At 31.5% G+C, this 57,671-nt stretch carries 54 protein-coding genes and 1 other annotated feature (2 of these 55 only partly in view); of the genes, 23 read left to right on the forward strand and 31 right to left on the reverse strand.

The window, feature by feature from the left end; all coding sequences use genetic code 11:
* A protein-coding gene (locus ACWJKS_RS14040) for a hypothetical protein (protein WP_462959674.1) crosses the window boundary here: on the forward strand, positions 1 to 803 show its 3' portion. 691 nt of this gene lie to the left of the window's left edge; 803 of the gene's 1,494 nt are visible here — the last part of the coding sequence; the start codon falls outside the window, past its left edge; it ends in the stop codon at positions 801 to 803.
* A gap of 323 nt (positions 804 to 1,126) precedes the next feature.
* Entirely contained in the window at positions 1,127 to 2,620 is a 1,494-nt protein-coding gene (locus ACWJKS_RS14045) for a hypothetical protein (RefSeq protein ID WP_462959674.1), read from the forward strand.
* A 1,005-nt stretch (positions 2,621 to 3,625) separates the two neighbouring features.
* Here ACWJKS_RS14045 and ACWJKS_RS14050 read toward each other — a convergent pair.
* Complete coding sequence (locus tag ACWJKS_RS14050) at positions 3,626 to 6,268, reverse strand: valine--tRNA ligase (RefSeq protein ID WP_462959807.1); 2,643 nt, start codon at positions 6,266 to 6,268, stop codon at positions 3,626 to 3,628.
* Positions 6,269 to 6,351: 83 nt separating this feature from the next.
* Positions 6,352 to 6,577, reverse strand: a binding site (T-box leader).
* 173 nt (positions 6,578 to 6,750) lie between these two features.
* Here ACWJKS_RS14050 and ACWJKS_RS14055 point away from each other — a divergent pair.
* The 6 genes from ACWJKS_RS14055 (at position 6,751) to ACWJKS_RS14080 (ending at position 11,484) form a co-directional block, all read left to right on the forward strand.
* Complete coding sequence (locus ACWJKS_RS14055) at positions 6,751 to 7,773, forward strand: ABC transporter substrate-binding protein (protein ID WP_220287396.1); 1,023 nt, start codon at positions 6,751 to 6,753, stop codon at positions 7,771 to 7,773.
* A 578-nt stretch (positions 7,774 to 8,351) separates the two neighbouring features.
* Positions 8,352 to 8,945, forward strand: coding sequence for a hypothetical protein (locus tag ACWJKS_RS14060; protein WP_462959808.1), 594 nt, complete (start codon positions 8,352 to 8,354; stop codon positions 8,943 to 8,945).
* 107 nt (positions 8,946 to 9,052) lie between these two features.
* Positions 9,053 to 9,736 carry a helix-turn-helix domain-containing protein gene (locus tag ACWJKS_RS14065; RefSeq protein ID WP_258280590.1) on the forward strand — a complete coding sequence of 228 codons (684 nt, stop codon included), beginning with the start codon at positions 9,053 to 9,055 and terminating at the stop codon, positions 9,734 to 9,736.
* Positions 9,730 to 10,629, forward strand: a complete 900-nt coding sequence (locus ACWJKS_RS14070; protein WP_258280758.1) for an IS3 family transposase — start codon at positions 9,730 to 9,732, stop codon at positions 10,627 to 10,629. Before ACWJKS_RS14065 ends, ACWJKS_RS14070 begins: the two co-directional genes overlap by 7 nt.
* A 244-nt stretch (positions 10,630 to 10,873) precedes the next feature.
* Entirely contained in the window at positions 10,874 to 11,086 is a 213-nt protein-coding gene (locus tag ACWJKS_RS14075; RefSeq protein WP_216302022.1) for a helix-turn-helix transcriptional regulator, read from the forward strand.
* Positions 11,087 to 11,088: 2 nt separating this feature from the next.
* Positions 11,089 to 11,484, forward strand: a complete 396-nt coding sequence (locus ACWJKS_RS14080) for a hypothetical protein (RefSeq protein ID WP_462952812.1) — start codon at positions 11,089 to 11,091, stop codon at positions 11,482 to 11,484.
* A 292-nt stretch (positions 11,485 to 11,776) separates the two neighbouring features.
* Here ACWJKS_RS14080 and ACWJKS_RS14085 read toward each other — a convergent pair whose 3' ends face one another.
* From ACWJKS_RS14085 to ACWJKS_RS14100, 4 genes are all read right to left on the reverse strand, one after another.
* Positions 11,777 to 12,244 (reverse strand): hypothetical protein, encoded by a 468-nt coding sequence (locus ACWJKS_RS14085; RefSeq protein WP_462959809.1) that lies wholly within the window; start codon positions 12,242 to 12,244, stop codon positions 11,777 to 11,779.
* A 1-nt stretch (position 12,245) separates the two neighbouring features.
* Positions 12,246 to 12,536, reverse strand: coding sequence for a hypothetical protein (locus ACWJKS_RS14090; RefSeq protein WP_258875977.1), 291 nt, complete (start codon positions 12,534 to 12,536; stop codon positions 12,246 to 12,248).
* A 129-nt stretch (positions 12,537 to 12,665) separates the two neighbouring features.
* Entirely contained in the window at positions 12,666 to 12,848 is a 183-nt protein-coding gene (locus ACWJKS_RS14095; RefSeq protein ID WP_216302018.1) for a hypothetical protein, read from the reverse strand.
* Positions 12,849 to 13,399: 551 nt separating this feature from the next.
* On the reverse strand, positions 13,400 to 17,680 hold the full coding sequence (locus ACWJKS_RS14100; protein ID WP_462959810.1) for an acyl-CoA dehydratase activase-related protein: 4,281 nt from the start codon (positions 17,678 to 17,680) through the stop codon (positions 13,400 to 13,402).
* 627 nt (positions 17,681 to 18,307) lie between these two features.
* Between ACWJKS_RS14100 and ACWJKS_RS14105 the strand changes: the two genes are divergently transcribed.
* The 3 genes from ACWJKS_RS14105 to ACWJKS_RS14115 all read left to right on the forward strand — a co-directional run bounded on the left by ACWJKS_RS14105 (position 18,308) and on the right by ACWJKS_RS14115 (position 20,284).
* Complete coding sequence (locus tag ACWJKS_RS14105) at positions 18,308 to 19,051, forward strand: ABC transporter ATP-binding protein (RefSeq protein WP_462961081.1); 744 nt, start codon at positions 18,308 to 18,310, stop codon at positions 19,049 to 19,051.
* Positions 19,035 to 19,835, forward strand: coding sequence for an ABC transporter permease (locus ACWJKS_RS14110; RefSeq protein WP_216302015.1), 801 nt, complete (start codon positions 19,035 to 19,037; stop codon positions 19,833 to 19,835). Before ACWJKS_RS14105 ends, ACWJKS_RS14110 begins: the two co-directional genes overlap by 17 nt.
* A 92-nt stretch (positions 19,836 to 19,927) precedes the next feature.
* Positions 19,928 to 20,284 carry a tetratricopeptide repeat protein gene (locus ACWJKS_RS14115; protein WP_216302014.1) on the forward strand — a complete coding sequence of 119 codons (357 nt, stop codon included), beginning with the start codon at positions 19,928 to 19,930 and terminating at the stop codon, positions 20,282 to 20,284.
* Between the two features lie 75 nt (positions 20,285 to 20,359).
* Here the strand turns inward: ACWJKS_RS14115 and ACWJKS_RS14120 are convergent, their stop codons facing one another.
* From ACWJKS_RS14120 to ACWJKS_RS14135, 4 genes are all read right to left on the reverse strand, one after another.
* Entirely contained in the window at positions 20,360 to 21,778 is a 1,419-nt protein-coding gene (locus tag ACWJKS_RS14120) for an IS1182 family transposase (protein ID WP_268064117.1), read from the reverse strand.
* Positions 21,779 to 21,949: 171 nt separating this feature from the next.
* The gene (locus ACWJKS_RS14125) at positions 21,950 to 23,134 is read right to left on the reverse strand and encodes a transglutaminase domain-containing protein (protein WP_462959811.1); all 1,185 of its coding nucleotides are present in this window, start codon (positions 23,132 to 23,134) and stop codon (positions 21,950 to 21,952) included.
* Positions 23,109 to 23,993 (reverse strand): recombination regulator RecX, encoded by an 885-nt coding sequence (gene recX, locus ACWJKS_RS14130; RefSeq protein WP_258280637.1) that lies wholly within the window; start codon positions 23,991 to 23,993, stop codon positions 23,109 to 23,111. Before recX ends, ACWJKS_RS14125 begins: the two co-directional genes overlap by 26 nt.
* Positions 23,994 to 23,995: 2 nt before the next feature.
* Positions 23,996 to 25,246, reverse strand: a complete 1,251-nt coding sequence (locus tag ACWJKS_RS14135) for a M16 family metallopeptidase (protein ID WP_462959812.1) — start codon at positions 25,244 to 25,246, stop codon at positions 23,996 to 23,998.
* Positions 25,247 to 25,533: 287 nt separating this feature from the next.
* On the opposite strand from ACWJKS_RS14135, the gene ACWJKS_RS14140 reads away from it, so the two are divergent.
* Together ACWJKS_RS14140 and ACWJKS_RS14145 are read left to right on the forward strand one after the other, a co-directional pair.
* Complete coding sequence (locus tag ACWJKS_RS14140; RefSeq protein WP_187351392.1) at positions 25,534 to 26,058, forward strand: QueT transporter family protein; 525 nt, start codon at positions 25,534 to 25,536, stop codon at positions 26,056 to 26,058.
* 121 nt (positions 26,059 to 26,179) lie between these two features.
* The gene (locus ACWJKS_RS14145) at positions 26,180 to 27,751 is read left to right on the forward strand and encodes a DEAD/DEAH box helicase (RefSeq protein ID WP_216302048.1); all 1,572 of its coding nucleotides are present in this window, start codon (positions 26,180 to 26,182) and stop codon (positions 27,749 to 27,751) included.
* A gap of 310 nt (positions 27,752 to 28,061) precedes the next feature.
* Here the strand turns inward: ACWJKS_RS14145 and ACWJKS_RS14150 are convergent, their stop codons facing one another.
* The 16 genes from ACWJKS_RS14150 to hcp form a co-directional block, all read right to left on the reverse strand.
* A complete protein-coding gene (locus tag ACWJKS_RS14150) occupies positions 28,062 to 28,763 on the reverse strand; it encodes an MgtC/SapB family protein (RefSeq protein ID WP_165411724.1) in 702 nt (233 codons plus the stop codon).
* Positions 28,764 to 28,790: 27 nt separating this feature from the next.
* Positions 28,791 to 29,282, reverse strand: coding sequence for a UPF0158 family protein (locus tag ACWJKS_RS14155; protein ID WP_216302011.1), 492 nt, complete (start codon positions 29,280 to 29,282; stop codon positions 28,791 to 28,793).
* A gap of 111 nt (positions 29,283 to 29,393) precedes the next feature.
* On the reverse strand, positions 29,394 to 29,636 hold the full coding sequence (locus ACWJKS_RS14160) for a DUF1292 domain-containing protein (RefSeq protein WP_216302010.1): 243 nt from the start codon (positions 29,634 to 29,636) through the stop codon (positions 29,394 to 29,396).
* Positions 29,637 to 29,761: 125 nt separating this feature from the next.
* Positions 29,762 to 30,751, reverse strand: coding sequence for a biotin--[acetyl-CoA-carboxylase] ligase (locus ACWJKS_RS14165; protein ID WP_462959813.1), 990 nt, complete (start codon positions 30,749 to 30,751; stop codon positions 29,762 to 29,764).
* A gap of 47 nt (positions 30,752 to 30,798) precedes the next feature.
* Complete coding sequence (locus tag ACWJKS_RS14170) at positions 30,799 to 31,668, reverse strand: radical SAM protein (RefSeq protein ID WP_220286035.1); 870 nt, start codon at positions 31,666 to 31,668, stop codon at positions 30,799 to 30,801.
* 147 nt (positions 31,669 to 31,815) lie between these two features.
* Positions 31,816 to 32,445, reverse strand: a complete 630-nt coding sequence (locus ACWJKS_RS14175) for an HD domain-containing protein (protein WP_462959814.1) — start codon at positions 32,443 to 32,445, stop codon at positions 31,816 to 31,818.
* 173 nt (positions 32,446 to 32,618) lie between these two features.
* A complete protein-coding gene (locus ACWJKS_RS14180; protein WP_165411718.1) occupies positions 32,619 to 32,777 on the reverse strand; it encodes a hypothetical protein in 159 nt (52 codons plus the stop codon).
* 67 nt (positions 32,778 to 32,844) lie between these two features.
* Positions 32,845 to 33,075 (reverse strand): DUF1292 domain-containing protein, encoded by a 231-nt coding sequence (locus ACWJKS_RS14185; RefSeq protein ID WP_165411717.1) that lies wholly within the window; start codon positions 33,073 to 33,075, stop codon positions 32,845 to 32,847.
* Positions 33,076 to 33,443: 368 nt separating this feature from the next.
* Positions 33,444 to 34,811, reverse strand: a complete 1,368-nt coding sequence (locus tag ACWJKS_RS14190) for a CCA tRNA nucleotidyltransferase (protein WP_462959815.1) — start codon at positions 34,809 to 34,811, stop codon at positions 33,444 to 33,446.
* Positions 34,812 to 34,846: 35 nt separating this feature from the next.
* Entirely contained in the window at positions 34,847 to 35,710 is an 864-nt protein-coding gene (locus ACWJKS_RS14195; RefSeq protein ID WP_462959816.1) for a DUF6414 family protein, read from the reverse strand.
* Positions 35,711 to 35,830: 120 nt separating this feature from the next.
* On the reverse strand, positions 35,831 to 37,036 hold the full coding sequence (locus ACWJKS_RS14200) for a DNA polymerase Y family protein (RefSeq protein ID WP_462959817.1): 1,206 nt from the start codon (positions 37,034 to 37,036) through the stop codon (positions 35,831 to 35,833).
* Positions 37,037 to 37,222: 186 nt separating this feature from the next.
* Positions 37,223 to 38,932, reverse strand: a complete 1,710-nt coding sequence (ptsP, locus tag ACWJKS_RS14205; RefSeq protein WP_462959818.1) for a phosphoenolpyruvate--protein phosphotransferase — start codon at positions 38,930 to 38,932, stop codon at positions 37,223 to 37,225.
* A gap of 12 nt (positions 38,933 to 38,944) precedes the next feature.
* Positions 38,945 to 39,208, reverse strand: coding sequence for an HPr family phosphocarrier protein (locus tag ACWJKS_RS14210; protein ID WP_216302004.1), 264 nt, complete (start codon positions 39,206 to 39,208; stop codon positions 38,945 to 38,947).
* A 12-nt stretch (positions 39,209 to 39,220) separates the two neighbouring features.
* Complete coding sequence (locus ACWJKS_RS14215) at positions 39,221 to 39,712, reverse strand: PTS sugar transporter subunit IIA (RefSeq protein ID WP_165411712.1); 492 nt, start codon at positions 39,710 to 39,712, stop codon at positions 39,221 to 39,223.
* 304 nt (positions 39,713 to 40,016) lie between these two features.
* Entirely contained in the window at positions 40,017 to 40,853 is an 837-nt protein-coding gene (locus tag ACWJKS_RS14220) for a PRD domain-containing protein (RefSeq protein ID WP_216302003.1), read from the reverse strand.
* Between the two features lie 299 nt (positions 40,854 to 41,152).
* Positions 41,153 to 42,796, reverse strand: a complete 1,644-nt coding sequence (hcp, locus tag ACWJKS_RS14225) for a hydroxylamine reductase (protein WP_462959819.1) — start codon at positions 42,794 to 42,796, stop codon at positions 41,153 to 41,155.
* Positions 42,797 to 43,178: 382 nt separating this feature from the next.
* Here hcp and ACWJKS_RS14230 point away from each other — a divergent pair, with 382 nt between their 5' ends.
* The 4 genes from ACWJKS_RS14230 to ACWJKS_RS14245 all read left to right on the forward strand — a co-directional run bounded on the left by ACWJKS_RS14230 (position 43,179) and on the right by ACWJKS_RS14245 (position 46,491).
* Complete coding sequence (locus tag ACWJKS_RS14230) at positions 43,179 to 43,712, forward strand: ECF transporter S component (RefSeq protein ID WP_216302001.1); 534 nt, start codon at positions 43,179 to 43,181, stop codon at positions 43,710 to 43,712.
* 148 nt (positions 43,713 to 43,860) lie between these two features.
* Positions 43,861 to 45,468, forward strand: coding sequence for a Na/Pi cotransporter family protein (locus ACWJKS_RS14235; protein WP_462959820.1), 1,608 nt, complete (start codon positions 43,861 to 43,863; stop codon positions 45,466 to 45,468).
* A gap of 174 nt (positions 45,469 to 45,642) precedes the next feature.
* Positions 45,643 to 46,119: a YtxH domain-containing protein gene (locus tag ACWJKS_RS14240; protein ID WP_216301999.1), complete on the forward strand. Its 477-nt coding sequence runs from the start codon at positions 45,643 to 45,645 to the stop codon at positions 46,117 to 46,119.
* Positions 46,120 to 46,149: 30 nt separating this feature from the next.
* A complete protein-coding gene (locus ACWJKS_RS14245) occupies positions 46,150 to 46,491 on the forward strand; it encodes a hypothetical protein (RefSeq protein WP_216301998.1) in 342 nt (113 codons plus the stop codon).
* 244 nt (positions 46,492 to 46,735) lie between these two features.
* On the opposite strand, the gene ACWJKS_RS14250 is transcribed toward ACWJKS_RS14245, so the two are convergent.
* The 3 genes from ACWJKS_RS14250 to ACWJKS_RS14260 all read right to left on the reverse strand — a co-directional run bounded on the left by ACWJKS_RS14250 (position 46,736) and on the right by ACWJKS_RS14260 (position 50,945).
* Positions 46,736 to 48,055 (reverse strand): replication-associated recombination protein A, encoded by a 1,320-nt coding sequence (locus ACWJKS_RS14250; protein ID WP_220319641.1) that lies wholly within the window; start codon positions 48,053 to 48,055, stop codon positions 46,736 to 46,738.
* Between the two features lie 51 nt (positions 48,056 to 48,106).
* On the reverse strand, positions 48,107 to 49,207 hold the full coding sequence (locus ACWJKS_RS14255; protein WP_220319640.1) for a toxic anion resistance protein: 1,101 nt from the start codon (positions 49,205 to 49,207) through the stop codon (positions 48,107 to 48,109).
* A 106-nt stretch (positions 49,208 to 49,313) separates the two neighbouring features.
* Positions 49,314 to 50,945 carry a YceG family protein gene (locus ACWJKS_RS14260; RefSeq protein ID WP_462959821.1) on the reverse strand — a complete coding sequence of 544 codons (1,632 nt, stop codon included), beginning with the start codon at positions 50,943 to 50,945 and terminating at the stop codon, positions 49,314 to 49,316.
* Positions 50,946 to 51,346: 401 nt separating this feature from the next.
* On the opposite strand from ACWJKS_RS14260, the gene rsxC reads away from it, so the two are divergent.
* Genes rsxC through ACWJKS_RS14290 form a run of 6 tightly spaced genes read left to right on the forward strand, consistent with a single transcriptional unit; the run spans position 51,347 to position 56,335 of the window.
* A complete protein-coding gene (rsxC, locus tag ACWJKS_RS14265; RefSeq protein WP_216301994.1) occupies positions 51,347 to 52,669 on the forward strand; it encodes an electron transport complex subunit RsxC in 1,323 nt (440 codons plus the stop codon).
* Between the two features lie 15 nt (positions 52,670 to 52,684).
* Positions 52,685 to 53,605, forward strand: coding sequence for an RnfABCDGE type electron transport complex subunit D (locus ACWJKS_RS14270; protein WP_216301993.1), 921 nt, complete (start codon positions 52,685 to 52,687; stop codon positions 53,603 to 53,605).
* Positions 53,606 to 54,172, forward strand: a complete 567-nt coding sequence (locus ACWJKS_RS14275) for an RnfABCDGE type electron transport complex subunit G (protein WP_165411699.1) — start codon at positions 53,606 to 53,608, stop codon at positions 54,170 to 54,172. It abuts the gene before it with no gap.
* Complete coding sequence (locus ACWJKS_RS14280) at positions 54,172 to 54,864, forward strand: RnfABCDGE type electron transport complex subunit E (RefSeq protein ID WP_216301992.1); 693 nt, start codon at positions 54,172 to 54,174, stop codon at positions 54,862 to 54,864. The genes ACWJKS_RS14275 and ACWJKS_RS14280 overlap by 1 nt, the downstream gene beginning before the upstream one ends.
* A 25-nt stretch (positions 54,865 to 54,889) precedes the next feature.
* Positions 54,890 to 55,477 carry an electron transport complex subunit RsxA gene (gene rsxA / locus ACWJKS_RS14285; protein ID WP_216301991.1) on the forward strand — a complete coding sequence of 196 codons (588 nt, stop codon included), beginning with the start codon at positions 54,890 to 54,892 and terminating at the stop codon, positions 55,475 to 55,477.
* A 6-nt stretch (positions 55,478 to 55,483) separates the two neighbouring features.
* Positions 55,484 to 56,335, forward strand: coding sequence for an RnfABCDGE type electron transport complex subunit B (locus tag ACWJKS_RS14290; RefSeq protein ID WP_216302046.1), 852 nt, complete (start codon positions 55,484 to 55,486; stop codon positions 56,333 to 56,335).
* Positions 56,336 to 56,404: 69 nt separating this feature from the next.
* On the opposite strand, the gene ACWJKS_RS14295 is transcribed toward ACWJKS_RS14290, so the two are convergent.
* From ACWJKS_RS14295 to ACWJKS_RS14305, 3 genes are all read right to left on the reverse strand, one after another.
* The gene (locus tag ACWJKS_RS14295; RefSeq protein ID WP_216277559.1) at positions 56,405 to 56,608 is read right to left on the reverse strand and encodes a helix-turn-helix transcriptional regulator; all 204 of its coding nucleotides are present in this window, start codon (positions 56,606 to 56,608) and stop codon (positions 56,405 to 56,407) included.
* Positions 56,609 to 57,040, reverse strand: a complete 432-nt coding sequence (locus ACWJKS_RS14300; protein ID WP_462959822.1) for a hypothetical protein — start codon at positions 57,038 to 57,040, stop codon at positions 56,609 to 56,611.
* A gap of 502 nt (positions 57,041 to 57,542) precedes the next feature.
* Positions 57,543 to 57,671, reverse strand: the 3' portion of a protein-coding gene (locus ACWJKS_RS14305; protein ID WP_462959823.1) for a Gx transporter family protein. The gene runs 375 nt beyond the window's last position; 129 of the gene's 504 nt are visible here — the last part of the coding sequence; its start codon lies off the right edge, out of view; it ends in the stop codon at positions 57,543 to 57,545.

The following is a 57,671-nucleotide window of genomic DNA, read 5'->3' on the forward strand; positions in this document are numbered from 1 at the left end:
GTGAAAATGGAATTTACGATTGCAAATGCCCTCGTAGACTTTCTGACATAAATGCTAATTGGGGTTGGGACAGCCATGAAAATCGTTGGTTTTATGGCTACACTCTCTATGCTTTATCTGTCTATAATAAAAAATATAAGATAGATCTACCTATTTATCTACGATTTGTAGAGGCAAGCAGACACGACAGTGTCACTGGAATAGTAGCATTAGCTGAATTTAGAGAACTGTTACCGCAGTTCACTATATCAAATTATGTTCTTGACTCAGCTAATGATAACTACCCTACATATGAATTATGTTCTAAATGGAACATTAATCCCTTTATTGATCTGAACTCCAAAAACAAAGGAAATTCAAAATATCCAGTTACTCTAGATATTAATGAAAAAGGATTTCCTATCTGTATTGGTGGCCATGAAATGGTCTATAACGGTTATGAAAAAAGTCGTTCACGCCTTAAATGGCGTTGCCCTTTAGTTTTAAAAAAGGTTGCTAGTTGCTCTTGCTGTGAACAGTGCTCACCTTCACCTTATGGGCGAGTAATCTACACTAAACCATCATGGGATTTGCGGTTGTTTACTCCTGTGCCTCGCGGCTCAAAACAATGGAAAACTATTTATAAAACTAGAACCTGCTCAGAACGTATAAACAATCGTATTCTAAATGATTATAAAATTCATACTTTACGAATACATGGTAAAAAACGTTATTCATTTATGACTATGATTGCTGGAATTAATATTCATCTAGATGCAAGACTTAAAGTTTCAGGTTTTAGTATTTTAAATTTATTAGAGTAGCTGTTTGACAATTAAGTACTTTTTTCTGAAAATTCCTGCATCGTGTAGGCTTGTTTGCTATACCTATTTTTATTCCTAACTGCTCTCTGAACATAAAATTTATAGCACTATAATGACTCTATACATAATTAAGTTTTACATATTAGTTTCCGTGACTACTCAAACAGAGCTTTCACGGAAACTCCTTAGCTCCTGTGATTACTCATTTTTAGTATCATTAATTTTTGTTGATTCCCCCACTTTTTTTGCATAAAACACTTGACAAGCCTGTAAAATTTTGCGGTCCTCCTCTTAAAGACATGTTTTAATAGGAGGATTATTTTATGCTTAAAAATTGGAGCTCTCATGCTGATTATCAGCAATTTATTATTTTAAATCTCTCATGTTTCTACAAAGCTTTTCCTAAAAAAATTATAGAACTTGAACCTTCTATCTCTAAGTTGTATTGCTTAGACTTAGATATTCTTAGAGAGATATTAAAACCTTATTATTCTAATATTGGTAGACCTGCAACTCTTCAACCTGAGATATTTCGTTCATTTTCTTTAATGCTTTTTCAAAAGGAAACAAGCATTACCAACTGGGTTAAAAAGATTCATGCCTGTGAGTTACTTGCAACCTGTATAGGCTGCACTAAAAATAATGTCCCATCACTTGGTGCTCATTATGATTTTATCTCTAGATTATGGCTTTCAAATCTGTCTACCGACAGGGTAAACCTAAAAAAAATATATTCGTATAAGAAGAAACCCTCTAAAATTAAGGCACCCGGGAAAAATAAAAAGCTTCCTAATAAAAAAACTGGTGTTGTTAAGAGAATTTCAGATTTTTTTGAAGCTGGTCGCTCATTTTCCCTAAGAGCCGAAAGGCTGCTTCAAAAAATATTCTCATTAGTTGCTGTAGAACCCTCTTTTAATCTTAACTTAATAGAAAAAGATAACCTTACAGTTGGCGGCGATGGTACTTGTGTTCACTGTAAGTCTTCTTACTATGGTTCTAAAGTTTGTGACTGCCGTGAAAATGGAATTTACGATTGCAAATGCCCTCGTAGACTTTCTGACATAAATGCTAATTGGGGTTGGGACAGCCATGAAAATCGTTGGTTTTATGGCTACACTCTCTATGCTTTATCTGTCTATAATAAAAAATATAAGATAGATCTACCTATTTATCTACGATTTGTAGAGGCAAGCAGACACGACAGTGTCACTGGAATAGTAGCATTAGCTGAATTTAGAGAACTGTTACCGCAGTTCACTATATCAAATTATGTTCTTGACTCAGCTAATGATAACTACCCTACATATGAATTATGTTCTAAATGGAACATTAATCCCTTTATTGATCTGAACTCCAAAAACAAAGGAAATTCAAAATATCCAGTTACTCTAGATATTAATGAAAAAGGATTTCCTATCTGTATTGGTGGCCATGAAATGGTCTATAACGGTTATGAAAAAAGTCGTTCACGCCTTAAATGGCGTTGCCCTTTAGTTTTAAAAAAGGTTGCTAGTTGCTCTTGCTGTGAACAGTGCTCACCTTCACCTTATGGGCGAGTAATCTACACTAAACCATCATGGGATTTGCGGTTGTTTACTCCTGTGCCTCGCGGCTCAAAACAATGGAAAACTATTTATAAAACTAGAACCTGCTCAGAACGTATAAACAATCGTATTCTAAATGATTATAAAATTCATACTTTACGAATACATGGTAAAAAACGTTATTCATTTATGACTATGATTGCTGGAATTAATATTCATCTAGATGCAAGACTTAAAGTTTCAGGTTTTAGTATTTTAAATTTATTAGAGTAGCTGTTTGACAATTAAGTACTTTTTTCTGAAAATTCCTGCATCGTGTAGGCTTGTTTGCTATACCTATTTTTATTCCTAACTGCTCTCTGAACATAAAATTTATAGCACTATAATGACTCTATACATAATTAAGTTTTACATATTAGTTTCCGTGACTACTCAAACACTAATCTTGTTTTTTGAATTATAGCTTATTATCTTACCTTTATTAATTTTAAGAATACAAGATTATCTCGTTGTTGAAAGATTCGAAATTACTTACACTATTGAAGTTGCTCCGGATAAATATTTCATTTTAAAATATTTTCATGTAACTATTCCGTTATCAAATCATTTGATTTATCCGATTTTTTTTAACATGTCCATTTTACAACAATAAAATAATTAAATATATTATTCATATATCTTTTATATTCCTTCATATTTCATAGCCATCTTAACCTTTATAAATGCTGATTTGAAAAATATTCACAGTATTATTTTGCACTATCGTAGGTCCTCCCCTTTAATCTTATTTTAAGTATAATAATATTTTTCCAGAAGTCAATGTATTTTTTGTAAGTAAATCCATATATTATCCATATTTTATTTGTGATTCCTTCGTGTTTTTTATATATTTTGTATGTTTTGTAAAATACATTAGTATATATAACAGGTTTCATTATGAAAATAAATTCATAGTAATCTATATTTCTATTTATGAAAAAGGAATTAATAATAGAATTAAACTAATGAAATATATTTTTATATGTTTCATTTATTTTAATAGTTGGCCACCTCTAAATTAGATTCACCTTTTTTCACTTATCTTATAGTAGATCAAATTAGAGAATCTTTTCTCCTGTTCTTTATCAATACACCTTGCATAATTATTGGTATGCTGAACTCACACCATTCATTTTTTTCAATATTCCAACTTTTTATTTGTATGGTAAAAACAAAAAAAACTATAGAATAGACTTTTCAAGTGTCTATTCTATAGTTTATCTTGCTTTTTATTAAAGATTATTTCAAGTTTTCTATACTTTTAATTACTAAATCATACATTTCTTTATATTTTTCGCCCTTAGCTTTTTCCTCATCAACCACTTCAATTGGAGCTTTAGCTGTGAATCTTTCATTACAAAGCTTTTTCTCTACTCTATCTATTTCTTTTTTTAGTTTTTCTTTTTCTTTATTTAATCTTTCTAATTCTTTTTCTAAGTCTACAAGCTCAAGTAATGGCATATATACCTGCGCGCCCTTAGTTACTACTGTAACTACATTTTCTGGTGCTTCGGCTTTTGTAGCTAGAAACTTAACCTCACTAGCTGATGCAAGTTTTTGAAAATAAACCATACCTTCCTCAAATGCTTCTTTTGCCTCTGTAGCATATATAAATACTTTAGCTTTTCTTGAAGGTGCTACATTCATATCCGATCTAGCATTTCTTACGTCTTTTATCGCTTCTATGATATAATTCATATTTTCCTGCGCTTTTTCATCTTTAAGAGCATCGTCATACTCTGGCCACTTAGAAATCGTTATAGATTCATACTCATTATCTAAGTGAGTATAAATTTCTTCTGTTATAAATGGCATAACAGGATGAAGTAATTTAAGCCCAGTTTTTAATACATTGTTTAATACATTTAATGCGATGCCTTTAGCCTCTCCATCTTCTGCGTATAATACTGGTTTAACAAGTTCAATATACCAATCACAGAATTCTGTCCACATGAAATCATGAGTCTTTTGAAGTGCTATCCCTATTTCATATTTCTCAATATTTTCTGTAACTTCTTTTATTACAGTGTTCATTCTTGATAATATCCATTTGTCTGCAACAGTGTAATTTTTATTATCTTTATATTTCTCCATTAATTCGCAATTATTGTTCATCATAACAAATCTAGAAGCATTCCAAATTTTATTAGCAAAGTTTCTAGCTGCTTCAACTCTTGACTCATAGAACCTTATATCACTGCCTGGAGAGTTTCCTGTTGCGAGCGAAAACCTTAACGCATCTGAACCATATTGGTCTATTACGTCTAATGGATCAATACCATTTCCCAGAGACTTAGACATTTTTCTTCCTTGATCATCTCTAACCATTCCATGTATTACTACTGTTTCAAATGGCACTTCCCCTAAATTATAAATCCCTGAAAAAATCATTCTTGCTACCCAGAAGAATATAATATCATATCCAGTTACTAAAACACTTGTTGGATAGAACTGTTTTAAATCCTCTGTGTTATTTGGAAAGCCAAGTGTTGAGAAAGGCCACAATGCTGAACTAAACCAAGTATCAAGCACATCTTTATCTTGATTAAGATTTGTACTATTACATTTACTGCAACTTGTTGGCGCATTAACTGTAACTATAATTTCCCCACAATCTTTGCAATACCATACTGGTATTCTATGTCCCCACCATAACTGTCTTGATATACACCAATCTTGAATATTCTCCATCCAATTGAAGTATGTTTTTTCAAATCTTTCAGGAACAAATTTAGTTTTATTTTCCCGTACAGCCTCTATAGCTGGTTTTGCAAGTGATTTCATTTTAACATACCATTGTTTTGATAACATTGGTTCTACAGTGGTTTTACACCTATCATGAGTACCTACATTATGAGCGTGGTCTTTTATTTTAACAAGTAGTCCTGCATTATGTAAATCTTCTACCAGGACCTTTCTTGCGTCATATTTATCAAGACCTGAATATTTTCCATAACCCTCGCATATAGCTGCATTTTCATCCAAAACCACTATTTCTGGAAGATTATGTCTTTTTCCTACTTGGTAATCATTAGGATCATGTGCTGGAGTAATTTTAACTGCGCCTGTTCCAAACTCTATATCAACATAATCATCTGCAATTATTGGTATTTCTCTATTTACTAGAGGTAGCATTATTTTTTTTCCTACTAAATGTGTATACCGTGGATCTTTAGGATTTACAGCTACCGCCGTATCTCCAAGCATAGTTTCCGGCCTCGTGGTAGCTATTTCTAAAAACTCATCGCTACCTATTATTGGATATTTAACATGCCAGAAGTGCCCCTCTTGTTCTTCAAACTCTATTTCAGCATCTGAAATTGCCGTCATGCATTTTGGGCACCAATTTGTTATCCTATTGCCTTGGTATATTAGTCCATCCTTATATAATTTAACGAAAACTTCTCTTACTGCATGGTTTAAGTTTTCATCCATGGTAAAGCTTTCCCTAGTAAAATCAACAGAACATCCCATTTTCTTTATTTGTCCTCTTATTTTTTCTCTATATTCATTAGTCCACTCCCAAACTTTTTCAAGGAAGGCTTCTCTTCCCATTTCTTTTTTCTTAAGCCCTTTTTTTAAAAGTTCATTTTCAACCTTTACTTCTGTTGCAATACTAGCATGGTCCTCACCAGGAAGCCACAAGGTATTGTACCCTTGCATTCTTTTAGTTCTTATTAGAATATCTTGAAGAGTATTATCAAGAGCATGCCCTAAATGTAATTTTCCTGTAATGTTTGGTGGGGGCATTACTATTGTAAATGGTTTTTTATCTTTATCAACGGTTGGAGTAAAAAATCCTTTTTCTTCCCACCATGCGTAAAGTCGTTCTTCAAACTCTTTTGGATCATAATTCTTAGCAATATTATTATTTTCTTCCATTATTAACTCCTCCTAAACAATAATTAGTATGTCAATTTATTTTAGCAATAAATTTCAAACAATAAAAAAAGAGCCTTCGTCTATAAAAGGACGAAAAGCTCGCGGTACCACCTTTTTTCCTACAATTTTGCAGGCTCTTTAAAATTTAACGATTAAGAAAACCGTCTTTGCCATCTACTCATAATTACATGAATTGGCAAAGAAGCTCCGAAGCTACCTTCAAGGTTTTTCATATAGAAGATCTTACAGCCTCTGGATCTTCCTCTCTTAATATTATTTTCCCCTACTCCTCTTCATCTACGCTTTTGAATGTTTTATGAAATTATTATCTAGTTGTTCAATTATTATTCACTTGTCTTTCATTTATTGTATACCTCTTAATTTACATATGTCAAGGTATTTCATTTTTGAATTTAAAATGTCACATCTACACGCTCTTTCATATTATATAATTATAGCAACTATATAATATGGAGGTATCTATGAAGCTTAAAAAAATTTCGATTTTTTCCCTGTTTCTTTCTTTCGCCTTGATAACCACCTTATTTTCCGGCTGTAAAAAGAAACCTAGTGATGCTTTAGTAAAAGTAAAATTAAGTGAAGTAGTTCGTTCTATTTTCTATGCCCCTATGTATGCAGCTATTTCTCAAGGCTTCTTTAAAGAAGAGGGTATTGAAATCAACCTTTCAACTGGGCAAGGAGCGGACAAAACTATGCAGCAGGTATTAAGCAAATCTGTAGATATAGGTTTCTGTGGACCTGAGCAAGTTATTTACATCTATAATCAACACCGAGAAGACTATCCTGTTATTTTTGCACAATTAACACAAAAAGATGGATCTTTCTTAGTAGGCAGAAATGCTGAAGCGAATTTCAAATGGGAATCCTTAAAGGGTAAAACTGTAATAGGAGGAAGACCTGGCGGCGTACCTGAAATGGCTTTTGAGTATGTCTTAAAAAATCATGGTATTAAACCAGTTATTGATATAAATCTTGTTACAAACCTCGCTTTCACAGCTACGTCCGGTGCTTTCAAGGGCGGAGCAGGTAATTATGTTACTCTTTTTGAACCTAGTGCTAGTATGATGAAAAAAGATAATTCTGGACATATTGTAGCCTCCATCGGAGCGTCCGCTGGAACCATACCTTATACATGTTTTTTTTCCACAAAATCTTATATAGAAAAAAATCCAGAAATGGTTCAAAAATTCACTAATGCAATATATAAAGGTCAAAAATGGGTAAGTAGTCATTCCGATAAAGAAGTAATGACTTCAATTAAATCTTATTTCCCTGGCGCAGATGAGGCTGTTCTTACTTCATCCATTAAAAACTATAGAGATATAAATGCTTTTGCGCCGAACCCAATATTAAAATCAGATGACTTAACAAAGCTTATGGATATAATACAATCTTATAACGCAGCGTTAATTCCCGAAAGACCATCTTTTAATAAAATCGTCAACAATTCCTTTAGCGACAAAGCCGTAAAAGACTTAAAATAAAAAGTAAAAAAGTATACATTACTATTAATGCATTCACTTCGCTAAGAACTACTAATTTTATTTTTAATTAATTTGCTAAAAAACATAAACTCGCTGTCGCTCAAACATATGTTTTTCTGAGCGTTTCTTAATTAAAAATAAAATAAGGGGTTCTAAAGCTAGTTTCAATGCATTATACGTAATATATACTTTTTTTTGCGCATAAAAATATTTGTTATTTATTTTAGTATACCCTATTATGCAACTACCCCAATATGTGTCTAAGATGAATGGCATATAAAGAAACTATTACTTCTCTATAATCGCCCCAAAAGTCTTTTAGCCGGTGGGCTGCAGATGTGGTACATATCCTTTGAATTTAATATTCGTAAAACAAGAATTTCTAAATGAAAACTCAACCTCAATTATCAACTCTCAACTATAAAAAAGGCTATGTTTAAATTTAATGTTAATAATTAACATTTTATGAATATTCGGATATAATAAGACTATATGAAGGATTACGGAGGTTTTATTATGGCAAGTTTAACGGCAAGCAATTTATATATAATAAAGGGGGAATAATCCTGAAAAAAATAATGAAATTATTCAGTCTACTATTTTTAATAACTATAGCTTTTACTGGATGTAAAAGTTCAGATGAAAACAATGCACAAAAAGTTGCTCAAGAACTTGGAAGAAATCTCTACACAGTAAATACAGAAAAAGTTGCTGAGTATAAGAAACTTCTTAGGGAAGGTAAAAAAATGGATATAGCAAGTGGAAATCCCACAAATACTGATGGAGTTATACCACATACACAGGAATATATCAAAATTATACAGTCCCTTGATAAAAATTTACTACCTTTAATGACAGCAAAGGGGTATGAAACTATTGCGGGACATTACAATATTGTGGCTACAAAGTTCTGTAATGATAATAATTATACTTTACATGTTACAGACTTTATCTTAGATAAAAATTTGTATGGTGAGAAAGAAGATAAAGCTGGATATTATTATGAAGCTAAATTGAAGTTTATTTCTACTAATGGGAAGTCTGAACGAACTGATACAGCAAAAGGATATATAGGGCTTTTAAACGAAAATGGTAAGTGGAAGGTATTTGTTTACAAATCAGAAGCAGACCCAAAATTGTATATTGAGCTAATGAAAAAAATTAAAGGATAAATGATAATATTAATATATAAATTAAGGGAAGTCCCAAATGATATGCTCCCCTTATGGTAGACAGTTAAAATAATAAAACTGTTTACTATAAGGAGGGCTATTTTTTTATGGGAAGAAAATCAACTATATCAGACCAACAAAAAATTAAGGCTGTAACATCATATTTAAATGGAAAAGCTAGTATGTTAAGTTTATGCAACAAACTTCAAGTACATAAGAGTTCTTTTCAAAAATGGGTAATACGATATAAATCAGAAGGTGAAGCTGGGTTAAAACATTCTAGCAAAAATACTTCTTATACTGCCAAAATCAAGATTAACATTGTAAAAGAATATCTTGATGGGCATGGCTCACTGAATGATTTATGCATTAAGTATCATATTTCGTCAAATACAGTTTTATGCAATTGGATAAAGAAGTATAATGGTCATGAAAACATAAAATCTTCTGGAACAGGAGGAAAAATAATCATGACCAAAGGACGCAAAACTTCTTATATTGAACGCATTGAAATCATAAAGTACTGTATTGAAAACAATAACAGTTATAATAAAACTGTTGAAAAATATAAGGTATCTTATCCTCAGATTTATACCTGGATGAAGAAGTATAATCAGTTTGGTATTGAAGGGCTTTTGGACCGACGTGGAAAGCCAAAGGCTGAAGAGTTAATGACAGAAGATGAAAAGCTAAAAGCTCAATACAAGCTTTTAGAAGCACAAAATAGAAGATTACGGATGGAGAATGCTCTTCTAAAAAAAATCCAAGAGATAGAAAGAAGGCGATATTAAGCGAAGCTAGATACGAAGATACTTATCTTGCAATCCAAGAATTATCTAACAAAGATAAATTTCCTATAACTGAGTTGTGCATTATAGGCGGCGTTAGCCATTCTGCATATTATAAATGGCTACACAGAGAAAAAAGTAACCGAGTATTGAAAAACGAAGAATTATTAAAGCTTATTTGTGAGTTATATGAGGAAAAAGACGGTATCTTAGGCTATCGCCAGATGACGATTAAAATCCGTAGAGAATATAATAAAAAAGTTAATTATAAACGAATTTATCGTCTGATGCAGATATTAGGATTAAAATCCGTATGCAGAAAAAAAAGATATAATTATATTAAGTCAACTCCTGAAGTTACTGCAGAAAATATTTTGGATAGAAATTTTAAAGCAGAACAAGTCAATAAAAAATGGCTTACAGATGTAACCGAGTTTAAATATGGGAGAAGTGGACAAAAGGCTTATCTAAGTGCAATATTTGATTTAGGTGATAGAAGTATTGTTTCATATGTCATTGGTCATTCTAATAATAACCAATTGGTTTATCAAACCTTTAATCTTGCTGTTAAAGTATACCCTGATGCTAAACCAATATTTCATAGTGACCGAGGTTTCCAGTATACTTCAAAAATATTTAAAGAAAAACTAAAAAAAGCTGGAATGATACAGAGCATGTCGAGGGTTGGGCATTGTATTGATAATGGTCCAATGGAAGGATTTTGGGGAATCTTAAAAACAGAAATGTATTATCTTCATAAATTTGAAGACTATGAAAGCTTAAAGAAATCGATTGAAGACTATATAGAATATTATAATAATAGACGTTATCAAAAACGTTTAAAGTGCATGACACCAATGGAATATCAGCGATATCTATTAGGTAATGCAGCATAAATAAAGCGCCTACCAAATGATAGACGCCTTACATAAAATCTTTAATTATTTCCACTGTCTACTTGACAGGGGGCAGTTCACAAATAAAATGGCTTCCCTTTTGAATTGTTATTTTAATATACCCTATTATACCATTTTTCTAAGATATAGAGATATATTTAGTGTAAATATATCTTTACACTCAGTAATATTTTCTTTATAATATAAGTAAAGATATCTTTACTTATTGATTGGAGGGCTACAAATGAGGGTGATAAATCATATTCGTGAAATTCGTCAAGAAAAGATGATAACACAAGTTAAAATGGCAGAAGATTTACAAGTTACGAGGCAAACTATAAATGCAATTGAGAAAAATAAATATAATCCCAGTTTGGAGTTAGCACTAAAATTAATACAGTATTTTGATGTGCCAATTGAGGAATTATTTTATTTAGGAAAATCAAAGGGGGAATAACTATGAAAAATAAAAAATTGCAAATCTTTGGTTGGGTGTTTATCATGTTATGTATGATGATAGGTGGTTTTTGGGTGTATATTTTTGGTGAAGACCCTATTGAATATGTTATGCCTATTATAGGTGGGTTAGCATTCGGAAATATCATAACTTTGATTTTATATAAGTGGAATAAAAAAAGAAATGGTAATATTCCAGATGCTGATGAACGAACTCTGCTACTTTTGAAACGTTATCTTATGATTGTACTTTACGTTGTTCTTTTGGGTAGTGGGGCTATTTTACTTATTCTATATTCAATGGGTGTTCATTCTATTGAAACTGGTATGTTGATCGTATATATGATGGTATTATATATATTAATTGGGGTTGGTGCTGTTATAACAAAATGGTTATAAATCAGATAATTAATTCATTCCATAAAAAAAGTTATCCACAAATAAGGTAAGTACGGTTGTTTTGCTAAAATTCAAAGGCCTATTTTAAAATTTAGGCCGGTTCTTCGTTTTCCATAATGTACCATTTATCTTTTTAACCGTAAATGTTATTTGTATATCTTTTGAACCACCTACAGATTTATTTTGCGAATCAAATATATAAACTGAATAAATCATTTTCACATAAACTATAAATCTATAAGTATACAATATAATAAACTATGATTTGAATAACTGAGGTTTTATTGTTATATTAATATGATGAATAATAATCTATATAAGTAATTATAGTATGTGCTATCCCAAAAATCGTTAGTGGTACAATAGCAAATAGATTGTGAAGCCATATTTCTGCTAAAATGAAATAAATTACAGGAAAAACAGCCATTGATATAATCATAATAAAATTAGTACCTATTGTAAAATATGCTATCCAAAATCCATAGTATGATAATAATATTATTAACATAAAAATTGTATATCCACATAATATTGGAGAAACTTTCTTACTGACCCCAAATATCAAAAGTGCAAAAAATATCGTTTGACTGCCATGCTCAATAATATCTAATAAGAGATGTTTATTGGTTACTACCGTCGAACCATTTGGATCCTTCAATATAAAAAAGAGAATATTCGATAGCATAGGTAATATAAAGACTATTAACCCTTTCCATGAGAATCCTATGTTATTTTGTAAAATCTCCATTACTTTATCCATATTATTCTCCCTTCTCCAAATGTTCTAAGATTTCCTTACTCCAATCAATATATAACTTTGCCTGACGTATGCCTAGATTTAATACATAAAGTATATGCTTATGATTATTATGTATTTCTATGTCTCTATTTAACTGCACATCAAACAAATTAAATAATTCCAACTTTTGTTCTGATTGTTCTTTAAACCGAATAATATGTTTTCGCATTTCCTCCACATTTTTCTCATTTGATAAAAACATTTTTAAAAGGAATTCACTTCTAGAAGTGTCTTTTTCATTATCTGCTTCCATCCATTGCCTTATCTCTTTTTCCCCTTCGGGAGTCACTTTATATCTAATGAGAAAATACTTGTTAAAATTAAGATTTAATACAATATAACTACACTTAGATATAGTTATAACAAAAACGCTATGATAAAATCATTGCGTTTTATTTGAATGGCACTCATCCTTATTTTCTAAAAATCCTCCTGCAATGCTTACTAGTTCATTCTCAAGATCTTTTTCAATTTGTGAATTATGCAAAAATATTACCTTAATAAAATTACTTCTTTCAAACTCTTCTTCCTCTTCTATTCTTTTTAATTCTGGAAAATCATCCAATGTTCATTTTCTTCTGAAATCTGCAATTAACATATAGGAAATAATTTCACCGTAAAAGTCATCTTTTAGCGTATATGCTTCAAAGTTATTTAATTTTATTGGTTTCATTTTTTCCTCCAAATAATAAATTATAATTCTACACAAAATGTATTATAAATCAGATAATTAATTCATTCCATAAAAAAAGAAGGTATTACCCCTCTCTTATATTCCATATTCTTTTATGTGTCTATATCAATAAATTCCATACTTTTTCATCATAATACATTGTGTGGAATATGATGATTTGAATATTTTTTCTTGGATTATGCTAACAAAAGTATATATTGCGTAAAATGCATTTGAACTAGCCTTAGTGATTCTTAATTTATTTTAATTACAGATGGGTGAAGAAAAATATATGTTTGAGCGTAAGCGAGTTTGTATTTTTTAGCAACTGTAAATAAAATAGATTTTAGAATTACTTCGCGATGTGAAATCACTTAGCAATATATACTTTTCGTTGTAGCATAATTTAAGAAAAAACTTGTAATTAACAATTCATTAGATTTTTAATCTGTTTTTTTATCACTAGCTACTTCTTGGTGCGCAATTTTAACTTCTTCCTCACTCTTAAGGTTTTTAAAAGCAATGGACATCATAAGCTTTATTCTATTAATTTGATTTACTTCACTTGCACCCGGGTCATAATCTATAGCGGTTATATTAGAGCCTGGATACCTCCGCTTTAATTCTTTAATCATTCCTTTACCTGTTACATGATTTGGAAGACAAGCAAAAGGTTGCATACACACTATGTTTCTTGTTCCACTTTCAATAAGCTCAACCATTTCAGCGGTGAGAAACCATCCTTCACCTGCTTGATTACCTAGTGATAAAATAGGTGCTGCTCCTTTCGCTAATTCCTGTATAGTTTTAGGTGCGTGAAATCTTTTACTACTTTCTAAAGCTGATTTCATACATTTTCTGAAACCTTCTATATATCGAATCGCTATGTTACTTAGTACTTTATCCGTCCTACTCTTACCCAAATACTTATATTTAAAGTCAGCATCATATGCACAGTATAAGAAAAAGTCCGTTAAATCCGGCATAACTGCCTCCCCACCTTCATTTTCAATAACATCTATAATGTTATTGTTAGCTGTAGGATGGAACTTAACTAAAATCTCTCCTACTAGGCCTATCTGAGGTTTCGAAATGTTTTTGATTTCTAAATTGTCAAAATCAGCTACTATAGAAGATATATTATTATTAAACTCGCGACTATTACCTTCTGTCACGGCTTCTTTGCATATTTTCACCCATTTTTCATAAAGTAAATTAGCTGAGCCTAGTATCTTCTCATAAGGTCTAACCTTGTATAGTACCCTCATAAACAAATCTCCGTACACTAAAGCCATTATCGATTTTTTAACCATTGGATATGTGAATTTTAAACCCGGATTTTTCTCAAGACCAGCAGCATTTAAGGATATTACTGGAACCTTTGGAAACCCTGCTTCCTTCAAGGCTTTCCTAAGGAATCCAATATAATTTGTAGCTCTACATCCTCCACAAGTTTGAGAAATTATAACGGAGGTATTATCTATTTCATATCTACCTGATTTTAAAGCAGCAATTATTTGTCCTACTACAATTATTGTTGGATAACAAGCGTCATTATTTACATATTTTAAGCCTTCATCTACAGCTTTAGTATCTACCGAAGGTAAAATTTCTAAATTGTATCCTGATGAATTAAAAGCTTCCTGTACAAATTGAAAATGCACCGGAGACATTTGCGGGCATAAAATCGTGTGATTTTTTCTCATTTCCTTGGTGAAAATAATTCTACTGTTGATTGCTTCAGTTTTACTCGGCAAAGTTCCGTTCTTGTCTCTTTCATCGAGGGCGGCTTTTAAGGATCTAATTCTAATTCTAGCAGCTCCCAAGTTATTTCCCTCATCAATTTTTAAGCTTGTATATATCTTGCCGCTATTTTCTAAAATTTCTCCAACTTGGTCCGTGGTAACTGCATCAAGTCCACACCCAAAAGAATTTAGCTGAATAAGCTCAATATTGGGCTCTTTTGCTACAAAACTCGCCGCTGCGTATAACCTAGAATGATATACCCATTGATCTACTATTTTTAAAGGTCTTTCAACAACACCTAGATGAGCCACTGAATCCTCTGTAAGCACGGGCATATCAAATCCCGTAATTAAACTTGGGATTCCATGATTAATTTCTGGGTCTATATGATAAGGTCTCCCTGCCAAAACAATACCCCTTTTTCCGGTCCTCCTAATATATTGTACGACTTCCGCACCTTTACTTTGAATATCCAATTTTACCTTTTCAGTTTCGATCCATGCCTTTTTAACCGCCATAGCAACTTCTCTTTTATCAATTCCAAAACTCGCTAGCTCACCCGCTAATCTATCAATTATTTTTTTCTTATTATCTAAAGAAATAAAAGGATTCAGGAACTTAATATCTCGTTCCTTCAAAATATCCATATTATTTTTTATTACCTCAGGATATGAAGTTACTATAGGACAGTTATAATGATTATCCGCGCCTGATTGCTCCTTTTTTTCATATGGAATACAAGGATAGAATATAGTGTCTACCCCCTTATTTATAAGACTCATTATATGCCCATGTGCTATTTTAGCCGGATAGCAAGCAGATTCTGAGGGAATAGTTGCAATTCCCATTTCATATACCTGTTTAGAAGATCTTTGGGATACTTCTACCCTGAATCCTAAATTGGTAAAGAAGGTAAACCAAAATGGATAATTTTCATATATGTTAAGTACTCTTGGAATGCCTATTACACCCCTAAATGCCTCTTCCTTCTTTAATGGAGTATAATCAAATATTCTTTTATACTTATAGTCATAGAGATTAGGAACCTCTTCTTTTTTACTGCTTTTTCCTAATGCTTTTTCACAGCGATTACCAGTTATAAATTCCCTTTCATTATCAAATTTATTAATTGTAAGAACGCATTGATTTGCGCATTGCTTGCATCTACCCATTGAAGTTTCTACATTAAAACTATCCAATTGTTCGAGTGATAACAATGTAGAAATTTGGCCTTTTACTGCTCTTTCCTTTGCAATAAGTGCGGCACCAAATGCACCCATTAGTCCTGCAATATCTGGTCTAACCGCCTCTCGTCCTGAAATAATTTCAAAAGCCCTAAGTACCGAATTGTTATAAAATGTTCCGCCTTGAACTATTATTTTCTTACCCATGTCCTTTGGGTCTCTTATCTTAATAACTTTAAGCAGTGCATTTTTTATTACCGAATAAGAAAGTCCTGATGATATACCCCCTATAGAGGCGCCTTCCTTCTGAGCCTGTTTAACCCTTGAATTCATAAACACAGTACATCTTGAACCTAAGTCCACTGGGCTTTTAGCAGACAAGGCTACATTTGCAAAATCTGATATTTGCATATCTAAAGAATTAGCAAAAGTTTCTATAAAAGAACCACAACCAGAAGAACATGCTTCATTTAGCATTATACTATCGATTACCCCATCTTTTATTTTTAAACACTTCATATCTTGCCCGCCAATGTCTAATATAAAGTCTACTCCTGGCAAAAAGAATTTTGCTGCCTTGTAATGAGCTATAGTTTCAATTTCTCCAATGTCCACTTTTAATGCAGCCATTATTAGCCTTTCACCATAACCTGTTACCGCTGAATTTTTGATGATTACTTCACTCGGTAAAATAGTGTATATATGTTTTAATATTTTACTAACTACGGTCAATGGATTGCCTTCATTACTTCCATAGTAAGAGTATAAAATTGCGCCTTCCTCATCTATAAGTGTAACTTTGGTAGTTGTAGATCCAGCATCTATTCCCAAAAAACAATTCCCCGTGTAATCCGCTAATTCTTTTCTTGCTGCCTTATATTCGCTCTGTCTTTTGTTAAATACTTGTAGCTCCGCATCATCTATAAATAAAGGCCTAAGTCTTCGAACATCGAGGCTCGATACTTCCTTTAACTTTGGAAGCTGCCTCTTTAGTTCTTCAAAAGAAATAATGCCCTCATTCTTTGATGACATAGCAGCCCCTAGCGCAACAAATAACTGAGAATCCTTAGGAAAAATAACTTGATCCTCTGAGAGCTTTAATGTCTCAATAAACCTTTGTCGTAGTTCAGACAAGAAATATAATGGCCCACCTAAAAATGCAACATTTCCCGTAATCGGTCTACCGCAAGCAAGTCCACTAATAGTTTGATTAACTACTGATTGAAAAACTGACACAGCAATATCTTCTTTCGCAGCACCTTCATTTAATAAGGGTTGAATATCAGTTTTAGCAAAAACTCCGCATCTAGCTGCAATTGGGTATATAGTTTTATACTTCTTTGCAAGTTCATTAAGTCCCGCTGCATCCGTTTGAAGCAGTGATGCCATCTGATCAATAAATGCGCCAGTACCACCAGCGCAAGTACCATTCATTCTTTGGTCTATTCCTCCATCAAAATATATAATCTTTGCATCTTCTCCACCTAGTTCAATAGCCACATTAGTTCTTGGGATAATATTTTCTATAGCATAAGTACTGGCAACTACTTCTTGAATAAATGTGATATTGAGCCATTTAGATAAGGCTAGTCCACCAGACCCCGTTACCACTATAGTTATATCGCATTCACTGAAATCATTATAAGCCTCATATAAAAGCTCGGCTATTGTACTTTTTATATCAGAAAAATGCCTTTGATACTTACTATATATTATTTTTTCTTGATTATTTAACACTACTATTTTAACAGTGGTAGATCCTACATCTAATCCAACATGTAATATTTTTTTCATAATTATCTTCTCTTTCCCCGCAAGTCTGGATTTATTTGTGTTTTTTGACCCTAATATCTTATTATATATGTTAATGCAGTTGGATTCAATCTCCATTTTTTTAAAATAACCTAATATTTCAGTAAATAGCCTATTTATTATATATCTTTATTCTTCAAAAACCGAATTTATTCCCTCTGCTACAGATACTTATAATATTTTTTCTATTAATTACATATCATTATTGATAAAATTTGTAATTATTAATTGTATTTGTATAATATTAAAACATAAGTATATAAAATTATAACTCAATAACCATAATATTTTCAACCTAATTTTTCTTTATTATAGTATGTACATCCCTATCTATTTATTATGGTATTTATATTCCTATTTATATAAGTGGGTGGCTTTCCTCCTGAAATATTGTTAATCATCATCTGCGATGCTGCAATATTAACGACTTCAGAAGGCGTTTTATATTTCTACTTAACTCTTATTTTTATTATAGATGTATATTCCTACTTAAGTAAGTGGGTGCCCCTTCTGAAATGTCGTTAACAATACATTATCTACCCTCATATACTAAACTATAACTCTCAAGGGGATGACAAAGTGATTAAAGTAGAAATTAATAATATATGCATGAATTATCACTCTTTAACTGCAGAAACTCCTGCTTTAAAGCATATCTCATTTAGTGTAGAAGAATGTCACTTTTTAAGTATTGTAGGCCCTTCTGGCTGTGGGAAATCTACGCTGTTAAATATAATAGCAGGCTTAATTACTCCGTCATATGGCGAAATAGTAATTAAAAGTCACGATAATAGCTCAAGCCTTTCAAAAATTGGATATATGTTTCAAAAGGATCAATTATTCGACTGGTTAACCATATGGGACAATGTACTTTTGGGTCTCAAAATTAACCACCGTATTACAGATGACAATAAGGAAATGGTAAAAAATATTTTAATAAGCTATAATCTCTGGGAATTTAGAAATCATCATCCTAGAGAATTATCCGGAGGCATGCGCCAAAGAGTTGCTTTAATTCGCACCCTAGCTTTAAGCCCCGAAGTCCTTCTTTTAGATGAGCCTTTCTCAGCTTTAGACTACCAAACTAGATTAAACATTAGTGATGAAGTTTATGAAATTATAAAAAAAGAAAAAAAGACTACTATAATGGTAACTCATGATATTTCTGAAGCTATCGCTATGTCAGATGAAATTATTATCCTTTCAAATCGACCTGCTGTAATCGTTAAAGAGATGAATATTGAATTTGGAGAAGATTTCCCTTGTCCTCTCAAGCGTCGAGAAGCTCCAAATTTCAGAGTTTACTTCAATGAAATTTGGAAGGAGTTGAATAGCAATGCTGATTCAAAGTGATGAGCAAAAGAATTATATCAAAAATGTAAAAAGAGAGAAATACACTATTATTTTCACAAGGATAATAATACTAATTGTTTTTTTTAGCCTTTGGGAAATAGCTGGCAGACTTAAATGGATTGATTCCTTTTTAACAAGCACACCGTCAAAAATGTATAATTCCTTTATACAAATATATAATGAAGGTACACTGCTAACTCATATATCAGTAACATGTTTTGAAACAATAACAGGTTTTTTACTTGGAACCATATTAGGGGCCTTAATTGCAGTCTTATTGTGGTGGTCCGATTTTGTTTCAAAAGTTTTGGATCCATACTTAATAGTATTAAATGCCTTGCCTAAAGTAGCTCTTGCACCTATTATTATATTTTGGGTAGGCAACGGGGTAAAGGCAATAATAGTAATCGCGCTTTTAATATCAATAGTTGTAACCATAATTAGCATACTAAGCGGTTTTAGAGAAGTGGATGAAGATAAAATTAAACTTTTAAAAACCTTCGGAGCTTCTAAATACCAAATATTAATTAATCTAATTATTCCTTCATCTATTGGAGCTTTTATTTCTGCACTTAAGATCAATGTAGGCCTCTCATGGGTGGGCGTAATTATGGGTGAGTTCTTAGTGGCTAAAGAAGGTTTAGGATTTTTAATAATCTATGGTGGTCAAGTTTCCCAACTAGATATGGTAATGATGAGCATAGTAATACTTTCTATCTTAGCTTATCTTATGTATGAAATGGTTGCACTTTTCGAAAAAAAAGTGGTTAATAAAAACAAATAAAATTCCACTTAAATGAATACATTTTAAAACCCTTGGACAGTATTTAGAATAACAAATTTATAATTCTTCGGAGAATTACAAGGAGGATAATAATGGAATACTTTCAAAAAGCTAACGAAATATACAATACTAAAGATTATAATAGAGCAATAATTCTCTATAAAAAATCCGCAGAAATGAAAGATAATGAGGCTGGTTCACTTTATAATACCGCAGTATGTTTTATTCACTTAAAAAAATACGAAAAGGCAATACCTTTATTGCATGCTGCTATAAGCCTGCGCCGTGAAAGCAAATATTTTTTCAACTTAGCTTACTGCTATGCTATGTGTGTTAACAAGCAAAAAGCATTATATTATTTCAATACAGCTTGGTCATTAAATAATGAAGATACAGATTGCGAAAAAGCCATTAATTTATTATTAAAAAGCTATAGAATAGCTCCCTAAAACTTAGGGAGCTATTCTCAGGTTGTTTACAAACCCAGTATAATTTTTTTATTATACTGGGTTTTTTACATGCAATTATGCGATAGCATTTTGAGTTATGGATAAATTTAAAATAACAACTATCTTCTTAGTTAGAAAATCAAAAAACAGTAAAGATAGCAGGCTAGCTATCTTTTTCATATTCTGCACTGCTGCTGTAAGCAGACACTGCTCTTGCACATTTTCTAATCCACGCATATGGCAATAGCGAAGCCCATGCAGTTGTTTTGAATCTGCGAAGCTTCGCTCTATAGTTTCTTTTCTTCTTCTATATATATTTCTGCCTTTATCTGTTCTGGTGAACTTTACAACATCTTCTTTATACGTTTCCCAAACATGTCTTCTAATAGTTTTAAACTTGCTTTTTGCAGAAAAGCATTGAGCTCTATTTGGACATATCTCGCAATATTTTGCATTACCAACATATTCTTTATATCCTTCTCTTGTTGTCGTTTTATAATGTAAAGCCCTTAAGTCAGGGCATACGTAAATGTCCTGCTCTTTAACATATTGGAATTTATTTTTTGTGTACATTCCTTTTGTATGTGGAGACCTACGGTATCCCATTACAGATTTTAATTCCCTCTCATATAGTTCTTTACATATAAGATTTGTAGCATAACCAGCATCTGCACCAACATATTTTGTATTAAAATTAAACTTTTTTATTTGCACATCTAATCTATCGATATAAGGATCAACATCATTTATGTTTCCAGGAGTAACATACACATCAGTAATTATATTATGTCTGCTATCGACAGTTCTGTGATCTAAATATGAGAAGCCTTCCGGCTTGCCATCTCTCATCATATATCCACTGTCGGGGTCGGTTGTGCTAACTTTAGTTTCTTTTATTTTGGTAACAGGTTCTTTTTCCTTTAAAGGTTTTTTACCATGGTTTATTCTATCTTCTTCCACTGCTTTATTAAGTTCAGCTACATATTCTTTCGGCGTTTTTTCAACTTCAATTTTCACAAGCTTTCGCTTATTAGCATTTGCTTTTAGGTGTGTAGAGTCTGTGTAAAGTATTTTACCGGTTACCATCTTAAGATTTATAGCCTTAAATACTACTTCGTCAAATATTTTTTGAAACACATCTGTACCTTTAAACCGTCTACGTCTATTTTGGCTAATTGTTGAATGATCTGGAATAGGATCAGTAAGACTTAGTCCTAGAAACCATCTATAAGCCACATTTACTTCAATGTCCTTTACAAGTTGTCGTTCAGATTTTATTCCAAATAAGTACCCAATAAACAGCATTTTAAAAAGTATAATAGGATCTACGCCAGGTCTTCCATTATCTAAGCAGTAATATTTTTTAGTCAGTTCTCTTATAAAAGAGAAATCCATGTATTTATCTATATTTCTCAGAATATGGTCTTTAGGAACTAAATCTTCTAAATACACCATTTCTAGTTTTTGTTGTGTAAAATTCTTTTCATTAATCATAATAATGCCCTCCGAATTATAAAGTTTGTATACTATATATATTCGACATTGATGTCCTAAAATCCTTTTTGAATATAAAAAAAAACACTCCAATTTTAAATTAGAGTGTTTTACATTTTATGTTTGTCAACGGTCTGAGAATAGCTCCCTAAAACTTAGGGAGCTATTCTATTACCATTCTCCAGCTATATTCTCTCCTTTATGGTCTATATCAAATCTTTTACTATCATAATAATCCCCACCAATTAAAAATGTTGGATCTACATTAATCCAGGTGTTTTCTTCCTCTATATATACTTGATTCCAAGCATGGCTAACCCAATTACTTCCGTTGAATCCTTGGCCTGTTATAATTCTCACCTTTATATTATTAGCTCTGCACATAGCTACATATAGACATGCATAATCAAAACATATACCACTTTTCGAGTTAAAAGTTGGGATGGCACCCGATTTCGCTTCTAAATCGTTATTTAATACTCTATTTGCTTTTTCATCGCTATAAGCTATTTCACTACCTACCCATTTATAAATAACCCTTGCTCTCTCCCTTGTTCCACTTTTACCTTCAGCCAGGGTAATTGCAAACTTATTAATTTCATCATTAGACTTAACCCCTTGATCCAGAGTAATACCATTGTAATAAATTATACCTTTTGGCTTGTTTTGTAAATTAGGTTCTAAAGTAGAAGCCTCTTTTACTACAATTTTAAAAGAGTTATCTACAACATTCGGAAGCTTTTTTGCAAGCTTTGAATTAGTCAATGGAATAACTACCTCTTTGGATATATAATTATATATTTGTGATTCTTCCAAATACTTATTATATGTATCAGTTATATTAAGAAGTGATAGAAAATTAAATATGAAAGTAATAACAATTACATAACATATTGCTTTAGGCAACTGAAATACTGCACCTATAATTCTATTAAATAAAACACTTTTTTGCCTTACTTTGCGCTCTATGCTATCAAATAAAGGATAAAAAGTAATGTGAGAAATAATACTAATTACAAAATTTATAACACTATAAATTATTAATATCACTATTGGCATTATTAATATATAAATCACTAATGGTTTGCTATTAATAAACCCTATAACATTCATTGGTATACTTTTATATATTTTCTCATACATACCTTCATTGTGCTGAATAAGCACTTTTTTCGTATAATAAATACCTAGACATAAAGAAAGCAAAAAAGATATACTTTGAAAAACTCCCTCAATGCCACCTTTTAAATGCTCCGATGAGAATTTATATATAAACCCTTTAATTATTGGGTATATAAACAATAACAGTAAAATTAAGCTTACGGGCTCTTTAAACACTCCTATCACCGCTTTCATTAACAATATCTTCTGTGCCATTAATTAAATCTTTTAATACTTTTTTAATTTGATCCCACTGGAATCCTCTTCTTAAAAGATAGTCTCCTAGCTTTTTATATAGCTTTATTTTGTGCGATTCTGACTTGATTAATATGCTGTATCTTTTACTAGCTAACTCGTATAATTTATCATAATCTTCTTGATAAGTATCTTCGGAGGGCGCATTATCGCATGATTCCTCTCCTTTGTCATTTTCAGTTATCTTAGCCAAAACCTCTTTAATTATTTCGTAATCATATCCACTGCGAGCTAAATAGTCTGATGTTTTTTTATAAAGTTTTTTTGTATCCTTCTCACTCTTAGATATTGTAACGATTTTTTTTTCGCCTAATTTCAAAGCTGTTTCGAGCTGTTGCTCATTAGTTATCTTATTAAGTTCTTCTTTAATTAATTCTTTTGGAAGAGATTTTTTTAATAAATCAAACTTTATTTTATTTTTACCACTAGACCTGATTTTTTCTTTTATAAATAATTCAACAAACCGCTTATCATCAATAAAATCATACCGCTTTAAAAACTCCAGTACTCTATCTATAGTTTTAGTATCAAATTCCTTTATCGTTAATTTATCAACTACTTGTTTAGCCGATTTATTGCTTCTCTCCAAAAAGTGAAGTGCGCAGGTTTTCCCCTTAATATAATTATCTTCACTAGCTATATCTTCTAAATTCTGTTTGTCCATAACTCTGCCTTTTGTAATATTATGGATATATATAAGTTCTGCATCACAAGCAAATGCATATTCGCCATCCATATAGATGTTAACTCTCCGCTTATTTTTTTTTTGTATTTCAATTTTTGTTATAATACTACTCAATTTTACACTCTCTTTTCTGGTAAAAATATGTGAATTGTTGGCTCCTGCAATACTTTTCTTGAAATATTATATAGGTCTTCACTTTTAATATTCTCCATGTTATCCATATCATCAGTAAACTGATATATATCTTCATCGTCCATAGCTTGATGTATTACATAACTTCCAAGGTCTGTTGAGTCCTCTAAGGTTGAAGCTATAGCAGTTTTCATTATTTTTTTCATCAAGGCTATCGTATTATCGTCAAAAACTATTTTTTTACTTTCAATATCTTTAATAGCAGTATCTATTACATCGATTGCTTCCTCTACATTTTCTTCTGACACCGATGTATAAATATATAATATTTTAACGTTATTTGAAGTATCTAAATGAGTGTAAACATCATATGACAATCCTCTTTCTTCTCGAAGTTCTCTAAATAATATAGAATTAGAACTTTCTCCAAATTTATAGTTTAATATTCTAAGTGCTAATTCCTCATCTTTAGATAGTCCATTAAAGGTATATAAATACAGTATAGTGCATTGCTCAATTTCTTTTTTATATGAGATTTTTTTTATAGACTTATGATGTTCAAAAGTTGTTTTTTTCTTTTCAAATTTCCTCTTTGTCCAATCACCAAAATATTTGTTAACCATGTTTATTATATCCTCATGTTCAAACGACGATACAATAGATATGAATGAATTATTAGGCAAGTAATATTTGTTATAAAAATCAACAAGTTGCTTTCTTGTAACTTTTTTTATAATATTTTCGCTACCAATAGTATCTTCTCTAAGTGGACTATATTTAAAAGCAATTTCATTAATTCTCTTAAAGCTTAAATCTTCAATGTCATCATTAATCGTTCTAATTTCAGCGAGTATTACACCCCTTTCCTTTTCAATTTCATCAATTGGAAAGGTTGAATTTAATAGCATATCTCCGAGAAGTGTTAACGAGTTCTCTAATTCTTCATTTAAAATTGTAGCAGTATATACTGTACAATTAAAATCCGTGTATGCATTATATTCCCCACCTAAATTTTCTAGATTGCTGTTTAGTTCTTCGTTAGTTCTACCCTCAGTTCCTTTAAAAAGCATGTGTTCTATAAAATGTGCTATTCCCTTTTCATTTTTTTCTTCAAAAAGAGAACCTATGTTTACTCCAACATGAACTGCTGAAATTTGACTATCCTTTTTAATAGTAATAAGTTTAATACCATTACTTAATTGTGTTTGTTTTGTATTAAAAATTTCTTTACTCATCATATTCTCCTTTAACCAAAAACTATGTTATTAAATCATCACCTGCGAAGCTGTAATACTAACTTCAAAAAACAAATTCATATATATTTTAACTATATCATACTTTTAACTATTTTAGACCATAATTTCAACGTATTTAAAACTAGAATTAATCCCCTACAACCTCAGAAAATCTGAAAGCCCTATTGACTAATTGCGAAATATGGAGTAAAATAAAGATTCGAGTCAAATACTCATAGACAGTTCGTAACCATCCTGTCTTAAAATAAAACTACGGAGGCACAAAAATGAATATTAAATTAAATGAAGGAACTATGTCTGTAAAAATAAGAAAGATCGTTTTTGCAGCAATGGTGGCTGCTATTTATGTAGCCTTAACTCTAAGCTTATCGTTTTTCAGCTTTGGAGTTATTCAATATCGTATCGCTGAAGGACTTACTATTTTACCTTATTTTGCATCCTTTTCTATTCCTGGGCTGCTAATTGGTTGTATAGTTTCTAATATTATAAGTCCACTAGGTATTATGGATATGGTTTTCGGTTCCCTTGCAACGCTTATAGCTGCGATTTCAACTTACTATATTGGTAAAAGCAAACTTAAATTCAAAAGAATACTTGCTCCATTACCGGCTGTAGTAGTTAATGCCATTATTATAGGCATACTGTTAAAGCTTTTATATGTTAATGACATGCCCCTTATAGTTTGTATGCTGCAAGTTGCATGGGGAGAATTAGTCTGCTGTTATGGAATTGGATTGCCTCTTATTTATGTTATTGAGAAGAACTCAATTTTGAGGAATTTTTTTAAATAATTATAAAAAAGCAATTTGAATTTGCTTTTTTGATTTAATATTTATTATTTTGTATATATTTTTGTAATAATAAGATGTATTTGATACTTTATGAGAAGAAAGAGGAATTTTAATGAACAAAATTGACAAACTTAAATTTGATGAACTAGGACTAAGCGAATCCGTACTCCACGCTATACAAGATCTAAAATTTGAATATCCATCTGATATTCAAGCAAAAGCTATTCCAGTTGTACTAGATGGCTTTGATATTATAGGTCAAGCTCAAACAGGAACTGGTAAAACATTAGCCTTTGGTGCACCTATTTTAAGCCTAATGGAAAGACCAAATGGAAAAGTTCAAGCAATAATAATGTCTCCAACAAGAGAACTTGCTGTCCAAGTTGCTGAAGAACTTTCACGTATTGCAAGACATGAAAGAATTAAAATATTACCAATCTATGGTGGCCAATCTATTGATAGACAAATATCCGCTTTAAAAAGAGGAGTAGATATTGTAGTTGGAACTCCAGGAAGATTATTAGATCATATTAGAAAAGGCACTTTAAAACTCGCTAATGCTAAGTTTCTTGTTTTAGATGAAGCTGACGAAATGTTAAACATGGGCTTTATTGAAGATATTGAAAGCATTATAAGTAATTTAAGTGAAGATAGACAGACTTTACTTTTCTCAGCTACTATGCCAAGAGCTATTAAAATATTGTCAAAAAAATATATGCATCCTGAAACAAAGCTTATTGCAATAGAAAAGAAATCTTTGACTGTTTCTAAGATTGAACAATATTATTATGAAGTAAACCCAAAAAATAAATTTGAATCATTATGTAGAATTCTTGACGTTGATGCTCCTAAGACTTGTATACTATTCTGTAAAACTAAGAAGGGTGTAGATGAATTAGTTGATGCATTACAACCTAGAGGTTATACAGTAGAAGGTATGCACGGAGACATGAAACAAAGTCAAAGAATGAATACTCTTAAAAAATTCAAAGATGGTAATCTGAATTTCTTAATTGCAACAGATGTAGCTGCAAGAGGAATCGACGTTGAAAATGTTACTCATGTAATAAACTATGATTTACCACAAGATAGCGAATCATATATACATAGAATTGGTAGAACAGGTAGAGCTGGTAAAGAAGGCACAGCTTATAGTCTTATTACAAGACGAGAAGCATCTGCTATAAGACAAATTGAACGTGATACTAAAAGTATCATCGCTAAAAAAACTGTACCTACTATAACAGATATATTCGCTGCAAAATCAGAAACTATTTTAGATTCTATAAAATTAGTTCTAAAAGAAAATTTATATGAAAACTTTCTTCCACTAGGACAAAATCTTATAAAAGAATTTGGTGATGAAGATGTAGCTGCTTCCCTAATCAAAATTATTTTTGATAAAGAAGTTAACTATAACTATGCAGATGATGCTACAACTACAACTACAGATAATGTTAGACTATTCTTATCTATAGGAAGAATGGATGAAGTTATGACTAAAGATATTATATCTTTCCTATGCGAGACTGCTAACATTAATAAAAATGAACTTGGCCGCATTGATATTTTAGATAAATTTTCTTTCTTAGATGTTCCTGCGAACTTAGTAGATTCTATTCTAAACAATAGTTCAGGTAAGAAATTAAATAGTAGAAAAGTAAATATTGAAGTAGCTAAATCTAGAAGATAGATTTGTTAAATCAAAAGAGCACTTATTAATAAGTGCTCTTTTTTCGCGTATATTTACTTTTAACGGCATTTCAGAAGGAAAGTCTCCCACTTCTATAAATTGGAGTATAAATCACCTTCTGAAGTCATTAATATTTCAGCTCCGCAGGCGATGATTTGATTATTTTATCGTCTCTTTTAACATACAATATAAATGGGGTGATAATAATGAATAAATTTAAAAAACTTATTTACACATTGATTTTTATCTTGTTAATTGAGATTTCGCTAATATATGTAATTTATAAATAAGTACACTTATTATTTTTCTCTTATAATATAGTTGCTTTGTATATTTCTTCAAAAGCACATAGTTTTTGCACAATCCCACTGCTCTTTATATGTCTGGGTGCTAAAATTGTATACATTGTTGTGCTGTAATCTGGATTTTCATCTTCCTCATCAATTGAAAAATCTATATTTTTAACTTTTATGCCCATACCATCAAAGTACTGTTCTAATTTTTCCACCATGTTTTTCTTGTTAACGTATTGAATTTCTATTTTAAGAATATTAATGTTTTTAAATAACTTAGCTTCAAAAGTCTTAAGAAATACTAATACTATAAAAACAAATATAGTTGATAATATACTTAAAGTATAATAACCTTGACCAACTGCAAGTCCAATACATGCCACAGTCCATAAACTTGCTGCAGTAGTAAGTCCTTTTACTGATCCCTTCTCATGTATAATAGTCCCTGCCCCTAAGAATCCTACTCCCGATATAACTTGCGCCCCAAGTCTTCCAATATCTGCTTTCATGACATTTTGGAGTTCTGGGTGCCGCAGTATCATATTAGTTGTTTCTTGAATTGAATATAATTGTATCATTGAGGTAACTGCCGCGCCTAGACATACTAATATATGAGTTCTAAAACCAGCTGGTCTATTCTTATATTCTCTCTCATATCCAATTAAGCCACCAACTAAAACTGCAAGCGCGAGCCTTATTGCTACTTCATATACTAACATATATATACCTCCAACAAATAGGTTGCTTTAATTTAAATACTTTAATTCAATACCAATTGACATTAACCATGTTCTAACAAATTCTTCTATGCATTTATCTTCATATTCATACCATCCATCTGTTGCATTTGGTTTATCCATTAGAATATGTTTAAAACTTTTTATAGGTTCTTCACTTATTAGTGCCCTTTTTAATTCTAGCTTTAAATCTGAATTACTAATTATACTATTAACATATTTTTTCATTGCACTTATATAAAAGTCTTCATCTATTAGAGGAGTGCTTAAATATCTATTAACCTCATCTTCGCTAATAAGTATAGCAGTGATGACAAATTCTTTTAACCACTTATCAAATGTATCTTCTTTTAAAGTCCCATTTTCTAATGCTACACTTACTTCTGTAGGAATATATATAACCTCACCAGTAGTTGTGTCTAGAAAGCTTTTCCCTAAATTGTCATCAACATGCGAAATTGTTTCTATAAGTGCTTCCATATTAATTTCTACTAAATTCAAAATTTCACCTCCTCCAGTTACTACAATAATTTTTAATATCTAAAAAAATTATAATATTTATAGTAAAAACCCAATAAACCTTACCGATTTATTGGGTTATTGGTCTACTATTTATTCCTCAAAAGATGAATCATATTCTTCTAAAACTCTTTCAAATTCTTCTTCATCTTCTACTGCAATATATTGCTCTTTACCATCTACCACTTCTATTTTATAGACAAAAGCATCATCTTCTTCTCCTATAGGAGCTAATAAAGCATATTTATTTTCATCTAACTCAATAATTTCGATTAATTCAAAATCAACCTTTGCTCCATCTTCATCTAACATTGTTATAATTTTATTTTCTTCCATGTCTATTCTCCTTTCAACCTTAATAACCACATTATACCGTTAATCTAGCTATACTGTCTATATAAAAATATAGATTAAATAACATTTCAAAAGGAAATTATCCCTTAAACATATGAAACATCAGTTTATTTACTATATCCGGAAATTCCTCTTATAGAAACTTCTCCTGAAACAATATATTCTACTATCCCTTTGTAATTTTCAATTACTAATTCTCCTTGATCACTTATATCTATTGCCTTAGCTGTTGTTACTTTTCCTCTATTAATCAATTGGATTTCTTTACCTATAAGCATGGAATTTTTTCTGCAAATCTGTATAGTTTCTTCTATATTTCCATTTTGAATAAAATCACTATATAGCTCCTCAAAAATGTTTAATATGTTGGCAAGCAAAAGCTTCCTCTCCATGTATTTACCACTCGCAAGCTTTATAGACGTAGCCACATCTTTTAGATCAATTGGTATATCTTCTTTTTCCACATTTACATTTATACCAATTCCCATAACTAAATAATTAATATGATCTACTTCACCACTCATTTCTGTTAATATACCACATACTTTTTTACCATCAAATACTATATCGTTAGGCCACTTAATACTAGTTTTAATTCCCATTTTCATAATAGCTTTTTGAACTGCTGCTGCCCCAAGTAGGGTTATTTGTGATATATTTTCTGTGTTAATATTTGGTCTAAGTATTATGGACATCCATATGCCCTTGTGCTTTGGAGATACCCAATTTCGTCCGAGCCTTCCACGTCCTAATGTTTGTTCTTCACTTATTATAACTGTGCCGTGATCTTGCTTTGTCTCCGCAAGCTCTTTAGCTTTAGAGTTAGTTGACCCTATAGAATCATAGTGAATAATATTTCTACCTATGTATTTTGTACTTAAAAAATTTTTAATTTCCTCAAATGTAAGTATATCCGGTGAGGAAATTATTCTATAACCCTTTCTTGAAATTGCTTCAACTTCGTAGCCATCCTCTTTAATTATATTTATATGTTTCCAAATAGCTGCACGGCTAACGCCTAAATCTTCACTAATTTTTTGACCAGACACAAAATTATTTCCACTGTCCTTAAGTAGCCTAATGATTTTTTCCTTCATAACATCCACACCCTTTTTTGTTTTACCAAATTCTGAGGAAAGTCGTTTTATAGTCTTCTGTATTCCTCTTGCCTATACCTATATTTTCCTTTCAGTACAAGGTCAATGTCTCCCACTAACTGATTTTTATCTTGTGGCAATGTTCCAGAAAGTGCCATATAATTTGAAGCATGATTGCTTCTGAAAACACAGTTAGCAACTTCTACATTTTTAAGGAACTCTCTCATCTCATACATTATTTGTTCTGGCGTTAATATATGAAAAGTCCCGTTCTGTACATCCTCATATATAGGGGTTCCCCTCTCTAACATTAAAGTTAAAAATCCTACATAATCTGGGTTTATAGCGCTTATAAGTTTAGCCGATTCTATTGCATGTTCACTTATTTTTTCTGTGCCACCTATTCCTGAAATCAAGGTAGTGGATAACTTTATCCCACTTTCTTTAACCTTGCAGCCTGCAATAATCATTTCCTCAGCAGTTACGCCCTTATTTATACTTTTTAATATTTCATTACTTCCAGATTCAACACCTAGATACACAATCCCAACGCCAAGATCCTTAAGCTGCCTAAGATCCGCTAAAGATTTTCTCAAAATATCACTAGGAGCAGCATAAATCCCTACTCTTTCACACTGAGGGAACAATTCTCTTATTTTTAATAAAATCAATTTCAATTTATTAGTTTCAATAACTAAAGCATCTCCATCTGCTAGAAATATCTTTTTAACTACCCTATATGTTGATTTAGCATGCTGTAAATCAACCATAATATCTTTTAAATCACGTATTCTAAACTTCTTATCTTTGTACATATTGCAAAAGCTGCACGCATTATGTGAACATCCGATTGTAACTTGCAGTATAAGACTGTAAGCCTCACTTGGTGGTCTGTATACTGTTCCTTCATACCTCACTGTAATCATCTCCAAACTTCGTAAATTCAATGAATTTTATTTGTTGCATACTTTATTAGTATATCATAGGTTTTTCCATAAAAATAAATCCTTTTTATACTATACTCGTTAAACTCACAAAGTAATTTAGTGCTTAATCTATGTAAATTATTTTGAGCGCGATAAATACTCTTCACAAGTGCGAATAAAAGATTTAATATTTTCTTTCTCCTCTTTAACTTTATCCTCACTGATTTCCCCTCTACCAAGTCTATCACACTGTGATAATAAGGCAATTTCTTTAAAAGATATTTCTTGCGACATGTTTTTCATATCCCCAAAAGGTAATTTTTTGTTTACAAAAAGAGTTTGCATATGCCATCTAACTAAAGCTGAAACTTGATTAATTAATTCGACCTCATCTGTAAGCGCTTCAAGAAATTTTATGCTAAGCTCTTCACCAACCTTGTCATGGTCATAAGACGTTATTTTTCCTTTCCTGATTTTTGTAGTAGGTGCTTTCCCTAAATCATGTAATAATGCCCCCCACATAAACGCTCTAGGACATTCACTTTTCTCCTTTACTTTTGCTGCATTATCCACAACTAACATTGTGTGAATCCATACATTTCCTTCTGGGTGATACTGTGGAGATTGGGGAATATCTACTAAACGACTTAACAATGTATATGGATATTCATTAAAGATGATCTTATTATTTATTATTTTATCGAAATATATAGACGGCTTATTATCTTCCATTAAATGCCTCTCAAATTCTTCAAACATTTTTATCATATATTAAGTCCTTTCTATCTATTATTGATATTTTTTTATTTACATCACATTTTGTTATTATAACAAAAAGAGCAAGCTAACCTTTATTTAAACTATATACTATCATAGCTTAGATAACAAACACCTGCTCTTTTTATTAATGTATCTTTTATTAGTTGTTTTTTTTCAGATACCTAATATCCATTTTTTTTGGTTTCAAAAACACTTTCGTTATATGCGCTTTCTTCAACGGTTTGAATAATTTGATTTTTAGAATGTCCATTTTGTGTTTTTGTATCTTTCTTAATATAATCACGTAAATTTTCCTTCTTAGCTTCTTCACGACTCTTCATATATACTCCTCCTAATTACTTATTATTACTACATACTTCTAAATATGTTGCCTCTGCCACCGCAGTATTACTGCTCGCTAAACTTCTGTAATACTTTTTTAAACTCTTGGCCCTGTCCTATGGACAAGTATTCTGTTTCTCCATTAACTACAACTGACTTGTAAGCATATGCCTCATCCGAATCTTTAGGACCAACTATCACATATTCATTTCCATCCATTTTAATAGCATCGATCAGTTCTAAGTCGACTTTCTCACCATTTTCATTTAGTACAGTAATTATTTCACTAGCTTTCAAACACTACACCTTCTCTCATGTATTATTTTGTGCCTAAGTAAATGTTTTATACCAAATTTTCATAATAACTCAAAAGGAAATCTCCTAGAATAAAAAAAATGCATCCGTATAACTTTCCCCTGTGCGACCTGAAATCATTTCCAGAGAAAGTTCATACTATTATGCATATCTATATTTGAAGGAGATACTATTCAAGAGCTTCTAACACTCTTTGAAGCAAATGGAGCATTACATTTTGATATTTCACCTATTGAAGGAACTCCTATAAAGGATTTAATACCTATGATTCTAAAAACTATGAAAAATAAGGGAAGTAAAGAACCTTTACTTGAAGAAATAGGAGAAGAGTAGTCTTCGATTTTAGTTTTTCACTTTACATATTCATCATAAATTATAGCTAAAAGTTTCTCTTTACTATTCAATTGCGGATTTTCTAATACTTTATCTAAAAGAAATCTAAGCATATCACCTATTTTTTCTCCTGGTTTAATAGAAAATTCACTCATTAAATCTCCACCGTTTATTGCAAGTTCTTTTATAGATAGTGGAACTTTAGATTCTAAGATAGCTAATGTTTTTTCTTCTACCTTATTAATTTCTTTTAATCTCACTTCTGGAAAACGTGAACCTAGTGCATCCGCTCTTTGCAAGGCGAAGAGATCACATACTAAATCTACACCCACTCTATTAATAAGACGTTTTACAGAAGCATCTGTTGGTTTTGTAAGCACATTCATATGTTCCTTTACTAAAACACTAATTTCACTTATACTTTGATTATCAAATCTAAGACGCCCTAGTATTTGCTCAGATAATATAACACCTTTTTTATCATGTCCATAAAAATGACCTATCCCATCTTTGTCAATAGTGAAACAGTAAGGTTTAGCTATGTCATGTAATAATGCTGCTATTCTCACATTAAGTGAATGTGGGCATTTTTCCACAACCGACAAAGTATGTTCAAATATATCTTTATCATGATGAGGATTTTGCTGATTAAACCCTACAGCTAATTGAATCTCTGGTAGTATGACCTCTAATAGTTTAGTCTCTTCAAGTAATCTTAAAGCTTTTGTTGTATAATTAGATACCATCATTTTGCATAATTCATCTCTAATTCTTTCATTACTTACATTTAATATAAGTAACGAATTTGCTTTTATAGCCTCTAAAGTTTTTTCTTCTATTTCAAAATCTAACCTGGCTGAAAAACGAATAGCTCTAAGCATTCTTAGCGCATCTTCTTGAAACCTTTTATTAGGCTCGCCTACAGCTCTAATTATTTTATTCTCTAAATCTTCGGTGCCACCAAAATAATCTATAAGCCCATCTTCCTCATTAAAAGCTAAAGCATTTATAGTGAAATCACGTCTTGCTAAGTCTTCTTTTAAATTTAAAACAAAAGTAACACCATCCGGTCTTCTATTGTCCAAGTATTCACCATCTATTCTGTAAGTTGTAACTTCGTATCCATCTCCATTTATCATAACAGTAACAGTTCCGTGTTCTATACCTGTAGGCACAGTTTTGTCAAAGAGTTTGATAACCTCTTGTGGTAGGGCATTGGTAGTTACATCATAGTCCTTGGGCATGGATGTCCCGATTTTGGAATCACGTATACTTCCTCCCACTATATAAGATTCATATCCATTATTTTTTAAAGTGTCTAAAATTACTTTTACATCATTTGGTATAAACATAAAGCCTACAAATATAGTATTATCTTTAATCATTCCACTCACCCTTTATTTTCACTGTAATCTTAATTCTAAATATACATTGCTATAGGTATAATTTCAATCACAGATCCGGTAATTTCTATTTGTTTTTTATCATAATCACTAATTAAACTTGTATCTTTTAGAAATCTATTTTTAAATTCTTTAAAATACTCTTCATTCAAATAATCAAAGTATGTGCCACTTAGTAAACTATAGTTATTAATTTCATTTTCCTTTGGAATTTTTACCACCTTACCAAGGACAGTGATTTTAGCACCTTCAATATAATCTAAATTGTCTGCCATATTTTTTATCTCTAAGGGCACTACAACTTTTGTATTGCTCGTCCCTATATTACTACTAATGAATTTTAAACATTTTTCTCTTTTACAATTTTCCATATCATCTTTCAAGACCTTTAAAACTTGCTTCTTAACTCTTTGCTCTTGGCTTTCAGCACCGTTTTCCACAGTTTCCGGTGAAAAAGCCAATTGCATTTCCATAACCCTAATCATATCTTCTATATATTCTATAACTGGATTTTTATACAATTCACTAGTAAACTGAACAAAATCAAATTCCTTCATATTCTTTACATCACTCTCATTATTTATAACCTTTAACAAACTTTGATCATTTAGTATATTTTTTATCCTTGACAGTATTGTTATTACAATCGAAACTCTTTCTTCAATTTTCTGCGACGAGAATTCATTAAGAAGTTGAACATTTAAATCTCCTTGCCTTATTTTACCACAAGTAAGTTCATATAATGGTGTATTGGTACTAATAGTTAACTGTTTTCTCGTACTTTCACTTTTGATTTCGGCAAATTCCTGTATTACAATTGTATATAAATTATTTATCATATTTTCATTAAGGTATAATGGTATAAGTGCTCGATTATCCATATTTACATATACCTCCGTTACATTTTCTCAAATAATACTTCTTACCTAGTCTATATCATTTTTTTATTATTTAGAACAACAGTGTATAATATATGTTTGTTCTCTTTGCGACTTAATAAACTATTTATTTTTTAGAAATACTGATTTCATAACTGAAGTTTCACCATATTTGCGTCTAATACGGTCTATAGTTTTGTCTATTGCCCTTTTCTTTTCATCAGAATCATTACCAATATCAAAAATTGATATTTGTTTGAAATTATCCTCACTTAGATTATTAAGAGAAACTCCTAGTAGTCTTATTGGATCTCCCTTCCATAATTCATCAAAAAGTTTTTTTACTGTTTTTAGTATTTCCTGCGTTGAATCTGTAGCACTTTTTAAAGTCGTGCTACGCGAATAATCAACAAATTCATGATTCCTTATAGTTATGCAAATACAGTAACAGCATTTTTTTATATTTCTTAATCTAGAAGCTGTGTGCTCTACTAATGCTAATAATATTTTATAGGCTTCATCTTTACTTTTAACATCTTCTGATAATGTAGTCGAATTGCTTATTCCTTTTAGCTCATGTTTATTTGACTTTACCTCTCTATTATCTATACCATTGGCATATTTCCACATCATAAGTCCACTACTTTTAAAGTGGTATTTCAAAAATCCAACATCATACTGAGCTAAATCTCCTATAGTAAATATGTTTAAATTATTAAGCCTAGGAACGGTTCTCTTTCCAACCATGAAAAGCTCACCAACTGGAAGATTCCACAGTTTCTTTTCTATTTCATTTTCATAAAGCGTATGCACTTTATCAGGTTTCTCAAAATCAGATGCCATCTTAGCTAGAAGCTTAACATTTGATATGCCCACATTTACTGTAAATCCAAGTTCATTTTTTATTCTGTCCTTAATATCCCAAGCTATCTTGAGTGCTGCTTCTTTTGAGGTATTATAACTTGTCATATCTAGAAAACATTCATCTATAGAAAATTTCTCCACATAAGGTGTATAGTCTCCAAAAATTTCTCTCATACTTCTACTACATCTTTCATATAACCTAAAGTCAGGTGATATAACTATCATGTTTTTACACTTCTTTCTTGCAGTAAATAAACTCTCTCCTGTTATTATTCCACTTTTTTTAGCTATCATAGATTTTGCGAGTACTACTCCTCTTCTAGACTCCGCGTCCCCGCCTATTACCGAGGCTATATCTCTTAAATCAATATCCGAGCCTTTTCTAAGTTTATCCGTAGCACTCCAAGAAAGAAACGCTGAATTAACATCTATATGAAATATAAGTTTCTCTTTTAATTTAATCATCTAATCTCATCCTTTACATAATGGACATTTATGAAGGCATCCTTAAAATATTTTTCACATAAATATATTATATAGAACTTTAGTGCAAAAAAGCAACCTATCCTTTATTAAGAATAGATTGCTTTAGTGAAACGATTGATTTTATTACTTATACGTTAGTATAAGCCTTATTTACTAATATAGGCCTTATGCCTTAATATTAGCTTTTATATATTCCTTTATTTCATCTGAATCTCCAAATGATAATACTGGTTCTGATAGCTTTATGCATTCTTCATAGCTAGAATTTGTAACAGTTTTACGTGCTCTTAATATTGAAGAGGCACTCATACTGAATTCATCTAATCCAAATCCAAGTAGTACAGGAATAAGATTTGTATCCCCTGCCATTTCACCACACATGTTTACCTTTATTCCTGCCTTGTGACCATTATCTATTACGATTTTAATAAGTCTTAAAACAGCTGGATGATAAAAATCATATAAATATGATATTTTCTCATTCATTCTATCAACTGCCAATGTATATTGAATTAAATCATTAGTACCTATACTAAAGAAGTCTACTTCTTTAGCTAATACATCTGACATTATTGCAGCTGATGGTATTTCTATCATAATACCCACTTCAATATTCTCATCAAATACTACGCCCTCTGACTTAAGTTCATTTTTACACTGCGCGAGTATTTTTTTAGCCATTCTAAGTTCTTGAAGATTGCATATCATAGGAAACATGATTTTAAGCTTGCCATATGCAGATGCCCTTACTAAAGCTCTTAATTGAGTTGTAAATACGTCTGTTCTATCAAGGCAAAGTCTTATAGCTCTATATCCTAAAAATGGATTCATTTCCTCGTCCATAGGTAAGTAATTCAATTTCTTGTCTCCACCAATATCTAAGGTTCTTATAATAACAGGTTTTCCATCCATTTTTTCAATAACTGACTTGTATTCCTTAAATTGTTCTTCCTCAGTTGGAAGTGCATCTTTTGACATATATAAAAACTCTGTTCTAAATAATCCTATAGCTTCTGCACCATTTTTCAAAACAGATTCTAAATCTTCCGATGATCCTATATTTGCAGCTAATTCAACTGTTTTGCCATCTATTGTAGTAGATTTCATAGTGGCATATTTAAGTAGCTGATGTTTAGATTCAATGAATTCTTTTCGGCGTTCTTTATAATCGTTTAAAGTCGCTTCATCAGGATTAATTATAACTATACCTTCTTCTCCATCTACAATAATTAAATCGCCATCTTTAATTTCACTTATGCCATTACCTGCACCTACGACTGCTGGTAACTCTAAAGAACGTGCAATAATTGAGGTATGTGCAGTTTTCCCACCTATTTCAGTTACAAATGCCAAAACTTTAGCTTTATCAATTTGTGCTGTATCTGACGGAGTAAGATCCTTTGCTATTATTATACACTCTTCTTTAATTTCTGAAATAGAAGCTACTTTTATACCCATTAGCACATTTAACACTCTTTTGCTTACATCTCTAATGTCTGCTGCTCTCTCAGTCATATATTCATTATCCATATTTTCAAAAATAGCTGCTGTTTGTGCTGCTACAGTTTGTAGTGAGTATTCAGCATTGAATTTATCGCTTGCTATTTTCTTTTGAATAGCTCCTATGAATTCTGGATCCTCAAGCATACATAAATGTGCTTCGAATATTTCTGACTTCTCACTGCCTAGCTTTTCTTTTACATTTTTAACTATTTTTTCAAGTTCAGTAATTGCTTCTTGCAAGGCATCATTAAACCTAGCTAGCTCAACCTCTGAATCTATTACCTTGCTTTCCTTTATCTCTAAGACTTCTTCTCTAATAACTAATGCTTTGCCTATAGCTATTCCAAGAGATGCACCTATTGCCTTTAACATAGCTTATTCCCCCTATTTCCCAAGTCCTTCTTCTATAAGTTTTACCATAGCTACCGCAGCGGCTTCTTCATCATCACCAGTAGTTTTTATTGTTATTTCATCATCTTTAACAGCTGCCATACACATTATAGCTACTATACTTTTTGCATTATACTCATTGCCCTCTTTTACTATAAGAACTTCTGATTTAAACTTAGAAGCCTCTTTAACTACTGATAATGCCGGCCTTGCATGTATTCCACTTTCACTTTTAACTATTGCTTTTTTTTCCATCATGATATACGCTCCCTATTTTTTTATTTTTATTGTTATAACTTCATCATTTTTATCTACAGTCCCTAACTTAAATTCTACAGATTCCATTATTTCATTATCTGTAAGAACTAGAACACTTAAATTAGTTTTAGCTTTAGCTTTTATTAATTCATTATTAAAAGTTAATAATTTATCTCCAGCCTTAACTTGTTGTCCCTTTTGCGCAAAAGCTTCGAAGCCCTCACCCTTCATCTCTACAGTATCAATACCTATGTGAAGTAGTATCTCTATACCTTCTTTGCTCTTTAAAATTAAGGCATGTTTTGTAGGGAATACTTGAAGAATTTCACCATCAACTGGTGAATATAATACTCCTTCTGTAGATTCAAATCCTATCCCATTACCTAACATTTTAGATGAAAAAACTTCATCAGGTATTTCTGATATGTCAAAACATCTTCCCACAACTGGAGATTTTAAAATCATACTCTTTCCTTCTTTGCTCTTTTTTAAAAAACTAAACATTTTTATCATCCTCGCCTTTCTCTAAGGTAGATTCAATTATTAATTATTATCCACCTAAAATTTCTTTATTATGAGATTTCACTTTAAATCTTAAATAATTATATAAACATTAGTTTATGCAATCTTTCGAATTTCAAATACATTTTAAAATCCACTAAAGTAGCTTTATCTACTTTAGTATCTTTATACATTCTTTTTAAAACGTTCTAAAAAAAGACATAAACTAATAAGATGCTCATTAGCATTTTATATGGCTCATGCCTGATCTAATCAGTAACACACCTAACATTATAAACTTTGTTTTTTAATTTGATTGCTTTAATCTATGTACATGCATACAAATATATGAAGCTTCATCTTCACAAACTTCTTTTGAAAGTTTTTCTGATATAAATTCACATACTTTCTTAGAAATTTCAAAGTCTTCGCTCATCTGAGCTTTAACAGATCCCAGCATTACATTTTTTAGAACCTTATCATTATCTATTCTATCTAAAGCATACCTTAAATGAGAAACTAATCTCCCATATTCCATTGATTTTTCACTAGTTTTTATTCCAAGTAACTCTTGGATATATTCCATTACTTCTTTAACGATTCTAGTATACTTAAGGCTTTGAGACACTTCCTCGTTAACTCTTGCAGAATATATATGAAGAGTAATAAAACCGATTTCACTTTCTGGCAAAGCCACATTTAATTTTTCTTTGATAAATTTTGTTCCTTTTTCTGCTATGCTATATTCATTAGGGTATAATGTTTGTATTTCATTTAGAAATGGATTAACTATATTAATTCCAAGTTCCATTCTTTTAATTGCAAAACTAATATGGTCGCTTAGACCAACATGTATATGTGAATTTAATTTTTCTTGTAACCTATCTTCCGCAAAAGAAATTATTTCTTCTGCTACTGCCAATATTTTACCTTCTACATTTTGAATGATTTCCACATAGTTAGCTTTTTCACTATCATCTATTTTAATAAATTTCTGGTCTATGGCACTCCCTTTAGCTATAAGTTCACCAGGTTTTTTACCAAATCCTATTCCTTTACCAAAAAGAACATAGACATTATCGTCTTTCTCTGAAACAACAACATTACTACTAAGAGATTTTAATACCTTATAATCAATATTCATGTTAAAATTACCTCTTCTATAGTTTAAAATACATTTTGGAATTATTCAAGGGTTTTTTAAAATATATTCTCGAGAATTTAAATATAGCCACTTAAATTGTCGGATTTCACTTAATTTAAAGATTAATCATTATTATTTTGCTTTTAACTATTAAATTAATGTAAACTTATTATGCAATGTAATTAAATCATCTCCTGGGTCGCTGCACATATACTCCCACTTATAGAAATTGGAGACTTTCCTTCTGAAATGTCATTAAATAAGTACAAGCACCCTTTTTAGGATGCTTGTTCAACTTCTTAAGCCATAAACATTTTTATATCTTCTTCTACGCTAGAAATTCCAGCTATTCCAAAGTTCTCTACTAATACATTGACAACATTTGGGGATAAAAATGCTGGTAATGTTGGTCCTAAGTGAATATTTTTAACGCCTAGGTGAAGTAATGCTAATAACACTATTACAGCTTTTTGCTCATACCATGCAATATTATATGTTATTGGTAATTCATTGATATCATCGAGTCCAAATACTTCTTGTAGCTTCATTGCAATAACAACTAATGAATATGAATCATTACATTGTCCTGCATCTAGGACTCTAGGAATTCCACCAATATCTCCAAGTTCTAATTTATTGTATCTGTATTTTGCACAACCCGCGGTTAAAATAACTGTATCTGTTGGTAATTCTTTTGCAAAATCAGTATAGTATTCGCGGCCTTTCATTCTTCCATCACAACCAGCCATTACAAAGAATCTTTTAATTGCTCCTGTTTTAACAGCTTCTACAACTTTATCAGCTAATGCTATTACTTGATTGTGAGCAAATCCTCCAACTATTTCTCCTTTTTCAATTTCAATTGGTGCACTACATTTTTTTGCATGCTCAATTATAGCTGAAAAATCTTTTGCAGTTCCATCTTTCCTATCAGCTATGTGGTTCATGGAAGCAAATCCAGATGCTCCAGTAGTATAAACTCGCTCTTTATAAGAATCCTTTGGAGGAGTAATACAGTTTGTTGTCATTAGTATTGGTCCATTAAAGCTTTCAAACTCTGAATTTTGTTTCCACCACGCATTTCCGTAGTTACCTACAAGTTGATCATATTTTTTAAAAGCTGGATAGTAGTTTGCTGGTAACATTTCACTATGAGTATATACATCTACTCCTGTACCTTCTGTTTGTTTTAACAATTCTTCCATATCCTTTAAATCATGTCCACTAATTAATATTCCTGGGTTATTACGGGTTCCTATATTAACCTTTGTAATTTCTGGATTTCCGTAGGTAGTTGTATTAGCTCCATCAAGTAGTGCCATAGCATCTACTCCATATTTACCACACTCAAGTACCAATGCAACTAATTCATCAACAGATAAGTTATCATTAGTAGTTTGTGCAAGTCCTTTTTGCATAAATGCATGCAGGTCATTGTTTTCATACCCTAAGTTATATGCATGATCAGCATAAGCTGCCATTCCTTTGATACCATAAGTTACAAGTTCTCTTAAAGATCTTACATCTTCATTTTCTGTTTTAAGAACTCCTACATTCATAGATTTGCTCTCAAATTCTTCAGAAGTACCTATCCATATTGCACATTCAGGTATTTTACCATCTATTACTCCACCGGCATTTACGAGTTCTGCCTTAATTACTTCACGTAATTCTAATGCTTTTGTTATTGTTTCTATAAATCTAACTTTATCAAAATTTGCATTTGTTATAGTCATGAATAATCCATTTACTACAAATTTATTTACTTCCTGATTTTCTACGCCTAGTTCCCTTGCTCTTGTGCTATAAATTGATATTCCTTTTAAAACATATATTAATAAATCCTGCATATTAGCTAAATCCTCTGTTTTACCACAAACACCTCGTGATGTGCATCCTGTGCCCTTTGAAGTTTCTTGACATTGATAACAAAACATACTCATTGTAAATTCCTCCTGTTTTTTGGATAGATAATAATTTTATAATGCCGCTTTCAAATAAATAGCCACATATTAACTTGGTATTTATTTGAATGCACTAATTATCTTCCATATAAAAATTTAGTATTTTGAATAATTAACATCAACATAAGTAATCTGTCCTTTATTGTTGAACTACCTTTATTATAGTTGCGCACAGATTGAAAGTCGGTAACAAATGTTACAGCATTAATATTTTCTCACTGTTCTTTGTTATTATTTACCAAATATGATATTCTCCACTGCTTCTATTAGTATGCACTTATTGCTGATACCATATAATATCAGCATTTGTCTATTATTATGGTATAATTAGTATTTAAAAAACTATTTAGGAGTGATTAAAATGAAAAATAGAAATGTTACTAACCTGGTAAAAGCAAGTCTTTTTCTTGCTCTAGCTATAGTTTTTCAAGTAGTAGGAAAGACTTTACCTGGAATAAGCCAATTTTTTGTTGGACCAGCTGTTAATGCTATCCTTATACTTACAGCTGCAATTTGTGGAGGTGGTTACGGAGTATTAGTAGCTTCTTTAACTCCGCTACTCGCCTGGTTAACTGGACAACTTGCCAGCGTTTTAGGACCCTTCCTCCCCTTTATAATCATTGGTAACATAATATTTGTTCTTAGTTTTGTAATTTTAAATAAACGTGGAAAATATGGTGAACATTTAGGAGTTATAACTGGGGCTTTTATAAAATACATATTTCTATCAATTTCCGCATCAAAACTTATTCCCTTATTCAATCTAAATATGCCTCCAAAAATAGTTAATAAACTAGTTATTACTATGGGGTCACCTCAGCTTATAACTGCGCTCATTGGAGGAGCTTTTGCATTAATACTAATTGAAATTTTAACAAAAAGAAGAATCTTATAGACCTTTCTTTAATATTTCGCAATATTTGTTGAAATAATGTACATTTTTTTTTAAAAATTAACATAAATTATCGAAACTTAACACTAACTTAACATTGTTGTGATAAAATTTCATCGGAATATTCTATTTAGAGGAGTGTTATTAAAATATGGATTATAAAATGATTTTTCAACTTTTAGGTGGTTTAGGACTATTTGTATACGGAATGAAGCTAATGGGCGATGGTCTCCAGAAGGCTGCTGGCGAAAAGCTAAAAAAAATGCTAGAGGTTCTAACTAGCAATAGGTTTTTCGCTGTACTCGTTGGTGCAGGTGTCACTGCAATTATTCAAAGCAGTAGTGCTACTACAGTAATGACTATAGGTTTTGTAAATGCAGGGCTTATGAATTTATTCCAAGCTGCTGGGGTTATTATGGGAGCAAATGTTGGTACTACAATGACTGCTCAACTTATAGCCTTTAAACTTACAGATGTCGCACCCTTTGTTCTTGCAATAGGTGCTGCTTTAGTTTTATTTTGCAAGAATAAGAAAACTAAAGACATTGGCGAGATTGTTTTGGGTTTCGGTATATTATTTGTTGGTATGTCAATGATGGAAACTGCTATGAGTCCTTTAAGTGAACTAGATAGCTTCAAGAATCTTATTTTAGTTTTAGGAAAGCACCCGTTCATGGGAGTTATTGTTGGTCTTTGTATGACAGCAACAATTCAAAGTAGTAGTGCTACTATTGGAATATTAATGGCACTTGCTTCAAATAGTAGTATAACGCTTGCTGTTGCACTTCCGATACTTTTCGGGGATAATATTGGAACCTGTGCTACTGCACTACTTGCAAGTATAGGCACAACTAAAAATGCTAAAAGAGCTGCACTGTTACATTTGATTTTTAACTTTACAGGCACATTAATATTTATGGTAGCTTTCAAGTTAGTATTAAAAATTGTTCCGATGTTTGGTGGAGATGTTCAAAGACAAATTGCAAATGCTCACACATTATTTAATGTATCAAATGTGTTTATACAAGTTTGGTTTATAAATGCTTTAGTTAAAATTGTTAATAAATTAGTACCTGGTGAGGATGAAAAATCATCTGCTCTAGTACTCGAATACTTAGATCGAAGACTACTGGAAACTCCTTCTATCGCAGTTGGACAACTTATTAAGGAAGTTACTAGAATGGGTCAATTAGCCTCGATAAATCTTTCTAATGCGATGCAATCTTTCCTTAATTGTGATGAAAAAATGATGAACTCAGTTATTGATCATGAGGTTACAATTAACTATCTTGAGAGAGAAATAACTAGTTATATGGTGTCGCTTTCAAACACATCTCTATCCGAACATCAATCTGAAATTATTACTTCTCTTTACAATGTTGTAAATGATATAGAGAGAATTGGAGATCATGCTGACAACTTAGGTGAGCTTGCTAAAAGCAGAATGGTTAATAAACTCATTTTTTCAGAAAAATCACTATCTGATGTTACATATATGTTTGAAACTGTAAAATACTGTGTTGATAACGCAATAGCCGCTTTAGAAAATTCCGACTTAGAATCTGCTCGCAAAGCAATGAACGTAGAAAAAAAGATAGATACCATGGAAAGACAGCTTAAAAAGGAGCATATATCTAGGTTAAGTCGCCTTGAATGCACTCCTGCTGGTAGCTCTGTGTATCTAGAACTATTAACCAATCTTGAAAGAGTTGGAGACCATTCAAATAATATTGCACAAATGGTTGTAAGCTCTAATTAATCATATGAAAACAAAAAAGATTAGGACCTAGTGTAAAACTAAGTCCTAATCTTTTTGTTTTAATTTGTACTTGTCAGTATATTTTTTTACATTTCCTATATGTATTGACAAAAGTCTACATATTGTATAATATACAACCATATAATGTTTTTATATTTAGAGGGGGAAACATTTATGATATTTTCAAATTGGTATAAAAAACAAAAAAAAGAAAAAGAAAGAAAATTAAGAATTAAAGCTGCAAAAAAAATACTTATTGGTACCGCAGCTGGAAGTCTTAGTGGTTTATTAGGTGGTTTACTTTTTTCGCCAAAATCCGGAAAAGAAACTAGAGAAGATATTGCTCGTTCATCAAAAGAGCTTACGAGAACTATTAATAATAAAGTCTCTGATGCTAAAGATAGTGTAACAGATGCTAAAATTAAAATTAAACAAAAAAGTGCTGACCTTAAAGAATCTCTTAACAGTAAAGTCTCAGATGCCAAAGATAGTGTAACAGATGCTAAATTTAAAGTTTCTCAATATTTAAATGAAAAAAAGACTTCAAAAGTAATTTCTGAAACAAAAGATGATATGACTATAACTGACAATGAAGATTTAGATACCGTTGTAGGACAACCTGTTATAGTTGAAAATGAAACTAAAAAATAATCAAAATTTTATAGAATAGTGGTGTTATTAATGTATATAAACTTTTTTAAATTAGGACAAGGCTTATTGCTTTTTCTTGGTGTAGTCATTTTAATTATACTTATAATAGGGTTATTAAAACTTATTAAAACTATATCAAGTGTAAACTCAATTATCGAAAAAAATGAAGATAATATAGATGAAATATTGTCTGTTTTACCAAAAACATTTAAAAACTTATATGAGGTAACAGACAACATAAAAGATGTTACTGAAGTAGTAGTTAAAACAACTGCCTCTGCCATTGGTACAACAGAATATTTTGAAAAATATTTAGTATATATAGTAGATATTTTAACTATTATAAAAAAAATATTTTCAAATAAAAAATAAACAAGTATATATTACTATTAATGCGTTCACTTCGCTAAGAACTACTAATTTTATTTTTAGTTAATCTGCTTAAAAACATAAACTCGCTGTCGCTCAAACATATGTTTTTCTTAACGCATCTTAATTAAAAATAAAACAAGAAGTTCTAAAGCTCGCTTAAATGCATTATACGTAATATATACTTTTTTTTGCGCATTCAAACAAATGAGGCAGATAACATAAACCTAAGTTTATGTTATCTGCTTCATTTGTTTGAATGTGACTTAAGGCGTTCTTTAATTTTTTTCTCATATCCATTGTCAAGGGCTTCATAATATACTTTGCCAATTAGCTCATCAGGCAAATATTGCTGCGCTACATAATTCCCCTCATAATCATGCGGGTACAAATATCCTACTCCATGTCCTAGTTTCTTTGCACCACTATAACTTTGATCCCTTAGATGTACAGGTATTTCCCCTATATTTTTTTCTTCTACATCTTTAATTGCATTATTTATAGCCATATAAGATGCATTACTTTTGGGAGCTGAAGCTATATAAATTGCAGCCTGTGCTAAAATAATTCTTGCTTCTGGCATGCCTATAAACTGAACCGCTTGTGCTGCATTATTTGCTACGAGTAGCGCAATAGGATCAGCATTTCCCACATCCTCGGATGCAGCTATTACAATTCTCCTGGCAATAAACTTTGGATCCTCCCCAGCGTATATCATTCTAGCAAGGTAATGTACTGTAGCATCAGGGTCCGATCCTCGCATACTTTTAATAAACGCAGAAATTACATCATAATGCTCGTCTCTATTCTTATCATATTTTATATGCTTTTTTTGGAGACATTCCTGAACAACTGCAAGGGTTATTTTTATTTTACCATCTTCATCTCTATCCGTAGTGAGTACTGATAATTCCAAAGCATTAAGTGCACGTCTTGCATCGCCATTTGCCATATCTGCAAGATAACTTATAGCTTCACTCTCCATACAAATATCGGTGTTCCCAAATCCTACTTCTTTATCAACAAGCGCACGTGCAATAATCTTTTCAATATGTTTTTTCCTTAATGGTTCTAATTTAAATAGCATAGATCTAGATATTAATGCATTATTGACTTCAAAATACGGATTTTCCGTAGTTGCTCCAATTAAAACTATTGTGCCTTTTTCTACAAAAGGTAACAATGCATCCTGTTGAGCTTTATTAAATCTATGAATTTCATCTATAAATAATATGGTTTTAGTATTGTACATGCCTAAATTATTCTTAGCGTCAGCTACCACTTCTCTTAATTCTTTTAGCCCATCTGTTACAGCATTAAGTCTAACAAAATTAGATTTCGTTGTATTTGCAATAACTTTAGCCAAGCTAGTTTTACCTGTACCTGACGGACCATAAAGTAGTAACGAAGTTATCTTATCCGCTTTTATAGCTCGGTGTAAAAGCTTTCCCTTGCTTAAAATATGCTCTTGCCCTACATAGTCTTCTAATTTTTCAGGTTTTAATCTCTCAGCGAGCGGTGCTTCTTTTTGTAAGTTCTTTTGTGCTTGTAATTCAAACAGATCCATATAATCACCTTTAAATCTTTCGTTTAGTTTAAAACGCTCTATTATAATTAATTAGCTTAAAGATTTTTGTTTTAGTTTTTCTGTCATATCATGTAATTTAACTATTCCGGCTTCTCTTAATTTTTTATTCTCATCTTCAATGTTCTTTGTTTCCTCTATCCCTTGCATAATAGTATTCCAAGTTTTCTCTAGCGTTTCTATTTTTACACTTGTTCCTCCAGCGAGTTTCGCTATGTCAACACTTTGACTTCTTATATTTTCGGCATTTTTCATTAATAATTCATTAGTAGTTCTGTCAAGCTCTGCTAAAGAATCCGATACTAGCTTTTGCTTTTTTAAAGCAATAGCTTGAATTATTCCATTTTTGAATACAGGTATAGTTATTATAAAAGCAGAATGAACTTTAGATATCAACTTATAATTTCCTCTTTGAATCATTTTAATTTGAGGGGCAGTTTGTAATGATACCATCTTAGCCATTTCCAAATCATAAATTCTCTGTTTTAACATTTCAACAGTGGCTTTAGCATTCTCGTAATTTATCATATTTATTTGTTCACCACTCGCTGCTAACGCCTCAAGTCTAGGAATATCTCCATTTTCATTTTTTTCAACAACCATATTTCCTGCTGCAATGTATTTTTCTAATTCTCCATAATACTCAAAATTCTGATTATATAAGTTCTCAAGTGATAAGTTAGAACTATTTATTTCCGCCTTATAACCACTAAGCGCCGTGTAAATTTTGTCTATTTCTCCTCCGATGGTTTTATACTTACCCATCATTTTGTCAATTGCCTTACCTGGTTTACTAAATAGCTTTGCAAGGAAACCCGTTTTGTTTTCCTCAAAATCTTGCTTATCAAATTTCTTCATTATACTTGTAAGTTCTTTTATCATAACACCTGAGTCTTCAACACTACTGCTTTTAATAGAATTTAATATTTGATCCGCAAATTTTGATATTTGCTGAGCCGGTTCATTTCCAAATTCTAATATTGCATTTGCATCTTTAATATTTATATTGGCTGCAATTTGCATCACTTGTGGTGAGACTTTAAGCTGCCGACTTATGCTTATTGCTTTTTGCTCTATAGCCTTATCTTCAATGTTTTCATCCTCGATTTTAAGTATTTGATTATTTTTTTCCATGTTTTTCTCCCCCTAATATCTCGTGCGCCTATGTTTTTCTAACTTATTTTTAAGATTTTTGTGCTATAGCATAAAAATCAGCTTTCACTTTTCAACTATCAAAATATTAACTACGGAACAAATTTTCAAAAAAACCTTTCTTCTTCTCAACATGTTTTTTAAAATGCAACTTAAAACTTACATTTTCTAATCTATGAATGTCATATTTCTCAGGAAATATAAAATTTTCTATGTCGTTATACCCTGAAGGGTTATATATAATTATATCTATTCCCATAGAATTCATAAAGGCAAGCATTATACAATCTTCGAAAGATAAGTTCCCATTTTCTTCATTATTATAAACTACAATTTTAGGAACTTCTTCTGGGTAATCATATGCTTGCAGTAATTCAAGTAATGTTGTATCTAAATTTATTAACACTGAGAAAATATCCACTTGCAAATCCCTTAAATCTTCCTGTTCAACGTTTATTATTACAGGATTAAGGCATAAGTCTTTAATTTTCTCTGCCATAGTTTTTTGAAGTCCAGACCTGAGCTCCTTGTATTTCCACCAAGATGAATTAAGCATTTCCGAAACATTGAACCCTGAAAAAATATTACTCGGGTATATTTTATTAAATTTTCCATATTCCAAATGTACTACATCCATTATAGGTAGTTCATTATAAAACTTAGTAAATTTCCCAGTTGATACCTCGTTAATTTCCTTCCAGTAAATATCAATATTTTCATGAGTGCCACAAATTTTTGAGAACATGTTGGGCACGACTACAGTTGAGTCTTTAACCTTAAACCCTTCCCTTATGTATGCCTTTTCCTTAATCCAAATATATATTTCCTCATATGTAGTATTAAGGGTTACTGCCTCTACATTATAATCTGAAAGCTGCCACGGTCTATAAAACCCAGAATCATCCGTATACAATGTCTTATTAAGCTCTTCTTTAGCATTGTATGCAGTGGTCTTAATTCTATCCTCAATATTAGAAGGGAACGGTTTTATTTCATAGTTACAATTATAAACAATTTCATTTGAAAAAGCATTATATTTATCAATTTCATGAAAAGCTCCAGCGTTTTTCGGATTAAAGTATAAAATATCGCAACCCAAGGTTGATAATAATATTAAATAAAAAACTTCTTCTCTTGAAATTTCTCCATAAAAGACTACCTTAGGATTAATTTTCATATAATCAAACTCTTCGAATAACTCTTTAGAATAAATATTTATCCAATGAATCACATAATTGATAATAACTTTAATTTTATGATTATCAATTATTTCATTGCTCTTAATATAATACTCTATTAGTCCCTTTAAATTATTTTTAATTTGTCTGAGCAAAACTTTATTAGATAAATTCGGAAAAAGTCCATTATCACTTATTAAATTTATAATTAAGGATACATCTAGAACTTCTCTTTTGAATACTTTTATCCAAATGTCATTTAATACATTTTGAAGTCTTATGCTAATGTCTTTATCTAATCCCTCACCAAACCGTATGTAACATGACCCTATTTTCTTTAATTCACAGTCTAAACTATGTAAATTTTCATAGTAATCTTTCTCATTATTTTTTATACCTATAAACCTATAAAAATAATTGGGAATAGTAACAACATTAGAATTATATTCAAATTTGCTTCTTTTATAAATCTCTGTTTTTAAACTATTTATGATATCCTCATTAATGTCTAAATTCACACTTTGGATCTCCAAATTATTCAAACTATTATTCTCCATATTCACCTTACCTTTTCAATTATATTTTCTCGTAAATATAGTTTATTATCCATATTAAGTATACCATATTAATCTTATATTTTTCATTGTAATATTCCTTAAGAACACATTTTATACCAGTGGAGTTATTGGAATAATCTCACTTTTTCATAAAAGTTTTTTTTCATAAAAGGTATTCTTTTATACATACAAAAGGTATAATATATATGGTATAGTGGATTTTAGTTGTAACTGCATTAAGCTTTTACACTTTTTTATTTTTTACAATCTTAGCTATAATTTTATAGTAGTATAACAGTTAATTATTGTTATACTACTATAAACCACTAAAGAGGGTAACAATTGATAATTGTTATGCCTCTCAGAGAACTACAAGGAGGTTTATTATGGGACTTTTGACTTTTAAAAAAGGTATTCACCCGAGTGGTAGTAAAGACTTAAGTATGCACAAAGCAATTCAAGATTTGCTTCCAAAGGGCAACTTAGTATTTCCTATGCAACAACATATAGGTGCACCTTGCGAACCTTTAGTAAAAAAAGGTGATAAAGTATTGGTGGGACAAAAAATAGGTGAATCCAAAGCTTTTGTATCTGCGCCAATATATTCAAGCGTATCTGGAACTGTAAAAGACGTAGCGCCGTGGCTACATAGTAATGGAACAATGGTATTGTCTGCCATTATCGAAAACGATAACACTTATGAAGAAGTGCTAACTATGACACCTCACAATGATTATGAAAAGCTATCAAAAAATGAAATCGTAACTATCATTAAAGAAGCTGGTATAGTAGGTATGGGTGGGGCATGTTTTCCTACACATATTAAGCTTACTCCTCCAGAGGGAAAAATTATCGACAGCATTATAATAAATGCTGCAGAGTGTGAACCATATTTAACTTGCGATTACAGAATGATGATGGAAAAATCCACTGAAATAGCTCTCGGCTTAAAAATTATTCTTCAAATGTTCCCTGGTGTAAAGGGATATGTTGGAATAGAAGATAATAAGCCTGATGCAATTGAAGCTATGAAAAAAGCTTGCAAAAGCATGGATAATGTACAAGTTACTCCACTTATTACAAAATATCCTCAAGGTGCAGAAAAACAATTAATTTATGCAATTACTGGTAGAGAATTACCTTCTGGTAAGCTCCCTGCAGACGTTGGATGCATAGTTCAAAATGTTGATTCTGTGTTTGAGATATATAACGCTGTAGTAAACGGTAGACCACTTATGGAGCGAGTACTAACCGTAACCGGAGAAGCAGTTAAAGAACCACTTAATTTAAGAGTAAAATTTGGAACTTCTATAGAAGAAGTTATCGAGGCTGCTGGTGGATTTAAAGAAGACCCCGTTAAAGTAATATCCGGTGGACCTATGATGGGAATGGCTTTAAGTTCATTAAAAACTCCCGTTATTAAAGGAACCTCGGGGATACTTTGTTTAACAAAACAGCAAGCTAAATTAGAACAAGAATCTAGCTGCATAAGATGTGGAAAATGCATGAACGCTTGTCCTATGTTTTTAAACCCTACAAAACTTAACTCTTTAGTTTTAAGAGGTAAGTACGATGAATTTGAAGAATACCATGGTATGGATTGCATTGAGTGTGCTTGTTGCTCTTATGTATGCCCAGCAAAACGTCATTTAACTCAAACTTGCCGTGAAGGTAAACAAACAGTAAATATCAATAGACGAAAAAAATAGATAGAGGTGACTTATATGTATACAGTATCTTCATCCCCACACATAAAATCAAATGATTCTGTGCAGGGCATAATGAGAGACGTAATAATAGCATTACTACCTGCTACCTTTGCCGGCATATATTTTTTTGGAATGCAAGCATTTTTAGTTACATTGGTATCTGTGCTATCATGTATTGCGGCAGAGGCTTTATGGCAGAAACTAACTCATAGAAAAATTACAATAGGAGATCTTAGTGCTGTGGTAACTGGTTTATTACTTGCATTTAATTTGCCCGCTGCTGTTCCGCTTTGGCTTCCTGCAATTGGAGGATTTTTCGCAATAATTATTGTAAAACAATTTTTTGGTGGAATTGGACAAAATGTAATGAACCCCGCTTTAGCCGCTAGAGCATTTTTACTTGCTTCTTGGCCAGTTCACATGACTAATTTTACCGTTGATGGTACTTCCGCTGCTACGGCACTTGGAATACTTAAAACTGGTGGTGACAATTTACCTAGTCTAATGAACGTTTTTATTGGTAATGTCGGTGGTTGCATTGGTGAAACTTCTGTACTTGCATTACTAATCGGTGGAGCCTATCTACTATATAGGAAAATAATAAGCTGGCATACTCCAGTAGTATTTATTGGTACTGTATTTGTTTTAACTGCTATATTAGGTAGAGATGGTTTAATGACTGGAAATGCATTATATGAAATTTGTGCTGGAGGCTTAATGATTGGTGCTTTCTTTATGGCAACTGATTATTCAACTTCGCCAATGACTAAAAAAGGACAACTTATCTTTGGACTTGGATGTGGAGTTTTAACCACAATTATACGTTTATATGGTGGTTATGCTGAAGGAGTATCCTACTCTATATTAATAATGAGCTTATTTGTTCCATTTATTGATAAGTTTACTGCTCCACGTATTTTTGGGGAGGTGAAATAATTGAAAGAAAATATTAAATTAGGTTTGATTTTACTTTTAATTACTGGAGTTGCGGGCTTCTTACTAGGCGGTGCCTATGAAATAACAAAAGCACCTATTGCTAATTCGATTGCTGCTGATAAGCAAGCTGCTATGAAAGCAATATTACCCACAGCTGATAAATTTGAAAAGACAGACGTGAAAATCAATGAAAAGATTTCTGAGGTTAACTCTGGCCTAAAGGGTAATGAAATAGCTGGTTATGCTATAAAAGTTGCTCCAAAAGGATACGCTGGCCCAGTAGAAATCATGGTTGGAATATCAAACGAGGGAAAAGTTACTGGGATTAAAATTTTAGCCCACACTGAAACTCCTGGTCTTGGTGCTAATGCTCCAGAACCTAAGTTTTCAGATCAATTTAAGAATAAACCTATAAACGAAAAATTAGAAGTTGTAAAAGTAGCTCCTTCAAAGGACAACCAAATACAAGCTATTACAGGTGCAACTATTACATCAAAAGCTGTAACTCTTGGTGTTAGCGATGCTATTGATTTTTACAACTCTTCATTGAAAGGAGCTGAAAAATAATGAGCGTATTTTCTGAAAGATTAAAAAATGGTATTGTAACCGAAAATCCAATATTTGTGCAAGTTCTCGCTATGTGCCCTACCCTAGCTGTTACCACAAGTGTAAAAAACGGCATAGGTATGGGACTAGCATCTACAGCAGTGTTGATTTTTTCTAATCTTTTTATATCATTATTAAGAAATGCAATACCTGATAAGGTTCGTATACCAGCTTACATTACAATAATAGCTGCTTTTGTAACATTAATTCAGTTTTTATTGCAAGGTTTTGTTCCATCGCTATATAAGTCACTCGGAATTTTTATTCCACTTATAGTTGTTAACTGTGTAATTCTTGGAAGAGCTGAATCATATGCTTCAAAACACAAAGCACTTCCTTCAATTTTTGATGCTATCGGAATGGGACTTGGGTTTACAGTAGCTTTAGCAATTCTGGGTGCAATAAGGGAATTACTAGGCGCTGGTTCAATATACGGATTTAAATTATTGGGAGCCTCTTTTCAACCTGCTATAATTATGGTTCTAGCACCTGGAGCTTTTATTACTCTAGGAATTTTAATGGCTCTATTAAACCAAAAAGCAATTAATCAAACAAATAAAGTTAATGATAAAATTGCACATTTTCATGAAATTGATCCAGTGACTGGCGCGTGTACTGGATGTGGGTCTTGTGCTCATAGTTGCAAAAAATAATTTTTTTTAAGAAAGGTGGATGGAAATGAGACTTTTTTCAATTTTTATAAGTGCATTTTTGGTAAATAACTTCTTATTAGTTAAATTCCTTGGAGTATGTTCTTTTCTTGGAGTTTCTAAAAAAACCGAAACTGCAAAAGGTATGGGACTAGCAGTAGTATTTGTTATGTTCTTAGCCTCATTCATGACTTATGGAGTCTATAACTGGATTTTAGTTCCTTTGAACATAACTTATTTATCAACACTATCATTCGTGCTAGTTATTGCAGCACTCGTGCAATTTGTTGAGATGGTTATCAAAAAAACTCAGCCAAGTCTCTATAAAGCGCTCGGAATATTTCTTCCATTAATAACAACTAATTGTGCTGTGCTTGGTATGGCTGTTATCAACATAGGTGAAAAATACAACCTAGTAGAATCCATGGTTAATGCCCTTGGAGCATCAGCTGGCTATATGCTTGCCATTGTACTTCTTTCAGGGTTAAGAGAAAGAATGGAAGAGAATGATAATATGCCACTAGCCTTTAGAGGTCTACCTATTTCACTAATTACAGCCGGACTCATGGCCATCGCATTTTTAGGCTTTAGTGGTTTAAAATTGGGGGGTATTTAAATGGATATAAATAATTTAATTTACCCAGTAATAAGCATTGGTGGTATAGGCCTTGTATTTGGTATAGTACTTGGTTATGCTAATAAGAAATTCTACGTAGCTGTTGATCCTAAAATACCACTAGTTAGAGAAGCATTGCCTAGTGCAAATTGTGGTGCATGTGGATTCGCTGGTTGTGATGCTTATGCTGCAGCTGTAGTTGAGGGCGGTGCACTCCTAAATGCATGCAGCGTAGGTGGAGCTTCTGTCGCTGAAAAAATCGGGGAAATAATGGGCGTATCCGTTGAAACCGCTAATCCACAAGTTGCCTTTGTTAAATGTAAAGGAACTTGCACGGTTGCTAAAGAAAAATATGAGTATGATGGAATCAAAGATTGCCGCCAAGCAGTTATTGCTCCTGGTGGTGGTCCTAAAGCTTGCGCTGATGGTTGTTTGGGTTTTGCAAGTTGTGTAAGAGCTTGTGAGTTCAATGCCCTTCACGTCATTGATGGTGTAGCTGTAGTATATAAGGATAATTGTGTAGCTTGTGGCGCATGCATTGCAGTATGCCCTAAGAATTTAATAGAATTAGTTCCAGCTACTCAAGAAGTACTTATTGAATGTAACTCAAAATCAAAGGGTAAAACAGTAAAAGATAATTGCGGTGTTGGATGCATTGCTTGCGGAATGTGTGCGAGAGTTTGCCCATCTAAGGCGATTGTTATGGTTAATAACTTACCTGTAATAGACTTTGAAAAATGTACACAGTGTGGACTATGTTCTACTAAGTGTCCTACAAAGGTTATTTCAAAACCATTAAAAGCTCGTGAAAACTTAAGTAAAGTCACTATTAAAGACGAGAGTGTAGTAAGTAAATAAAAAAGATAAGCAGAAGGGTTTAAACCTTCTGCTTATCTTTTTCATTTTATTTATCTAAAGTTATATTTATTAATCAACAAATTTAAATAATTCTTCAACTGTCGTATTGAATACCTTGGCTATATCCATAGCTAATTTTAAGGATGGGTTATATCTCCCATTTTCTAAATGCACTATAGTTTCTCGTCTAACCTCCACTAGTTTTGCAAGTTCAGCTTGCTTCATTAATGCTTTCTCTCTATACTCTTTAATGTTTGTATTTAGAATTGACACTTATTTGCAAATCCCCTTTCTATCATAATACATAAAGGATAATAATCTTATTATAGTGAATATAAATATGATTATCATTAACCAGACTCCTATTGCAAACTTTGAAATAACAAGCTCCTTATAAATTGTAAAAGCTGGAGATGTAAGTCGGTAGCTGAATATAACCATTGAAATTACTAAAAAATTCATACCAATCTTATTTACTTTAGATAATATACTGATTCCTAATTCATCAGTTATACCACTTAATCTTTTTTCATTATAGAAAAATATGGCCACCATCATAATTTCAAAAAGACCTTGAATAAACATGGAAGCACCCTTGTCAGGATTGATTACATTTAGTTTATACAGTAAGAAAACAATTAATTGATATAATGCTACTCCTAATTGCAGAACAAGCTTTGATTTAATACTCATTTTTGGATCCATAAAAGAAACCTCCCTAAAGTTATATATTTATAACATGTATGTTATAAATATATAACTTTAGGGAGGTTTTGTCAACATAAAAGTTTAGATTCTATAATAGATTGTTTTCCCTATAGGCAGTGAGTAAGATTGTCCAAATCTTCCTTTTAGTATAAGCAGTGAAAGAGCTTGTGCCACATCAAATTTTCGTATGAATAATGAAGGAGAAAATCTGATGTGGACCAGCCTTTAACTGCGACGTCTTATTATGCCCAAAAGATGAAATTTCTCAGGAGTGACTTGCAATACGAAACGTAAAAACTATTGAAATTCGATTTAGAAATTCTTCTGTTGCGAATGTAAAATCCTCGTAAGACTGCCAGGACGGCAGTCTAGCGAAACTTAGCCAGGACGGCGAATGTGAGTGCTAGAGAATTTTACATGAGCAAAAGACTAGAATTCCTTAATCAAATTTCAAGTTTCGAGTTCGTATTGCAAGGCTCACAAGAGAAATTTCATACTTTTATTTTAGTGGTAATATTTCTTCTAATCTACTTTTTAAAATACTAGATAGAATTCCAATAAAATACCCTGTAACAATCGCTGAAATTAATAATACCGGTAAATACACGTATATTCTTAAATCATTAAT

The organism is Clostridium sp. CM038 (assembly GCF_055081105.1).

What these genes read in the sequence shown, in the direction of transcription:
- ACWJKS_RS14250 (WP_220319641.1), bottom strand. Translation starts at nt 48,055, where the DNA reads ATGGATCTGTTTGAATTACAAGCACAAAAGAACTTACAAAAAGAAGCA.
- ACWJKS_RS14245 (WP_216301998.1), top strand. Translation starts at nt 46,150, where the DNA reads ATGTATATAAACTTTTTTAAATTAGGACAAGGCTTATTGCTTTTTCTT.
- ACWJKS_RS14060 (WP_462959808.1), top strand. Translation starts at nt 8,352, where the DNA reads ATGAAATTATTCAGTCTACTATTTTTAATAACTATAGCTTTTACTGGA.
- ACWJKS_RS14210 (WP_216302004.1), bottom strand. Translation starts at nt 39,208, where the DNA reads ATGATGGAAAAAAAAGCAATAGTTAAAAGTGAAAGTGGAATACATGCA.
- ACWJKS_RS14105 (WP_462961081.1), top strand. Translation starts at nt 18,308, where the DNA reads ATGAATTATCACTCTTTAACTGCAGAAACTCCTGCTTTAAAGCATATC.
- rsxA (WP_216301991.1), top strand. Translation starts at nt 54,890, where the DNA reads ATGAGACTTTTTTCAATTTTTATAAGTGCATTTTTGGTAAATAACTTC.
- ACWJKS_RS14200 (WP_462959817.1), bottom strand. Translation starts at nt 37,036, where the DNA reads ATGATTAAATTAAAAGAGAAACTTATATTTCATATAGATGTTAATTCA.
- ACWJKS_RS14165 (WP_462959813.1), bottom strand. Translation starts at nt 30,751, where the DNA reads ATGAAGGAAAAAATCATTAGGCTACTTAAGGACAGTGGAAATAATTTT.
- ACWJKS_RS14240 (WP_216301999.1), top strand. Translation starts at nt 45,643, where the DNA reads ATGATATTTTCAAATTGGTATAAAAAACAAAAAAAAGAAAAAGAAAGA.
- ACWJKS_RS14085 (WP_462959809.1), bottom strand. Translation starts at nt 12,244, where the DNA reads ATGGATAAAGTAATGGAGATTTTACAAAATAACATAGGATTCTCATGG.
- ACWJKS_RS14110 (WP_216302015.1), top strand. Translation starts at nt 19,035, where the DNA reads ATGCTGATTCAAAGTGATGAGCAAAAGAATTATATCAAAAATGTAAAA.
- ACWJKS_RS14090 (WP_258875977.1), bottom strand. Translation starts at nt 12,536, where the DNA reads ATGGAAGCAGATAATGAAAAAGACACTTCTAGAAGTGAATTCCTTTTA.
- ACWJKS_RS14045 (WP_462959674.1), top strand. Translation starts at nt 1,127, where the DNA reads ATGCTTAAAAATTGGAGCTCTCATGCTGATTATCAGCAATTTATTATT.
- ACWJKS_RS14280 (WP_216301992.1), top strand. Translation starts at nt 54,172, where the DNA reads ATGAGCGTATTTTCTGAAAGATTAAAAAATGGTATTGTAACCGAAAAT.
- ACWJKS_RS14125 (WP_462959811.1), bottom strand. Translation starts at nt 23,134, where the DNA reads ATGAAAGCGGTGATAGGAGTGTTTAAAGAGCCCGTAAGCTTAATTTTA.
- ACWJKS_RS14235 (WP_462959820.1), top strand. Translation starts at nt 43,861, where the DNA reads ATGGATTATAAAATGATTTTTCAACTTTTAGGTGGTTTAGGACTATTT.
- ACWJKS_RS14190 (WP_462959815.1), bottom strand. Translation starts at nt 34,811, where the DNA reads ATGATTAAAGATAATACTATATTTGTAGGCTTTATGTTTATACCAAAT.
- ACWJKS_RS14150 (WP_165411724.1), bottom strand. Translation starts at nt 28,763, where the DNA reads ATGTTAGTATATGAAGTAGCAATAAGGCTCGCGCTTGCAGTTTTAGTT.
- ACWJKS_RS14215 (WP_165411712.1), bottom strand. Translation starts at nt 39,712, where the DNA reads ATGTTTAGTTTTTTAAAAAAGAGCAAAGAAGGAAAGAGTATGATTTTA.
- ACWJKS_RS14135 (WP_462959812.1), bottom strand. Translation starts at nt 25,246, where the DNA reads ATGAGTAAAGAAATTTTTAATACAAAACAAACACAATTAAGTAATGGT.
- ACWJKS_RS14255 (WP_220319640.1), bottom strand. Translation starts at nt 49,207, where the DNA reads ATGGAAAAAAATAATCAAATACTTAAAATCGAGGATGAAAACATTGAA.
- hcp (WP_462959819.1), bottom strand. Translation starts at nt 42,796, where the DNA reads ATGAGTATGTTTTGTTATCAATGTCAAGAAACTTCAAAGGGCACAGGA.
- ACWJKS_RS14065 (WP_258280590.1), top strand. Translation starts at nt 9,053, where the DNA reads ATGGGAAGAAAATCAACTATATCAGACCAACAAAAAATTAAGGCTGTA.
- ACWJKS_RS14080 (WP_462952812.1), top strand. Translation starts at nt 11,089, where the DNA reads ATGAAAAATAAAAAATTGCAAATCTTTGGTTGGGTGTTTATCATGTTA.
- ACWJKS_RS14140 (WP_187351392.1), top strand. Translation starts at nt 25,534, where the DNA reads ATGAATATTAAATTAAATGAAGGAACTATGTCTGTAAAAATAAGAAAG.
- ACWJKS_RS14050 (WP_462959807.1), bottom strand. Translation starts at nt 6,268, where the DNA reads ATGGAAGAAAATAATAATATTGCTAAGAATTATGATCCAAAAGAGTTT.
- ACWJKS_RS14300 (WP_462959822.1), bottom strand. Translation starts at nt 57,040, where the DNA reads ATGGATCCAAAAATGAGTATTAAATCAAAGCTTGTTCTGCAATTAGGA.
- ACWJKS_RS14115 (WP_216302014.1), top strand. Translation starts at nt 19,928, where the DNA reads ATGGAATACTTTCAAAAAGCTAACGAAATATACAATACTAAAGATTAT.
- ACWJKS_RS14220 (WP_216302003.1), bottom strand. Translation starts at nt 40,853, where the DNA reads ATGAATATTGATTATAAGGTATTAAAATCTCTTAGTAGTAATGTTGTT.
- ACWJKS_RS14175 (WP_462959814.1), bottom strand. Translation starts at nt 32,445, where the DNA reads ATGATAAAAATGTTTGAAGAATTTGAGAGGCATTTAATGGAAGATAAT.
- ACWJKS_RS14160 (WP_216302010.1), bottom strand. Translation starts at nt 29,636, where the DNA reads ATGGAAGAAAATAAAATTATAACAATGTTAGATGAAGATGGAGCAAAG.
- rsxC (WP_216301994.1), top strand. Translation starts at nt 51,347, where the DNA reads ATGGGACTTTTGACTTTTAAAAAAGGTATTCACCCGAGTGGTAGTAAA.
- ACWJKS_RS14075 (WP_216302022.1), top strand. Translation starts at nt 10,874, where the DNA reads ATGAGGGTGATAAATCATATTCGTGAAATTCGTCAAGAAAAGATGATA.
- ACWJKS_RS14120 (WP_268064117.1), bottom strand. Translation starts at nt 21,778, where the DNA reads ATGATTAATGAAAAGAATTTTACACAACAAAAACTAGAAATGGTGTAT.
- ACWJKS_RS14270 (WP_216301993.1), top strand. Translation starts at nt 52,685, where the DNA reads ATGTATACAGTATCTTCATCCCCACACATAAAATCAAATGATTCTGTG.
- ACWJKS_RS14055 (WP_220287396.1), top strand. Translation starts at nt 6,751, where the DNA reads ATGAAGCTTAAAAAAATTTCGATTTTTTCCCTGTTTCTTTCTTTCGCC.
- ACWJKS_RS14230 (WP_216302001.1), top strand. Translation starts at nt 43,179, where the DNA reads ATGAAAAATAGAAATGTTACTAACCTGGTAAAAGCAAGTCTTTTTCTT.
- ACWJKS_RS14195 (WP_462959816.1), bottom strand. Translation starts at nt 35,710, where the DNA reads ATGGATAATCGAGCACTTATACCATTATACCTTAATGAAAATATGATA.
- ACWJKS_RS14100 (WP_462959810.1), bottom strand. Translation starts at nt 17,680, where the DNA reads ATGAAAAAAATATTACATGTTGGATTAGATGTAGGATCTACCACTGTT.
- ACWJKS_RS14180 (WP_165411718.1), bottom strand. Translation starts at nt 32,777, where the DNA reads ATGAAGAGTCGTGAAGAAGCTAAGAAGGAAAATTTACGTGATTATATT.
- ptsP (WP_462959818.1), bottom strand. Translation starts at nt 38,932, where the DNA reads ATGTTAAAGGCAATAGGTGCATCTCTTGGAATAGCTATAGGCAAAGCA.